This window comes from Escherichia sp. WS33 (assembly GCF_046486385.1).
In the GTDB taxonomy this organism is placed as follows: Bacteria; Pseudomonadota; Gammaproteobacteria; order Enterobacterales; family Enterobacteriaceae; genus ECMA0423.
Genome location: NZ_JBJQLJ010000007.1, coordinates 56,784 through 114,094 on the forward strand (window position 1 = coordinate 56,784; position 57,311 = coordinate 114,094).

The window sequence follows — 57,311 nt, forward strand, 5'->3', positions numbered from 1 at the left end:
GGTCGCCAGCGACGTCCCCAGCGGTTTCTCCATAACTACGCGTGCCGGTTTAGCATTCAGTTTTGCCTCACCAAGCCCTTTGCAAATTGCGCCAAAAGTGCTGGGCGGCATGGCAAAGTAGTTAATGGTGATACGATTTTTTTGATCCAGCATCGCGCCGAGACGGCTGAATGCAGCAGTGTCATTGACATCGAGATTACAAAAATCCAGACGTGCACTCAGGGTGTCCCATAAACCTTCATCAATAGTTTCTTTCATGAAAGTTTCGAGCGCCTCACGGACAACTTTGGTATAAGCCGCTTTATCCCAGTCAGCACGCCCTACGCCGATAATCCGGGTGTCCGGGTTGAGCTGACCGGCTTTTTCCAGTTGATACAGGGAAGGCAGCAATTTACGACGCGCAAGGTCGCCTTTCGCGCCGAAAATGACCAGGTCACAGGCCTGGGCTGTTTGCGTTACCGCCATGTCATTCTCCTTAAGTTAACTAACCCGGTACTTAAGCCAGGGTATACTTGTAATTTTCTTACGGTGCACTGTACTGCTTTTACGAGCTTGCGAAAACTGTAAACGCTTATCCACCCGTGCGATTACGGGAAAAGCGCGCAAAGTGCGGCAAAACTGATAAAAAAATCATCGTTTTCCATTCGGTAAAAATCTGACACTGATCATGTTATGAAAAAAAATAACAACTTTTTTATCTGCTTTTGTCATTAACACGGCACACAGGCGTAATATCTGACAAAACTGCATTTCGATTTCTTTCAGTGCGGAAATCGTCATTACCCGTGAGTCTCTTTACATCATGAATATGCTGGAAAAAATCCAGTCTCAGCTGGAACATTTGAGCAAATCAGAGCGCAAAGTTGCCGAGGTCATTCTGGCTTCGCCCGATAACGCGATCCATTCGAGTATTGCTGCTATGGCACTGGAAGCCAATGTTAGCGAACCGACGGTGAATCGTTTCTGTCGCAGCATGGACACGCGCGGTTTTCCTGATTTTAAACTTCATCTGGCACAGAGTCTGGCGAATGGCACTCCCTATGTTAATCGCAACGTCAATGAAGATGACAGCGTTGAATCATACACAGGGAAAATATTTGAGTCCGCAATGGCAACGCTCGATCATGTCCGTCATTCACTGGATAAATCTGCCATCAACCGCGCCGTCGACTTGCTCACTCAGGCAAAAAAAATCGCCTTTTTCGGATTAGGCTCTTCAGCCGCCGTTGCCCACGATGCGATGAATAAGTTCTTTCGTTTTAATGTTCCGGTGGTGTACTCCGATGATATTGTGCTGCAACGCATGAGTTGTATGAATTGTAGCGACGGAGACGTGGTGGTGCTGATTTCTCACACTGGAAGAACAAAAAATCTGGTCGAGCTGGCGCAGCTGGCTCGCGAAAACGACGCAATGGTGATTGCCCTCACCTCTGCGGGTACCCCGCTCGCCCGGGAAGCAACGCTGGCAATTACCCTCGACGTACCGGAAGATACTGACATTTATATGCCCATGGTTTCTCGACTTGCACAGCTGACCGTGATAGATGTGCTGGCGACAGGATTTACTTTGCGACGCGGTGCAAAATTCAGAGATAACTTGAAGCGGGTCAAGGAAGCGCTGAAGGAATCGCGTTTTGATAAGCAGTTACTTAATTTAAGTGACGATCGCTAAAAACGACTGTCACTGTCCTAATCTTATACGACATCCGAATGAGATTAATTTATCGCCATCGCGGCGTTATTTCATTCGGATTTCATGTTCAAGCAACACCTGGTTGTTTCAGTCAACGGAGTATTACATGTCCAGAAGGCTTCGCAGAACAAAAATCGTTACCACGTTAGGCCCAGCAACAGATCGCGATAATAATCTTGAAAAAGTTATCGCGGCGGGTGCCAACGTTGTACGTATGAACTTTTCTCACGGCTCGCCTGAAGATCACAAAATGCGCGCGGATAAAGTTCGTGAGATTGCCGCAAAACTGGGGCGTCATGTGGCTATTCTGGGTGACCTCCAGGGGCCCAAAATCCGTGTATCCACCTTTAAAGAAGGCAAAGTTTTCCTCAATATTGGGGATAAATTCCTGCTCGACGCCAACCTGGGTAAAGGTGAAGGCGACAAAGAAAAAGTCGGTATCGACTACAAAGGCCTGCCTGCTGACGTCGTGCCTGGTGACATCCTGCTGCTGGACGATGGTCGCGTCCAGTTAAAAGTACTGGAAGTTCAGGGCATGAAAGTGTTCACCGAAGTCACCGTCGGTGGTCCCCTCTCCAACAATAAAGGTATCAACAAACTTGGCGGCGGTTTGTCGGCTGAAGCGCTGACCGAAAAAGACAAAGCAGACATTAAGACTGCGGCGTTGATTGGCGTAGATTACCTGGCTGTCTCCTTCCCACGCTGTGGCGAAGATCTGAACTATGCCCGTCGGCTGGCACGCGATGCAGGATGTGATGCGAAAATTGTTGCCAAGGTTGAACGTGCGGAAGCCGTTTGCAGCCAGGATGCAATGGATGACATCATCCTCGCCTCTGACGTGGTAATGGTTGCACGTGGCGACCTCGGTGTGGAAATTGGCGACCCGGAACTGGTCGGCATTCAGAAAGCGTTAATCCGTCGTGCGCGTCAGCTAAACCGAGCGGTAATCACGGCGACCCAGATGATGGAGTCAATGATTACTAACCCGATGCCGACGCGTGCAGAAGTCATGGACGTAGCAAACGCCGTTCTGGATGGTACTGACGCTGTGATGCTGTCTGCAGAAACTGCCGCTGGGCAGTATCCGTCAGAAACTGTTGCAGCCATGGCGCGCGTTTGCCTGGGTGCGGAAAAAATCCCGAGCATCAACGTTTCTAAACACCGTCTGGACGTTCAGTTCGACAATGTGGAAGAAGCTATTGCCATGTCAGCAATGTACGCAGCTAACCACCTGAAAGGCGTTACGGCGATCATTACCATGACCGAATCGGGTCGTACCGCGCTGATGACCTCCCGTATCAGCTCTGGTCTACCAATTTTCGCCATGTCGCGCCATGAACGTACGCTGAACCTGACTGCTCTCTATCGTGGCGTTACGCCGGTGCACTTTGATAGCGCTAATGACGGCGTAGCAGCTGCCAGCGAAGCGGTTAATCTGCTGCGCGATAAAGGTTACTTGATGTCTGGTGACCTGGTGATTGTCACCCAGGGCGACGTGATGAGTACCGTGGGTTCTACTAATACCACGCGTATTTTAACGGTAGAGTAAGTACGTTGCCGGATGCGGCGAAAACGCCACATCCGGCCTACAGTTCAATGATAGTTCAACAGATTTCGAATATTCTGAAGCAAACTTGAACTTATCATCAGGCGAAGGCCTCTCCTCGCGAGAGGCTTTTTTATTTGATGGGATAAAGATCTTTGCGCTTATACGGCTGGATTTCGCCCGGTTTGCGAGTTTTCAGCAATTTTAGTATCCAGGTGTATTGTTCTGGTCGCGGACCAACAAAAATCTCGACTTCTTCATTCATCCGCCGCGCAATCGTATGATCATCCGCCTCTAACAGATCATCCATCGGTGGGCGCACCTGAATCGTCAGACGGTGCGTCTTGCCATCATAAATCGGAAACAGCGGAACAACGCGCGCACGGCACACTTTCATCAAACGACCAATCGCGGGCAACGTCGCTTTATAGGTGGCAAAGAAATCAACAAATTCGCTGTGCTCAGGGCCATGATCCTGATCGGGTAAATAATATCCCCAGTAGCCCTGACGTACCGACTGGATGAATGGTTTAATACCATCATTTCTCGCATGCAGACGACCGCCAAAACGACGACGCACCGTGTTCCAGACATAATCAAAAACCGGGTTGCCCTGATTATGGAACATCGCTGCCATTTTCTGCCCTTGCGAGGCCATCAGCATGGCAGGAATATCGACGGCCCAACCGTGCGGCACCAGAAAGATAACTTTCTCGTTATTACGCCGCATCTCTTCAATGATCTCCAGCCCTTGCCAGTCAACGCGCGGCTGAATTTTCTCCGGCCCGCGTATTGCCAACTCAGCCATCATTGCCATCGCTTGCGGCGCGGTGGCAAACATCTCATCAACAATCGCTTCGCGTTCAGCTTCACTACGTTCTGGAAAGCAGAGCGACAGATTGATTAACGCACGACGGCGTGAGCTTTTTCCCAGTCGTCCGGCAAAACGTCCCAGCCGTGCCAGAATGGGATCACGGAACTTTGGCGGCGTTAAAGCGATACCCGCCATCGCTGCTACGCCCAGCCATGCTCCCCAGTAGCGCGGGTGGCGAAAGGATTTATCAAACTCAGGAATGTATTCGCTATTATTTTTTTTCGTTTCCATGCTTTTCCAGTTTCGGATAAGGCAAAAATCAATCTGGTGATAGTGTAGCGGCGCAACTTGCCCCGCACCAAATAAAAAAAGCCGGTACTGACTGCGTACCGGCTGCGAATGGATGTTAATTAATCAAACCGTAGCTGCGGCACAATCTCTTTGGCCTGCGCCAGGAATTCGCGACGATCGGAGCCGGTCAGCCCTTCGGTACGCGGCAGTTTTGCCGTCAGCGGGTTTACGGCCTGCTGGTTTATCCATACTTCATAGTGCAGATGTGGCCCGGTTGAACGTCCGGTATTACCGGAAAGCGCGATACGGTCGCCACGTTTCACCTTCTGTCCCGGTTTCACCAGAATCTTGCGCAAGTGCATATAACGCGTGGTGTAGCTGCGACCATGACGAATAGCCACATAATAACCTGCTGCGCCACTGCGTTTGGCAACCACCACTTCACCGTCACCCACTGAAAGCACTGGCGTACCCTGCGGCATGGCGAAATCAACACCTCTGTGTGGTGCAACGCGACCGGTCACAGGATTAGTACGACGCGGGTTAAAGTTAGACGAGATACGGAACTGTTTCGCCGTCGGGAATCGCAAGAATCCTTTCGCCAGACCAGTACCGTTACGATCGTAGAATTTGCCATCTTCAGCGCGGATAGCGTAATAATCTTTACCTTCTGAACGCAAACGTACGCCCAGCAGCTGGCTTTGCTCACGTTTACCATCAAGCATTTCTCGAGACATTAATACCGCAAATTCATCGCCTTTTTTCAGTTTGCGGAAATCCATTTGCCACTGCATGGCTTTAATCACTGCGCTCACTTCGGCGCTGGTTAAACCGGCGTTTCTGGCGCTGGCAACAAAGCTCCCCCCGACGGTACCTTTCAGCAGATTGTTAACCCACTCTCCTTGCTGCATTTCGCTGGTCATTTTAAAACCGTTAGCGGCAGTACGGTCATAGGTTCGGGTTTCACGACGAGACACTTCCCAGGTGAGGCGCTGCAGTTCGCCGTCCGCGGTTAATGTCCAGGAGAGTTGTTGACCGATTTTCAGGTTACGCAATTCTTTGTCGGCAGCAGCCAGTTGGGTGATATCACCCATATCAATACCATACTGATTGAGAATGCTGCTTAGCGTATCGCCAGTGGAAACAACATATTCATGCACGCCCGCTTCACCGGCGATTTTGTCATCCAGTTCGTCCTGGGGAATGGCTTCATCTTCTTGTGCAGCTTGATCAATCGGCTCACTGGCTTCAGGTAAGAGCGAACGAATTTCGTTCTGTTCCAGCTCAATGGTTTTGACAATTGGCGTGGCATCGCGGTGATAAACATAGGGCCGCCAGACAGCGACGGCCAGAGTAAGAACGGTGAGCGACCCCAACATAACGCGGTGTGGTCGCGGTAAATTATTAAACGCCAGGGCGACAGAGCGGGCTATCTGTTGCACGTAATCACTTCCTCATTAATCTCCTTTCAGGCAGCTCGCATACTGGTTGGCTAATTGACTCAGGAATTCTGAATAGCTTGTTTTACCCAGTTTGATATTCGTCCCCAGGGGATCCAACGTTCCCATACGAACGGATGTCCCTCGTGCGACGCTCTCAACGACCGCTGGCCTGAACTGTGGCTCAGCAAAAACGCAGGTTGCTTTTTGCTCAACCAACTGTGTTCTTATTTCATGTAAACGCTGCGCGCCAGGTTGAATCTCAGGGTTAACGGTAAAATGACCAAGCGGTGTCAGTCCAAACTGTTTTTCGAAATAGCCGTAAGCATCGTGAAAAACGAAATAACCTTTCCCCTTGAGCGGCGCGAGCTCGTTACCAACCTGCGTTTCGGTTGAGGCTAATTGTGCCTCAAAATCCTTCAGGTTGGCGTCAAGTTTGGCTCGACTTTGCGGCATAAGTTCCACTAATTTTCCATGGATTGCAACCGCTGTAGCCCGCGCTATCTCTGGGGAAAGCCAAAGATGCATGTTGAAATCGCCGTGATGGTGATCTTCGTCACTTTTTTCCGCGTGGTCGTGATCATCATCATCGCCGTGAATACTTTTCATCAGTAGCGGTTTCACATCTTCAAGCTGCGCAATCGTTACCTGCTTCGCTTCTGGTAATTTGCTTACCGGTTTTTGCATAAACGCTTCCATCTCCGGGCCAACCCAAACGACTAAGTCCGCGTTCTGTAAGCGTTTTACATCCGATGGACGCAGTGAATAATCATGTTCTGAAGCGCCGTCAGGCAGTAAAACCTCCGTTTCTGTTACACCATCAGCAATGGCAGAAGCGATGAACCCAACGGGTTTAAGCGAAGCGACAACGGCGGCATCTGCGGCCTGTGTTGCACCTCCCCAGAGAGCGGCGGATAATGCTGCGAAAAGAAGCGTTTTTTTATGTAACATAATGCGACCAATCATCGTAATGAATATGAGAAGTGTGATATTATAACATTTCATGACTACTGCAAGACTAAAATTAACATGACAAGTCTGGTTTCCCTGGAAAATGTCTCGGTTTCTTTTGGCCAACGCCGCGTCCTCTCTGATGTGTCGCTGGAACTTAAACCTGGAAAAATTTTGACTTTACTTGGGCCAAATGGCGCAGGTAAGTCGACACTGGTACGGGTAGTGCTCGGGCTGGTAACACCCGATGAAGGGGTTATCAAGCGCAACGGAAAACTGCGCATCGGCTATGTACCGCAGAAGCTGTATCTCGACACCACGTTGCCACTGACCGTAAACCGTTTTTTACGCTTACGCCCTGGTACACATAAAGAAGATATTTTGCCTGCACTGAAACGTGTCCAGGCCGGGCACCTGATTAACGCACCGATGCAAAAGCTCTCTGGTGGCGAAACGCAGCGTGTACTATTAGCGCGAGCATTGTTAAATCGCCCGCAATTATTAGTGCTGGATGAACCCACTCAAGGCGTGGATGTAAATGGCCAGGTGGCGTTATATGACCTTATTGACCAACTGCGTCGCGAACTGGATTGTGGCGTTTTAATGGTCTCTCACGATCTGCATCTGGTAATGGCAAAAACCGATGAAGTGCTGTGTCTGAATCACCACATTTGTTGTTCCGGCACACCGGAAGTTGTTTCCCTACATCCGGAGTTTATTTCTATGTTTGGTCCTCGTGGTGCTGAACAACTGGGTATCTATCGCCATCATCATAATCATCGTCACGATTTACAGGGACGAATTGTTTTGCGTCGGGGAAATGATCGCTCATGATTGAATTATTATTTCCCGGTTGGTTAGCCGGGATCATGCTCGCCTGTGCCGCGGGTCCGCTGGGTTCGTTTGTAGTCTGGCGTCGTATGTCTTATTTCGGTGATACGCTGGCTCATGCCTCATTACTTGGCGTCGCGTTTGGTTTGTTGCTGGACGTGAATCCATTCTATGCGGTAATTGCCGTTACGCTGCTCCTGGCGGGCGGTCTGGTATGGCTGGAGAAGCGTCCACAGCTGGCGATTGACACGTTATTAGGGATTATGGCGCACAGTGCCCTGTCGCTGGGCCTGGTGGTCGTTAGTCTGATGTCTAACATTCGTGTTGATTTGATGGCTTACCTGTTCGGTGATTTGCTGGCAGTGACGCCAGAAGATCTCATCGCTATTGCGATTGGCGTGGTCATCGTGGTGGCTATTTTGTTCTGGCAATGGCGCAATTTGCTGTCGATGACGATTAGCCCGGATCTGGCGTTTGTTGATGGTGTGAAATTACAGCGCGTGAAATTGTTGTTGATGCTGGTGACGGCATTGACGATTGGTGTAGCGATGAAATTTGTTGGCGCGTTGATTATTACTTCACTGCTGATTATTCCTGCAGCTACTGCGCGTCGCTTTGCCCGTACGCCGGAACAGATGGCTGGTGTCGCTGTTTTGGTGGGGATGGTGGCAGTAACTGGCGGTTTAACCTTTTCCGCGTTTTACGATACGCCGGCGGGTCCGTCGGTGGTGCTATGTGCGGCACTGTTATTTATTCTCAGTATGATGAAAAAGCAGGCCAGCTAATCTATCGCTGAACACATTTGTCGGATGCGGCGCGAGCGCCTTATCCGACCTACGGTTCGCTATCTCTGGCTGGCCTGATAAGACGCGAACAGTGTCGCATCAGACACACTGCCAGTGTCGGATGCGGCGCGAGCGACCAATCCGACTTACGGCATTTCTGGCGGCGTTATGCCAAAGTGATTCCACGCCCGCGTCGTCGCCATACGCCCACGCGGTGTACGCTGCAAAAAGCCTTGCTGAATCAAATAAGGTTCCAGCACATCCTCAATGGTTTCACGTTCTTCGCCAATGGCTGCCGCAAGGTTATCCAGACCTACCGGCCCACCAAAGAACTTATCGATTACCGCCAGCAATAACTTGCGGTCCATATAATCGAAACCTTCAGCATCGACATTCAACATATCCAACGCCTGAGCAGCGATATCTGCCGAGATGGTGCCATCGTGCTTCACTTCGGCGAAATCACGCACTCGACGCAGCAGACGGTTGGCAATGCGCGGCGTACCGCGAGCTCGACGAGCAACTTCCAGCGCGCCGTCATCACTCATCTCAAGCCCCATAAAGCGTGCGCTGCGACTGACGATATATTGCAGATCCGGCACCTGATAAAACTCCAGACGCTGCACAATACCAAAACGATCGCGCAACGGTGATGTCAGCGAACCTGCGCGCGTGGTTGCACCAATCAGGGTAAACGGCGGCAAATCAATTTTAATGGAGCGTGCCGCCGGACCTTCACCAATCATGATATCCAGTTGGTAGTCTTCCATTGCCGGATACAACACCTCTTCCACCACTGGCGAAAGACGGTGGATCTCATCAATAAACAACACGTCATGCGGTTCAAGGTTAGTGAGCATCGCTGCCAGATCGCCCGCCTTTTCCAGCACCGGACCAGAAGTCGTGCGTAAATTAACGCCCATTTCATTGGCGACGATGTTGGCAAGCGTAGTTTTACCCAACCCCGGAGGACCGAAAATCAACAGATGATCGAGGGCATCGCCGCGCAGTTTCGCTGCTTTGATGAAAATCTCCATCTGTGAACGAACCTGCGGCTGACCAACATACTCTTCCAGTAATTTAGGGCGAATGGCGCGATCTGCCACATCTTCCGGCAAAGTGGTACCGGCAGAAATCAGACGGTCTGCTTCAATCATCCTTTACCTCATAACGCGGCGCGTAGGGCTTCGCGAATTAATGTTTCACTGCTGGCGTCAGGGCGAGCGATTTTGCTCACCATGCGGCTTGCCTCTTGTGGTTTATAGCCCAGCGCCACCAGCGCGGCAACTGCTTCTTGTTCAGCATCGTCGGTCGCCGGGCTGGCAGGTGATGTGAGTACCAGGTCGGCGGCTGGCGTAAAGAGATCGCCATGCAAACCTTTAAATCGGTCTTTCATTTCAACAATCAAGCGTTCGGCGGTTTTTTTGCCAATACCCGGCAGTTTCACCAGCGCCCCCACTTCTTCACGCTCAACGGCATTAACGAACTGCTGCGCTGACATTCCGGAGAGGATCGCCAGCGCCAACTTCGGGCCGACGCCGTTGGTTTTGATCAACTCTTTGAACAATGTGCGCTCTTGTTTATTGTTAAAACCGTACAGCAGTTGCGCGTCTTCACGCACCACAAAGTGGGTGAAAACGATCGCTTCCTGACCCGCTTCAGGGAGTTCATAAAAACAGGTCATCGGCATATGCACTTCATAGCCTACGCCGCCCACTTCAATTAACACCAGCGGGGGTTGTTTTTCAATGATGATGCCTCTGAGTCTGCCTATCACATGACGCTCCTGCGTAATGAATCAAAGATAATGCTGTATGATAAAAAAATGCTGGATAGATATCCAGCGAAGGATGAAGAAAACTTGCGAGGTGTCCCGATGATCTGAAAAATGGCAGAGTATAATTTATTCAACAGGTTATATTGGAAGCAAATATTTGAATATTACATATTCAGTGAAGAAATGCGTAATAAAAATATACATTGCGACTCCTGAAAAAATAAATTTTTTATGCTATTACGTATATTCGTATCGATTTCAATGGAATGACAACGTGAATATTAATTACCCTGCTGAATATGAAATTGGAGATATCGTCTTTACATGTATAGGTGCTGCCTTATTTGGTCAAATATCAGCTGCATCAAATTGCTGGAGTAATCACGTCGGGATCATTATCGGTCATAACGGTGAAGACTTCCTGGTTGCAGAAAGCCGGGTTCCCCTTTCAACCATCACCACGCTATCTCGTTTTATTAAACGTTCGTCTAATCAACGCTATGCTATAAAGCGATTAGACGCTGGGCTGACAGAACAACAAAAACAACGAATTGTTGAACAGGTTCCTTCCCGGCTACGCAAACTTTACCACACGGGTTTTAAATACGAATCTTCCCGCCAGTTCTGTTCAAAATTTGTCTTTGATATTTATAAAGAGGCGCTATGTATTCCGGTGGGTGAAATAGAGACGTTTGGACAACTGTTAAATAGCAATCCGAATGCAAAACTCACTTTCTGGAAATTCTGGTTCTTAGGTTCTATTCCGTGGGAGCGTAAAACCGTCACGCCAGCCAGTTTGTGGCATCATCCGGGTTTGGTGTTGATTCACGCGGAGGGAGTTGAAACGCCTCAGCCTGAACTGACCGAGGCGGTATAACTTAACGCAGTCGCCCTCTCGCCAGGTTCAGCCGCGATTCGCTCATCTGCATCGCATTCTGACTGACGTGACAATGGGTAATCGCGATAGCTAACGCATCGGCGGCATCCGCCTGTGGATTAGCGGGCAGTTTCAGCAAGGTGCGGACCATATGCTGCACCTGGCTTTTTTCGGCACTACCAATACCTACCACCGTTTGCTTTACCTGACGTGCCGCGTATTCAAATACCGGCAATTCCTGATTCACCGCCGCAACAATCGCCACGCCGCGCGCCTGGCCCAGTTTCAGGGCTGAGTCAGCGTTCTTCGCCATAAAGACTTGTTCAATGGCGAAATAATCAGGCTGGAACTGGGTGATGATTTCCGTCACGCCCGCATAGATGAGCTTCAGACGAGACGGTAAATCATCCACTTTGGTGCGTATGCATCCGCTACCCAGGTAGGACAGTTGCCTGCCTACCTGGCGAATTACGCCATAGCCGGTCACGCGCGAACCCGGATCAATGCCGAGAATAATAGCCATCACGCGTCTCCGTTTTGCTGTTTAGCAGGCCTCATCAGAGAGTCGCTGCGACCTCATCAGAGATTTCACCGTTATGGTAAACTTCCTGCACGTCGTCGCAATCTTCCAGCATATCGATCAGACGCATCAGTTTCGGTGCGGTTTCTGCATCCATATCAGCTTTGGTGGACGGGATCATGGAAACTTCCGCGCTGTCTGCTTTCAGACCTGCCGCTTCCAGAGCGTCGCGCACTTTACCCATTTCTTCCCATGCAGTGTAGACATCAATCGCGCCGTCATCATAGGTCACAACGTCTTCAGCACCTGCTTCCAGAGCTGCTTCCATGATGGTGTCTTCATCGCCTTTCTCGAAGGAGATCACGCCTTTTTTGCTGAACAGATAGGCTACGGAACCATCTGTACCGAGGTTACCGCCACATTTGCTGAATGCATGACGCACTTCAGCAACGGTACGGTTGCGGTTGTCAGACAGACATTCAATCATGATTGCCGTGCCGCCAGGACCGTAACCTTCGTAGATGATGGTTTCCATGTTTGCATCATCATCACCGCCCACACCACGTGCAATTGCGCGGTTCAGTGTGTCGCGGGTCATGTTGTTAGACAGTGCTTTATCAATTGCTGCACGCAGACGCGGGTTAGCGTCCGGATCGCCACCGCCCAGCTTAGCCGCGGTTACCAGCTCACGAATGATTTTAGTGAAGATTTTACCGCGCTTTGCATCCTGCGCAGCTTTACGATGTCTGGTGTTGGCCCATTTACTATGACCTGCCATAAAAATATCTCCAGATAGCCCTGCCTGTTCAGGCAGCGTTAATTACAAACTGTTCAATCGCCTGCCGGTTGCTCCAGGACTTAGTGAGCGCCGCCGCAGCAGGCGCATCAAGCCACTTGTAAGCCAGATGTTCAGTGAAAACGATCTGCCGCTCGTGTGGGAGCGCAAGACAGAACCATGATTCCGTATTACGCGTCACGCCCGGCGCATAGCGATGACGTAAATGTGAAAAAATTTCAAACTCTACCGTGCGCTGACAGTCAATTAAGGTCAGTTGTTCAGCGACAACATCAATGGTGACCTCTTCCTTTACTTCGCGCACGGCAGCTTGCGGCGCGGTTTCCCCCTCTTCCACGCTGCCGGTTACCGACTGCCAGAAATCGGGATCGTCACGCCGCTGCAACATCAGCACCCGTTTCGTATCTTGTGCGTAGATGACCACTAAGATCGAAACGGGACGCTTATAAGCCATATCAGTTATTCTCAGCCTTCTTCACAACCTGAATGCTCAGCTCAGCCAGTGCAGTCGGGTTAGCAAAGCTCGGTGCTTCAGTCATCAGACACGCTGCCGCCGTGGTTTTCGGGAAGGCAATAACGTCACGGATATTGTCGGTGCCGGTCAGCAGCATGGTCAGACGGTCAAGACCGAATGCCAGACCTGCGTGCGGCGGAGTACCGTATTTCAGAGCGTCGAGCAGGAAGCCGAATTTCTCGCGCTGTTCCTCTTCGTTGATACCCAGAATACCAAACACCGTCTGCTGCATATCACCATTATGGATACGTACTGAACCACCGCCCACTTCGTAACCATTGATGACCATATCGTAAGCGTTCGCCACCGCATTTTCCGGTGCAGCTTTCAGTTCTGCAGCAGTCATGTCTTTCGGTGAGGTGAACGGATGGTGCATTGCCGTCAGGCCGCCTTCACCGTCGTCTTCAAACATCGGGAAGTCGATAACCCACAGCGGTGCCCATTTGCTTTCGTCGGTCAGACCAAGGTCTTTACCCACTTTCAGGCGCAGTGCGCCCATCGCGTCGGCAACAATTTTCTTGTTGTCGGCACCGAAGAAAATCATATCGCCATCTTGCGCGGCAGTACGATCCAGGATGGCTTCGATGATTTCTGCATTAAGGAACTTCGCTACCGGGCTGTTGATACCTTCCAGACCTTTCGCGCGTTCGTTAACTTTGATGTAAGCCAGACCTTTCGCGCCGTAGATTTTAACGAAGTTACCGTATTCGTCGATCTGCTTACGGGTCAGCGATGCGCCGCCCGGAACGCGCAGAGCGGCAACGCGACCTTTCGGATCGTTCGCCGGACCTGCAAATACTGCAAACTCAACAGATTTCAGCAGATCAGCAACGTCGGTCAGTTCCATCGGGTTACGCAGATCCGGTTTATCAGAACCATAACGGCGTTCTGCTTCCGCAAAGGTCATTACCGGGAAATCGCCCAGATCCACGCCCTTCACTTCCAGCCACAAATGACGCACCAGCGCTTCCATCACTTCACGCACTTGCGGCGCGGTCATGAAAGAAGTTTCCACATCGATCTGAGTAAATTCAGGCTGACGATCAGCGCGCAGGTCTTCGTCACGGAAGCATTTAACGATCTGATAGTAACGGTCAAAACCGGACATCATCAGCAGCTGTTTGAACAACTGTGGGGATTGCGGCAGTGCGTAGAATTTACCTTTGTGCACACGAGAAGGCACCAGGTAGTCACGCGCGCCTTCCGGCGTGGCTTTGGTCAGCATCGGAGTTTCGATGTCGAGGAAGCCGTGGTCATCCATAAAACGGCGCACCAGGCTGGTGATTTTAGCGCGGGTTTTCAGGCGCTGCGCCATTTCCGGGCGACGCAGGTCGAGGTAGCGGTATTTCAGACGCGCTTCTTCGGTGTTGACGTGGTTAGAGTCAAGCGGCAGAACATCTGCGCGGTTGATGATAGTCAGCGAGGACGCCAGCACTTCAATTTCGCCGGTCGCCATATCGCGGTTAATATTTTTTTCGTCACGCGCACGTACGGTGCCCGTAACCTGAATGCAGAACTCATTACGCAGTTCAGAGGCCAGCTTTAACGCGTCCGCACGATCCGGATCGAAAAATACCTGCACGATACCTTCGCGGTCGCGCATATCGATGAAGATCAGGCTACCAAGATCACGACGACGGTTGACCCAACCACACAGAGTCACCTGCTGCCCCACGTGGGACAAACGGAGCTGTCCACAATATTCTGTACGCATGAGATATCCCTTAACTTAGCTGCCGGCGGATGCCCCCTGCTGCGCAGGTGACCAAGTCGCAGCGTTAGCTGTATGTCACAACTGAATGAAAAAAGGCGGCTATTATACTGGAAATTCTGCCGCACCGTAAGAGCCTGGCCCGCGCTGGAACGCCTCGTTACCACTTTATATCGGGCCTGAAATCAGACTCTACGCCAGTTTGCTATAAAGGTGTTGCCCGAACTCATAAAAATTAACAAAATTTGTCGTTCCGCCATCGGCTAATCGCATTAAGGTGTGAGGCACGATTTTGTTTTTTCAGGAGTCAGCATGCTTGAACTTAATGCTAAAACCACTGCGTTGGTGGTGATCGATTTACAAGAAGGCATCTTACCTTTTGCCGGTGGTCCACATACTGCCGATGAGGTAGTTAATCGCGCCGGGAAGCTGGCGGCGAAATTTCGCGCCAGCGGTCAGCCCGTGTTTCTGGTGCGCGTTGGCTGGTCTGCCGATCACGCCGAAGCATTAAAACAGCCGGTTGATGCCCCCTCCCCCGCTAAAGTGTTGCCCGAAAACTGGTGGCAACATCCAGCTGCATTAGGTGCAACTGACAGTGATATCGAAATCATCAAACGTCAGTGGGGTGCGTTTTACGGTACGGATCTGGAGTTGCAACTGCGCCGCCGAGGTATCGATACAATAGTGTTATGTGGGATCTCGACCAATATCGGTGTTGAATCCACCGCCCGCAATGCCTGGGAACTTGGCTTTAATCTGGTGATTGCCGAAGACGCCTGTAGTGCCGCCAGCGCCGAGCAGCACAATAACAGCATCAACCATATCTACCCACGCATCGCCCGTGTGCGTAGCGTGGAAGAGATCCTTCACGCGTTATGATTTACATCGGTCTACCGCAATGGTCGCATCCTAAATGGGTGCGGTTGGGAATCACCAGCCTTGAAGAGTATGCCCGCCACTTTAACTGCGTGGAGGGCAACACCACGCTTTACGCCCTGCCGAAACCCGAGGTTGTCCTGCGCTGGCGTGAACAGACCACAGATGACTTCCGCTTCTGTTTTAAGTTTCCGGCGACCATTTCGCATCAGGCAGCATTACGACATTGCGATGATTTAGTGACTGAATTTTTGACCCGCATGTCACCGTTGGCTCCGCGCATTGGGCAATACTGGCTGCAACTGCCTGCCACATTCGGCCCACGGGAGCTGCCTGCGCTTTGGCATTTTCTCGATTCTCTCCCTGGCGAATTTAATTATGGTGTGGAAGTCCGCCATCCACAGTTTTTCGCCAAAGGGGAAGAGGAACAAACGCTTAATCGCGGTTTACATCAGCGCGGCGTTAATCGGGTGATTTTAGACAGCCGCCCGGTTCATGCAGCACGTCCACACAGTGAAGCTATTCGCGACGCTCAACGAAAAAAACCTAAAGTTCCGGTACATGCTGTACTGACGGCGACAAATCCGCTGATCCGTTTTATCGGTAGTGATGATATGACGCAAAACCGGGAATTATTTCAGGTCTGGTTACAAAAATTAGTGCAGTGGCATCAGACCACTACGCCTTATCTTTTTTTACATACGCCAGACATTGCCCAGGCCCCGGAACTGGTACATACCCTGTGGGAAGACTTACGTAAAACGCTTCCAGAGATCGGAGCAGTTCCGGCTATTCCACAGCAATCTTCTCTTTTCTGAATTTGCCACCTATCATAGACAGGTGCCATCGGCCATTTTAAAGGGAGTTTGTATGGTAAGCGCGCTGTATGCCGTTTTAAGTGCGTTGTTATTAATGAAGTTCTCTTTTGATGTCGTTCGCTTGCGTTTGCAGTACCGCGTTGCCTATGGTGACGGTGGTTTTAGCGAACTGCAAAGCGCTATTCGCATTCATGGTAACGCGGTGGAATATATTCCCATCGCGATTGTGCTGATGCTGTTTATGGAAATGAATGGCGCAGAAACCTGGATGGTGCATATTTGCGGCATCGTTTTGCTTGCTGGTCGTCTGATGCATTATTACGGTTTTCATCACCGTCTGTTCCGCTGGCGACGTTCCGGCATGAGCGCCACCTGGTGTGCGCTGTTGCTGATGGTGCTGGCGAATCTTTGGTATATGCCCTGGGAGTTGGTTTTCTCCCTGCGTTAGCGCACAATACGCCACTTTCTTTTTCCCGGATTTTTACGTTATGTCTCACCGCGACACGCTATTTTCTGCCCCTATCGCCAGACTGGGCGACTGGACCTTTGATGAACGGGTAGCTGAAGTCTTCCCGGATATGATCCAGCGTTCCGTTCCCGGCTATTCCAATATTATTTCCATGATTGGTATGTTAGCCGAGCGCTTCGTTCAACCTGGTACGCAGGTTTACGATCTGGGTTGTTCTCTGGGCGCGGCGACGCTCTCGGTGCGTCGCAACATTCATCATGATAATTGCAAAATTATTGCCATCGACAACTCCCCGGCGATGATTGAACGCTGCCGTCGTCATATTGACGCCTATAAAGCCCCTACGCCAGTAGACGTCATTGAAGGTGATATTCGCGATATCGCCATTGAAAACGCATCGATGGTGGTGCTGAATTTTACCCTGCAATTCCTGGAACCTTCCGAGCGCCAGGCATTACTGGATAAAATTTATCAAGGACTGAACCCGGGCGGCGCGCTGGTGCTTTCGGAAAAATTCAGTTTCGAAGATGCCAAAGTTGGTGAACTGTTGTTCAACATGCACCACGACTTTAAACGTGCCAACGGTTACAGCGAACTGGAGATCAGCCAGAAGCGCAGCATGCTGGAAAACGTGATGCTGACCGATTCCGTGGAAACCCATAAAGCACGCCTGCATAAAGCCGGTTTTGAGCATAGCGAGCTGTGGTTCCAGTGCTTTAACTTTGGTTCACTGGTGGCATTAAAAGCAGAGGACGCTGCATGATCGACTTTGGTAACTTTTATTCTCTGATTGCCAAAAATCATCTTTCACACTGGCTCGAAACGCTGCCCGCGCAGATTGCTAACTGGCAGCGCGAGCAGCAGCACGGGCTGTTTAAGCAGTGGTCCAACGCGGTGGAATTTCTGCCTGAAATTAAACCGTATCGTCTGGATTTATTGCATAGCGTAACCGCCGAAAGCGAAGAGCCACTGAGCACCGGGCAAATTAAACGCATTGAAACGCTTATGCGGAACCTGATGCCATGGCGCAAAGGGCCGTTCTCACTGTATGGCGTCAACATCGATACCGAATGGCGTTCCGACTGGAAATGGGATCGTGTTCTGCCCCATCTTTCTGATTTAACCGGACGCACCATTCTGGATGTCGGCTGCGGCAGCGGTTATCACATGTGGCGCATGATTGGCGCAGGCGCGCACCTCGCGGTGGGGATCGACCCTACGCAACTGTTTCTGTGCCAGTTTGAAGCGGTGCGTAAACTACTGGGTAACGATCAGCGCGCACATTTGTTACCGTTAGGTATTGAACAGCTTCCGGCACTGAAAGCCTTTGATACCGTCTTTTCGATGGGCGTGCTTTACCATCGCCGTTCGCCGCTGGAGCATCTCTGGCAGTTGAAAGATCAACTGGTGAATGAGGGTGAACTGGTGCTGGAAACGCTGGTTATTGATGGCGATGAGAACACGGTGCTGGTACCAGGCGATCGTTACGCGCAAATGCGTAATGTCTATTTCATCCCTTCCGCGCTGGCGCTGAAAAACTGGCTGAAGAAGTGTGGTTTTGTAGATATCCGCATTGTGGATGTGTGCGTTACCACTACTGAAGAGCAGCGACGCACTGAATGGATGGTTACCGAATCTCTGTCCGATTTCCTCGACCCACATGATCCGAGTAAGACAGTTGAAGGTTATCCTGCGCCTAAACGCGCGGTGCTGATTGCGCGCAAGCCGTAAAGGTCTGGTATTACTGCCGGATGCGGCTTGAATGCCTTATCCGGCCTACAAACCCTTGCTAATTCAATCTATTGCAGGGACTATGTAGGCCTGATAAGCATAGCGCATCAGGCAGTTTTACGTTTGCATAACCTCAGCGCCCGTTTCCGGGCGCTATTCACTTCTTATGCCTGAATAGCTGGCTGATCAAACGCCGTTAACTTCGGCGCATTGCCCGTATATTTTTCGATATACACCAGCGCAGAGTTACCGGCACAGGCATTTGCCAGCTGCGAGCTGGGGATATCCGCCGTTAACACGTTCGCACTGCCGTTTTTACACAAGCCATTTTCCAGATCTGGCCATGCACCTTCATGCACGCATACCACGCCTTTTTTGATCCCGTCAGTCACCACCGCGCCTGTCAGAATCTGACCACGTTTGTTCCACACACGCACCAGATCACCATTCGCAATACCAAAGCGAGCAGCATCTTCGGTGTGAATAGTGATTGGTTCACGATCTGCAACCGCATATTTTTTACGCAGTTCCGCATAGTTAAGCTGACTATGTAAACGGTGTGCCGGATGTGCGGTCAGAAGCTGCAACTGCTTCTCGTCGGCGGTACCCTTCCACTCATCAGGCGCAAGCCAGGTTGGGTGTGCCGGGCAATCCTTATAGCCAAATTTTTCCAGCGTTTTGGAGTAAATCTCAATTTTGCCGCTTGGCGTACCCAGCGCATTTTTCACCGGATCGGCGCGGAAATCAGCATAACGAACGTACTGTTCGTTCTTCTCGCTGCGGCGCATTTCGATCAGTTTATTTTGCTGCCAGAAGGCATTAAACATCGGCATAGTCACGCGTTGCGCACGAGCACCTTTCTGAGCGGCATCATAGAAAAATTTCAGCCACGCCATTTCATCTTTACCTTCGGTATAGATCTCTTTTCCGCCAGGTTTCAGTAATTCAGCAAGATCGGCAAATACGTCAAAATCGTTACGCGCTTCAAATTGCGGAGCAACAGCCTGCTTCATCGGCACAATATGCTGGTTGCTGTAATCACCGGTCATCGTCAAGTCATTGCGCTCAAACGATGTGGTGATCGGTAATACGATATCTGCATGTTTAGCAGCTGCGGTCCAGTAGCATTCAGAAACGACGATCATCTCCGGTTTCTGCCATGCTTTGATCAGACGATTAGTATCCTGGTGATGGGTAAAGTTACCGCCACCCGCCCACCAGATCATTTTGATATTCGGATACGTTTGTTCTTTACCGTTATGCTGATATTTGCCACCAGGATTTTCCAGCGCATCGACGATACGGGCAACAGGAATCGCCGTCATTCCGCCATCATCAGCGGCCTCGCTGGCCTGTCCGGCAATCGCCGCAGACATTTCCGGCAGCACGCCGCCAACACGCGTCGGATTGCCACCGTTGGAGTAATGATAAGAGAAACCAAAACCGCCGCCCGGTGTACCAATCTGCCCTAACATCGCCGCCAGCGTCACCAGCATCCAGTGTTTCTGTTCACCATATTGCTGGCGCTGAATTCCCCAGCCAGCCATCAGCATTGTGCGATTCGCCGCCATCAGTTCAGCGAGTTTGACTATCTGCGCTTCCGGTACGCCAGTAATTTCCGCCGCCCAGGCCGCGCTCTTCGGAGTATTATCGCTCTTACCTGTCAGATACTCTTCAAACTGCGGATACCCGGTGGTGTATTTTTCAAGGAACACTTTATCGTGTTTACCTTGTGTCATCAGGGTATGCGCAATCCCTAACATCAGTGCCACGTCGGTGCCCATATTCGGCGCGATCCAGGTGGCATTATCACCAAAGAACTCGATGGTTTCGGAGCGGATAGGATCAATGGCAATCACTGGTTTGCCAGATTTTTTCAGCTGATGGAAGTATTCCAGCCCTTGCTCATCGGTACTGCTCCAGGCAATTTTTAAGGTATTCAGCGGGTTCATCCCCCACAGCACCACAGCCTGGCTGTTTTCCAGAATCAGCGGCCAGGAGGTCTGCTGTTCATACACCTCTACAGAACCGACCACATGCGGCATGATCACCTGTGCTGCCCCGGTTGAATAATCGCCGCTATGCCCGGAATAACCGCCCGCCAGGTTCATATAACGTTGCAGTAAGGTTTGCGCTTTATGCAACACGCCAGAAGAGCGCCAGCCGTATGATCCGGCAAAAATAGCCGATGGTCCGTTAGCTTTGCGAATGCGATCGTGTTGCTCATGAATCAGTTTTAATGCTTGCTCCCAGCTCACCTGTACATAAGTATCTTCGCCACGACCTTTCGCCGGTTGCAGTGGATTATCGAGATAGCTTTTTCTTACCATCGGATGCTGAATACGTGCCGTGGTGTGTACCTGATCCGCCGCCGTAGACTGTAAGGAGTTCGGTATGGTTTTCGCCAGCGCGCCTGTCGAAGAAACAATCTTGCCGTCCTTCACTTCTACGCTCATCGCTCCCCAACGGCCCGCGGTGAGGATTTTACCGCCCTTCTCTTCTGCCCATGCGGGTAGCGGTGCTGCCGATGTCACCACCAGCGCCCCAGCGGCAATACCGCTGTGTTTAATAAATTCACGTCTTGTTAATGTCATAACTTCCTCCCTGATCAACGAGGATCACTGTTTCTCGGTAATATCTTTGGCGTTGTACTGGAAGTACCGCGTCAAAATGTCCAGTTCGTTTTCGCTCATGCTGGTTCGCGCACCCATTCCTTTGGCAATGGACGGCCATGCATTGACGGTGTAATGGTCAGCGGCAATAGGCGCATGGCAACCAGCGCAATAGGTATCGTCAAGTTTTTCAGCGTATTGCCATAGCGGTTTACGGTCCGCTAATGCGGGATCGGTAAGCGCACCCTGTAAAGACGCCTGACGCCATTGATTGCCGTATTCGTCAGCCTGCCATTCCCCGTTTACCGTGAGCGCCTTGATACCTTCTTCACTTAATGTGGCTAGCGCCAGCCGTTGACCTGCCGCCAGGTAGAGCGTGTTTTCACTGCCCTGCATTTGATAACCCTGCAACAGAACGATCGGCTGTTTGCCACTGGCATCAACGACGGTGAGATCGGCACCAGGATTCACGGTAGCCAGCTCGCCTATGCGAGAAGTTTTGAAAGGATAAATATGTGCGCCATTAGTCACTGAAGTAGCGGCCTGACTTTCCAGCTCATGCGCCGCGTTGTCATCCATTTTTATTTCTGGCGGAAAATGGGCAATGCCTTTATGACAATCGATACAGGTTTCGCCGCCCTTTTGTGCTTTGTTATGCATTTTCTGCGCAGATTCACTTTGCGAGGCAATATCCATGGCATCAAAAGAATGGCAACTACGGCACGTTGCAGAGTCAGTTGCTTTTAATTCTTTCCATACTGTTTCGGCCATTTCCTGGCGATGAGTTTCGAACTTATCGTCACTGTCTATTTTGCCGCTAACAAATTCATGATAAATATCTTTAGATGCTTTTAATTTAGCAAATAAATAATCCATCCCTGACTTTGGAATATGGCAATCGGCACATTCCGCACGTATCCCTTTCTGGTTCGAAAAGTGGACAGTTCCCTGATATTCCTCAAAAGGTTTACTCATCGAGTGGCAGGAAAGGCAAAATGCTGTATCCGACGTTTTATGTAAGGCTTTTTGCGCCAGCAATAACCCGCCGCCACCAACCACAACCGCTATCAGCAAAAACAATAACCCAATGCGTTTTTTCCCTCGCATAGATTCCTCTAAATAAATTCCAGAACACCGAAATCATTGTATAATTAAATACACAACGAATTAACCACTTGCATAACTCGGCACAACACTGCCTGAAATAATCGATAAAGAATATGATTTATTACAATGTAATCATTAATTGCTAAGGAATAACCCAGTTGCTATTTAGAATATATATTTATCAGTTTTAGCAATTTAAATCCCATAATCAATGTGAATATAAAAAATATTATTAGCACAACGCTATGTTCACTGTCACCCGCTCAACAGATCACGGTTATCGTTCGTTTTTTATACTGCTCAGGGATAAAAAAAGGCCCCTGTTGAAATTGCAGGGGCCTGGTACGAGCAAGCATCATATTGGGCGACATGATGCAACGGTAAAAATCATTTGGCCTGATGGCGTTCAATGATTCCTTTCATTTCAGCAACCGCCGCCCCGTCTACGATATAACGCGAATACTCGTCCGCGTGTTCATCTGATGACATGGACAATCCTTGATTACGATAACGCATCGGTGAGGCTTGCCACGCTCCCGCGGAGCTATGGACTTCCAGCACTCCGGCATCGAGGAAGTGGTGCAGGTTTTCTGCACGGACTCCTGCTCCGGCCATAATGATTGGAGCATCACGATGGGCAATAAGTTCCATAATTTTTGATAAACCTTGCAGTGAGTCTGATTTTTGCCCTGATGTCAGTACCCGGGCAATGCCCAATTCCGCAAGATTATTGAGTGTATATAAAGGGTTAGCGCACATATCGAAGGCGCGATGAAAAGTCACTGCCAGCGGACCGGCAGCAGCCATTATTTTTTCCATTCGTGGCATATCGACATTCCCGTCAACATCGAGAACGCCCGTCACCAGTCCAGGAAAACCTAATTCGCGGACCGTGCGCACATCCTCAAGAATGGCGGCAAACTCACCGTCGCTGTAGCAAAAATCACCACCGCGTGGGCGAATTATCGGATGCACAGGGATCGTCACCCGCTGGCGCACGGATTTCAGTACCCCCAACGACGGCGTTAAGCCCCCCTCTTTTGGGGCTGCGCATAATTCAACTCTGTCTGCGCCGTTTTGCTGCGCCGTTAGTGCACATTCCATGCTGTAACAGCAAATTTCCAGTAATGCCATTTTTGCTCCTTAATTACGCTGACTGCTCGCTGGCAACGATCTCTTCAATGGACCACGGATGAAACTTAATAGTTGTTTTGCCATCGGTGACCGCCAGCGTCGGATTCGGTAATCGCTCATGCTCACCTTTTGGTGAACTGGTTTTAACTGAGATCCCCGGTAGGCTGAGTCCTTCATCAGAAAGCAAAGCCAGCGCACGGGCATTCAGCGTTTCTGGATCACCCGGCAGAACGATTTCAATATGTTCCCAACCTTCGTGTGGGTAACGTTTTTCCCCGGGCCACGGTAGCTCCACAATAGAAAACTGCCAGTGCGCAACCTGTACCGGTTCATGCAATTTAAACAGACAAATCGGTCTGCCATTGATCATATTTTCTGACAAAAGCTCGCCACACTGTTCAAACCCGCGACGCCAGCGCTCAGCGGTGACGTTTTGATGGCAACGCAAAGAAATGTGATCGGCAGTCAGCGGAGTGATATTCAACCCCAGACGGCGGGAAAGTTCATCTAATGCGTGGGTAAATCGCGGTAAATCCGATGCAATATCCTGCAGCTCATCGATAGATTGCCAGTTCGCCATAATCACTCTTCGTCTTTCAGTAAAAGCGTTAATTTACCCTGTTGCCCTGTGTCAACCAACCGCTGATTTCACGCCGCTTCTGATGCAATAGTGAAAACGGCAATACGCCACGCGCACGTTGCTGACGAAAACAGCCATTTGCAGTATACTCCCGCCCTAATTTCTTTAACTGGTGCGGGCAATTTTTGCTCGCTTCATCAATGTAAGGTATTCCGGTGAATATTCAGGCTCTTCTCTCAGAAAAAGTCCGTCAGGCCATGATTGCGGCAGGCGCGCCTGCGGATTGCGAACCGCAGGTTCGTCAGTCAGCAAAAGTTCAGTTCGGCGACTATCAGGCTAACGGCATGATGGCAGTTGCTAAAAAACTGGGTATGGCACCGCGACAATTAGCAGAGCAGGTGCTGACTCATCTGGATCTTAACGGTATCGCCAGCAAAGTTGAGATCGCCGGTCCAGGCTTTATCAACATTTTCCTTGATCCGGCATTCCTGGCTGAACATGTTCAGCAGGCGCTGGCGTCCGATCGTCTCGGTGTTGCTACGCCAGAAAAACAGACCATTGTGGTTGACTACTCTGCGCCAAACGTGGCGAAAGAGATGCACGTCGGTCACCTGCGCTCTACCATTATTGGTGACGCAGCAGTGCGTACTCTGGAGTTCCTCGGTCACAAAGTGATTCGCGCAAACCACGTCGGCGACTGGGGCACTCAGTTCGGTATGCTGATTGCATGGCTGGAAAAGCAGCAGCAGGAAAACGCCGGTGAAATGGAGCTGGCTGACCTTGAAGGTTTCTACCGCGATGCGAAAAAGCATTACGACGAAGATGAAGAGTTTGCCGAGCGTGCACGTAACTACGTGGTAAAACTGCAAAGCGGTGACGAATATTTCCGCGAGATGTGGCGCAAACTGGTCGACATCACCATGACGCAGAACCAGATCACCTACGATCGTCTCAACGTGACGCTGACCCGTGATGACGTGATGGGCGAAAGCCTCTACAACCCGATGCTGCCAGGAATTGTGGCGGATCTCAAAGCCAAAGGTCTGGCAGTAGAAAGCGAAGGGGCGACCGTCGTATTCCTTGATGAGTTTAAAAACAAGGAAGGCGAACCGATGGGCGTGATCATTCAGAAGAAAGATGGCGGCTATCTCTACACCACCACTGATATCGCCTGTGCGAAATATCGTTATGAAACACTGCATGCCGATCGCGTGCTATATTACATCGACTCCCGTCAGCATCAACACCTGATGCAGGCATGGGCGATCGTCCGTAAAGCAGGCTATGTACCGGAATCCGTACCGCTGGAACACCACATGTTCGGCATGATGCTGGGTAAAGACGGCAAACCGTTCAAAACCCGCGCGGGTGGTACAGTGAAACTGGCCGATCTGCTGGATGAAGCCCTGGAACGTGCACGCCGTCTGGTGGCAGAAAAGAACCCGGATATGCCAGCTGACGAGCTGGAAAAACTGGCTAACGCGGTTGGTATTGGTGCGGTGAAATATGCGGATCTCTCCAAAAACCGCACCACAGACTACATCTTCGACTGGGACAACATGCTGGCGTTTGAGGGTAATACCGCGCCATACATGCAGTATGCTTACACGCGTGTATTGTCCGTGTTCCGTAAGGCAGAAATTAACGAAGAGCAACTGGCTGCAGCTCCGGTAATCATCCGTGAAGATCGTGAAGCGCAACTGGCAGCTCGCCTGCTGCAGTTTGAAGAAACCCTCACCGTGGTTGCCCGTGAAGGCACGCCGCATGTGATGTGTGCTTACCTGTACGATCTGGCTGGTCTGTTCTCTGGCTTCTACGAGCACTGCCCGATCCTCAGCGCAGAAAACGAAGAAGTGCGTAACAGCCGTCTGAAACTGGCACAACTGACAGCGAAGACGCTAAAGCTGGGTCTGGATACGCTGGGTATTGAGACAGTAGAGCGTATGTAATCGATTTTTCGTGAGAGTAAAGCCTGATCAGGGTTACCTGATCAGGCTTTTTTATTGCCATCTAAATGTATTCTGAAAATGGACATGCCATTGTTTTCTGACTGTTGGATAAGAGGCCAGAAGCGTAATATCCGGCCCCAGGGAAACGATAACGGTTGAATTTAAGGAATACCGCAGTGTTTAAATTTCTTGTATTAACATTAGGCATTATCTCTTGCCAGGCTTACGCAGAAGATACGGTTATAGTAAACGACCATGACATTTCAGCCATCAAAGATTGTTGGCAAAAAAATTCAGATGATGATACTGACATTAACGTGATCAAATCATGCCTGCGACAAGAATACAATCTCGTCGATGCGCAATTAAATAAAGCCTATGGTGAAGCTTATCGTTATATAGAACAAGTGCCACGCACAGGTGTAAAAAAACCTGATACCGAACAACTTAACTTGCTTAAAAAATCACAGCGAGCCTGGCTGGATTTTAGGGACAAAGAATGTGAATTAATCCTTTCAAATGAGGACGTTCAGGATTTAAGTGACCCTTATTCTGAATCAGAATGGCTCTCATGTATGATCATACAGACCAATACGCGAACTCGCCAGTTGCAGCTATACCATAACTCTGAAGATTTTTATCCAAGCCCTTTGACAAGAGGATAATTCACATCTTTTTGGCATGTTTTGTTGCAAGCTATTCCTGATAAATAATTGCAACAAGACATCGAGCCTTTTTCACTGAGTTATTAAACATACTCGCGAGCGCGTAATTTTTTTGTCCTTCAGCGATAATTCACAATCACTTCATTACGTTGTACCTTTAGCGGTGGAATTAACCGCCCACCGCCTGGCACTTCCCAGATAAATCGCAACGGTTCTGCTGCCGCTATACCGGAAAAGGCCACGGTGGTTCCGCTCTGCCCCTCTAATTCGACACAACGAGATTGCGAACACAAGCGAACCCGCAGTCCTGAAGGTGTCGGGCCGATAAGCTGATAACGCCACGCTACCAGCGTCATCAATCCTGAAGCAGGTTGTCGCGTAGAAAGAGGCGCAGACGACATCGACTCACCGCGATGATTTAGCGTAATTCCTACACTACTTGCCTGCCACATCCCCTCCCCGGCGGCTTGCACCAGCAGCGGAAACAATAATATTGCTAATAAGGTTCTCATTATTTGCCGCCAATTGTCGCCGTCATGCGGATATGTCGGTTATCAGACAGTTCCAGATTCGACAGGACCACTAACTGCGGCAAGCTGCGGCGCAGGAAGCGAGACAATAATGGTCGCAGCGCGTGGTTCACCAACAATACTGGCGGCGCACCCAGCATCTCCTGACGGGATAGCGCTTCCTGAGTTTGCGCCAGTAAACGATCCGCCAGCCCTGGCTCCAGTCCTCCCCCGCCCTGCAGCGCCTGTAGTAACAAACGTTCCAGCGGTGTATCGAGGCCAATAACATGGACTTCATCTTTGCCAGGAAACCACTGCTGGGTAATCGCCCGTCCCAACGCCACGCGCACGACGGCGGTTAATTCATGTGGATCGCTTTGGATGGGCGCATGTTCCGCCAGCGTTTCGAGAATGGTGCGCATATCGCGAATCGGTACTTTTTCATCGAGGAGATTTTGCAGCACTTTATGCAGTGTGGTGAGCGTGACGACGCCAGGAACGAGATCTTCCGTCAGCTTTGGCATCTCCTGGGCGACGCGATCCAACAGCTGTTGCGCCTCCTGACGACCAAACAGCTCTGCGGCATGCTGGCTAATGAGGTGGTTAAGATGCGTTGCTACCACCGTGCTGGCCTCAACCACTGTGTACCCCTGAATCTGCGCCTGTTCTTTTAGCGCACTTTCAATCCAGATAGCATTCAGGCCAAATGCCGGATCGACGGTCGCCTCACCAGGTAACGTCCCGGCAGCGGTTCCAGGGTTAATCGCCAGCCAGCGCCCCGGATAAGCATCACCACTGCCAATCTCCACGCCTTTCATCAAAATGCGATAGCGGGCAGGTTGCAGATCCATATTGTCGCGAATGTGCACCACTGGCGGCAGAAATCCCATCTCCTGGGCAAATTTCTTGCGGATACTGCGTATACGGCCCAACAACTCACCATCCTGCTGGAAATCGACCATCGGGATCAGTCGATAACCCACTTCCATTCCCAGAGAATCTTCCAGTTGTACATCGTTCCACGTCGCTTCGACAACGGTATTATTCTCTGCCATTTTTACCGGTTTGGGTTCGGCAGGCGCTTTTTGTTCGCGTCCGCGTATCCACCAGGCCAGCCCCAGCAATCCGGCAGTGAACAGCAAAAATACCAGGTTCGGCATTCCAGGCACCAGGCCGAGTAAACCGAGCACGGCGGCGCTTAACAACATAACGCTTGGGTTACTGAAAAGCTGATTCACCATCTGCTCGCCAACATCCTGATCGGTGCTGACACGCGTAACGATGACCCCCGCGGCGGTAGAAATCACCAGCGCTGGAATTTGTGCCACCAGACCGTCGCCAATGGTCAATAGCGTATAACTTTCCGCCGCGTGTCCCATGCTCATGCCATGTTGCAGCACGCCGACCAGCAACCCGCCGACAACGTTAATGACCATGATGAGGATCCCGGCGATGGCATCGCCGCGAACAAACTTACTTGCCCCGTCCATTGAGCCGTAAAAATCGGCTTCCTGAGTCACTTCGGAGCGGCGTTTTTTCGCCTCATCTTCACCAATCAATCCAGCGTTAAGGTCGGCGTCAATCGCCATCTGCTTACCCGGCATACCATCGAGAACAAAGCGCGCACCCACTTCTGCGATACGCCCGGCACCTTTGGTAATGACCATAAAGTTGATGATCACGAGAATGACAAACACCACGATACCGATAGCGAAATTGCCACCAACGAGGAAGTGACCGAATGCTTCGACCACCTTCCCAGCCGCCGCCGCGCCGGTATGCCCTTCCATCAAAATGATACGGGTTGAAGCCACGTTAAGTGCCAGACGCAACAACGTAGTAAACAACAGAATGGTCGGAAACGCAGCAAACTCAAGCGTGCGCTGGGTAAACATCGCCACCAGCAACACCATGATCGACAAGGCAATATTGAAGGTAAACAACAGGTCGAGTATGAATGCGGGCAGTGGCAGCACCATCATCGACAAGATCAACAGGATCAAAATCGGTCCGGCAAGGATCTGCCATTGTGTCGATTTCAGGTTTGCGGGCAGGCGCAGCATCGCGGCCAGATTACTCATGGGTCGGTTTCTCGTTAATAAAATCCAGGGCTTCCGGCACCGGAAGATGAGTAGGTTGTACAGGGCGCTGTCCACCAGCCAGACGCCAGCGTTTCAGTTGCCAGACCCAGGCCAGCACTTCCGCCACCGCGGCGTACAGTTGACCCGGGATTTGTTGACCAATCTCCGCATGTCGATACAGCGCTCGCGCCAGCGGCGGCGCTTCAAGCGTCGGGACGTTATTTTCAGCGCCAATTTCACGAATGCGCAGCGCGACCAGCCCTGCACCTTTAGCGACCACTTTCGGTGCGCTCATTTTGTTTTCGTCATACTGCAACGCTACCGAATAGTGGGTCGGGTTATTGACAATGACATCCGCTTTCGGCACATCGGCCATCATCCGACGCCGTGCAGCAGCTCGCTGCATCTGACGGATCCGCCCTTTAACATGAGGGTCACCTTCGCTTTGTTTGAACTCATCACGAATATCCTGCCGTGACATACGCAGCTTTTTCAGGTGGCTGAATATTTGGAAAAAGACGTCAAATCCCACCATTGGAATGACACCAAGCACCACCAGCAGTGCGCATAGCCCTACCAAATCCATCGCATTACCCATGGCGGTAATCGGAGACTCGGCCATCAAGCGCATCATCTGCGGCCAGTGATGCCAGAGAAAAAACCCCGTCACGCTGCCAACCAGGATGGTTTTCAAAATTGCTTTAAGCAACTCCGCGCCAGTCTGAGCCGAGAACATCCGTTTAATGCCCGGTAGCGGGTTGAGTTTGGAAAACTTCGGCTGCAAGGATTTGCCGCTAAATACCAGCCCTCCCAGCATGACCGGAGAAATGAGCGCCACCAGCACCACGCCGCTAATCAGCGGCAGCAGCGCCAGCATGGCTTCTCTGATCAGCAGAATAATCTGCCCGAGGATCAGATTCGGGTCATTGATAATACTGTGATCAAAATGCAGCCCAGCGGAGAGCATGCCCGACAATCGACGGGCCAGCGACACACCGCCAAACCAGATAACACTAACGCCCACCAGCAAAATCAGCAGTGAGGTCAGTTCACGGGAACGCGGGATTTGCCCCTCTTCCCGCGCTTTTTCTAGTCGGTGAGGTGTGGGGGCTTCTGTTTTGTCGTCGCTCTCGTCAGACACGTCGCCAATCCTGGAAAGAGTATTAAGCGTGAATGATGCCAGAGCGCAAAGCGTTCAATGGTTTGAGTAAGGGGCAAAACAGGCGGGATTTAGGGCTTTTGCTGCCACACATCAAGCATAGTGTGCGTTTGTCGGATGCGGCGTCATCGCCTTATCAGACCGCCTGATATGACGTGGTCACGCCACATCAGGCAATACAAATCAAAATCCAAGACTATCCAACAAATCGTCCACCTGATCCTGACTGGCTACCACACCGGCTTTGCTGGTATCGACCTGAGGTCCATTAAGCAAACTCTGGTTTTCACGTTTTGGACGCGACTCCTGTTCCGGGATGTTTTCCAACAGCACCATCAGCAACTGGCGTTCGATCTCCTGAATGACATCCATCATCCGCTTAATGACCTGCCCGGTGAGATCCTGAAAATCCTGCGCCATCATGATTTCCAGCAGTTGCGCGTTAGTAAAGCTGGTATGCGCGGGTACATCTGCCAGAAATTGTCGTGTATCTGTTACCAGTTCACGGGCGTCGGCAAGGTCAATCGGATCGGCAAACCAGTCATCCCAACGTTGGGTTAACGCTTTTGCTGATTTCTCCATTTGATCCTGATGCGGTTGTGACGCCTCAACACTGTTCAGCGCCCGCTCCGCAGCCTGGGCGGTCATCTGCACAACATAGTACAAACGATCGCGCGCATCGGGGATGGCTTCCGCCGCTTCGGCAATGGCCTGATCCAGCCCCAGTTCCCGCAAACTGTCGCGCAGCATACGCGTCAGGCTGCCGATGCGCGCAATGATATCGCCAGCTGAATGCTCGTCAGCAGGTTTGATTGATGGTTGCATCATAGTCGCATCCTCACATGCCCAGTTTCTCAAAGATTTTGTTGAGTTTTTCCTCCAGCGTCGCGGCGGTAAATGGCTTCACCACATAGCCACTGGCCCCCGCTTGCGCCGCAGCAATGATGTTCTCTTTCTTCGCTTCTGCAGTCACCATTAACACTGGCAATGCCGACATCGCGCCATCCGCACGAATTGTTTTCAGCAATTCCAGGCCATCCATATTGGGCATGTTCCAGTCGGAGATAACAAATCCATAACCGCCTGCCTGCAACTTATTGAGAGCGTCGACGCCATCTTCCGCTTCCTCAACATTATTGAATCCCAGCTCTTTCAGCAGGTTACGCACTATGCGTCGCATGGTGGAAAAGTCATCCACAACCAAAAATTTAAGTTCTTTATCCGCCATTTCACACTCCTGATTTAAATACGTATCGCCTGTCCGGCACTAATTTTTGCCAACATTTGCTGGCTTACCTGGCTAAGATCGACCACTTCGCAGACACCACCCATATTGATGGCCTCGCGCGGCATGCCGAACACCACGCAACTTGCTTCGTTTTGCGCAAGGGTCCATGCCCCCGCCTGACGCATCGCCAACATTCCCGCCGCGCCGTCGTTGCCCATACCGGTCAGGATCACCCCAACCGCATTACGCCCCGCCTGTTTGGCGACAGAATGGAACAACACATCTACCGAAGGCCGATGACGGTTAACCGCCGGGCCATCGTGAATTTTGATTTGGTAATTTGCGCCACTACGCGACAGCTCCATATGCCGATCGCCCGGCGCAATATAGGCATGCCCCGGCAAGACACGTTCTCCGTCTTCGGCTTCTTTAACCCCGATCTGGCAAAGCTTATTAAGTCTGTCGGCAAAAGAGCGGGTGAAACCGGGCGGCATATGTTGGGTAATTAACAATGCCGGGCTGGAAAGCGGCAACGGTTGCAGTACGTGACGAATTGCCTCAGTTCCACCCGTTGAAGCACCAATCGCAATCAGTTTTTCAGAACTCAACAACGGACCCGCCTTCAGCGTTGTCGGTGCTGACAATGGCTTATGTGCTGCAAGGCTCGCCTTTGCTGCCGTACGCACCTTTTCAGCAATCATTTCGCTATACGCCAGCATTCCTTCGCGAATACCCAGTTGCGGTTTGGTGACAAAATCTATTGCCCCCAGCTCCAGCGCGCGCAGCGTGACTTCTGATCCTTTGCCGGTCAAGGAAGAAACCATCACAACGGGCATTGGACGCAAACGCATTAATTTTTCGAGGAAATCCAGTCCGTCCATCCGCGGCATTTCAACATCCAGCGTCAGCACATCGGGATTGAATTTCTTAATCAAGTCACGCGCGACCAGCGGATCAGGCGCGGTCGCCACCATTTCCATGTCGCTATGGCTGTTGATGATTTCTGTCATGATCTGGCGCATCAGTGCCGAATCATCGACAGATAACACCCTGATTTTGCTCATCGTTAATCCTTACTTAGCGCATACACCGTCTGACCACGCAGCGTGAAGCGGCGCTCAAGGTGGCTAAAGTTTTCAGAGTGACCCGCAAACAGCAATCCGTCGGGTTTAAGGAGCGGAACAAAGCGGCGCAAAATCTCCTGCTGGGTATTTTGATCGAAGTAGATCATGACGTTACGACAGAAGATCGCATCAAACGGCCCCGGCACGGTGTACTGTTTCGCCAGTAGATTCAGCGGGGCAAAATCAACATAGTTCGCCAGCTCCTGACGCACGCGTACCAGCCCTTCATGCGGTCCCGTCCCTCGCATGAAATACCGTTGCAGTTGCTGCGGCGTCAGGTTTTTCAACTCTTCATGGCGATAAATACCGCTTCTGGCTTTTTCCAACACTTCGGTGTCGATATCACTGGCAAACACTTTCCAGCGTCCGGGCGCGGTGCCCAATATGTCAGCCAGCGTCATCGCAATGCTGTACGGCTCTTCGCCGGTCGAAGCCGCCGCGCTCCATACGCGATACTCGCCAGAACGGCGACGTGCGTGATCCGCGAGCAGAGGGAAATGGTGTGCCTCACGGAAAAATGCCGTCAGATTCGTGGTCAGCGAATTGATAAACGCCTGCCACTCACCGCTGTGCTGATTAGATTCCAGCAAGTTCAGATAATGACCGAAATCCGTCAGTCCCAGCGAACGCAAACGACGAACCAGTCGGTTGTAAACCATGTCGCGTTTATGGTCAGCCAGAACGATCCCGGCTCGTTGATAGATCAATTGACTTATCCGCCGAAAATGCGCGTCGGAAAGCGCCAGGCGCTCGGTCATCTGTAACAATAAAGACGTTTGCCCACAGGGCAGAGATGAAGTCATAGCGCCTTCTCAATCACTTCAGGATACCACTGGCGCAATTTGTAACTGCGCCGACTCATGTCGTGCTACTTCATGTTCTTCAAGGGTAAATACCGCCACACGCGACGAAAGATGGTCGGCCTGATTCGCCAGTTGTTCCGTTGCCACCGCCGCTTCTTCTACCAGCGAGGCGTTCTGCTGAGTCACCTGATCCATCTGGCTGACAGCCTGTGCAACCTGCTCAATCCCCCGCTGTTGTTCTTCCGACGCAGAGGCAATTTCTCCCATAATGTCGTTCACGCGGGTCACCGAACTGACAATATCGATCATGGTCGCGGCGGCGTTATTCACCAGTTTCGAACCCTGCTGGACACGATTGACTGACTCTTCGATCAGCCCTTTGATCTCTTTTGCTGCCTGCGCGCTACGGCTGGCAAGATTGCGCACTTCACCTGCCACTACCGCAAAACCACGCCCCTGCTCTCCGGCGCGAGCCGCTTCCACTGCCGCATTCAGGGCCAGAATATTGGTCTGGAAAGCAATTCCGTCGATAACGCTGATAATGTCGCCAATTTTTTGCGAGCTGGTGGCGATCTCCTGCATGGTGTGAGTCATGGTACTGACCTGAACACCGCCCGCCTGCGCCGTTGTCGCGGCATTTTTTGCCAGTTCCGACGCCTGTCGTGCGTTATCGGCGTTTTGCCCTACCGTGGCGGTTAATTGCTCCATACTGGCGGCCGTTTGTGCCAGCGATGCCGCCTGCTGTTCGGTACGACTTGAGAGATCGTTATTGCCTGCGACAATCTCCGCGATACCAATGTGCATCTCCTGGCTTCCCTTACGCACATCACTTACCGTCCCACGCAAAGCCTGCTGCATGGTCTTCAGACTGGCAAAAATGGCGGTGATCTCATTACGACCATATACCGCAATCGGACGCGCCAGATTACCCGCAGCAATGCTGTCAAAATGGCTACCGATAATGGCCAGTGGTTGAACAATCATCTTGCGCGTCCACCACAGCGCACTGCTGATGTAGATCGCCGCAACAATAATCATGCTGATAAACACCAGTGCCGAAATCTGATAGTTACGCTGGCTTTGCGCACTGGCGGCTTCCAGCACATGGTTGATCTCCAGCTGCCAGGCCTCAAAGTTAACGTCAAACGCATTCTGTGATCCCTGCACCGGCGCAGTGAGGAAATCCGAAAGTTGATTACTTTCAAGCCAGGTCGCCTGATGTTCGAGATCGTTGTGCCAGCGGGCAAAACTTTTCTCCGTCTCTTTTTGCAATCCCCTGACGTGCTCGTTGCCCGCAGTCATCGCCATAAAACTTTTAAACAGCGTGGTGGATTGCGTCAGACTGGCGCGCGCCGTCGTCATCAACGTTTTAATGTCATCCGCCGGATAGCTAAGTGCCGTCAGAGTGCCCGCTTTGTTCAGCGCGGTACTGGCCTGTAACATTACCGCCCGAGTTTGCGCTAATGCCGCACGTTGCTGATTGCTCTGCTCGACCTGATTCAGTCGTTGCAAATCGTCGCGAAATGCCCAAAAAGACATGCCGTTACTGCCAATCTGCAAGATCCCGCAGAGAATCAAAATTAAAAACAGCGTGGTCGAAATTCGAATACGATTAAACATCAACGCTCCCCATCAGGCGGCAATGACCGCGTTAGTAAATACTCGTCAAAATGTTTCCCAGTTTGGATCTTGTTCAGCAATTCGCAGTCGTGGCTGTGCCGGTGGTTGCTCACTGGCAGGACGGGATGGTGTTTGCGGTTTATTGGTGAGTGGGCTGGCTGCCAGACGGAACGCGGAAACCGCTTGCGTTAAACGACTCGCCTGTTCTTCCAGCGCAGCGGCGGCGGCAGCTGATTCCTGCACCAGCGATGCGTTCTGTTGCGTGACGCGATCCATTTCCGAAACCGCCAATGCGACTTGATCGATGCCACGGCTCTGTTCATCCGATGCCGATGCAATCTCGCCCATAATGTCAGTCACGCGAGTGACAGCATTGACGATATTGTTCATTGTTTCCCCGGCGCTTTCGACCAGCACCGAACCGGTATCAACGCGTGAGACGGAGTCTTCAATGAGGGCTTTGATCTCTTTTGCCGCCTGGGCGCTGCGACTGGCAAGATTACGCACTTCACCCGCCACCACGGCAAAACCACGGCCCTGTTCACCCGCACGCGCGGCTTCAACCGCGGCATTCAGCGCGAGGATATTAGTCTGGAAGGCAATACCGTCGATAACGCTGATAATGTCGGCAATTTTCTTCGAACTATCGGCGATCTCATGCATCGTTTTCACTACGCCATCCACCACTTTGCCGCCGTGCTGGGCGGTGTCGGAGGCACTTTGCGCCAGTTGCGAGGCCTGGCGGGCGTTATCGGCGTTTTGCTTCACTGTCGCGGTGAGCTGCTCCATGCTGGCGGCAGTTTCTTCCAGCGCGGATGCCTGCTGTTCAGTACGGGAGGAAAGATCGGTGTTGCCCGCCGCAATTTCACGGGTACCGGCATAGATGGCATCTGAACCTTCGCGGACATGAGTGACGGTGTCAGTCAAAGAGCGTTGCATATGTGAAACGCTCTGCGCCAGGTCGCCCATTTCACTGCGCCCGTCAATGGTCAGGGTATTCGCCAGGTTACCACCGGCGATTTCGCGAATGTGAGCAATAATTTTTGCCAGCGGAGTAAGCAACATACGGCGAATGCCGTACCACGCCACCAGCAGAATCAATACCACCACCAGCGCGATAACCGCCAGTTGCCACTGGGCAAATCGGTAATCATCTGCGTTGTCAGTGACGATATCGCGATACAGTTTTTCACTGCTGAGGGCGTACTGAGCAAACGCTTCGCCCATTGCATTTTGCATTCCCTGGGTTGGCTGAGCGAAATAAGCTCCAGTATTGCCATAATCTAGATAATCAATCAGTTCAGTTAACGCTGTGTAATAGTTTTTATATTTTTCATCAATATTACGACTGGTAGCGACCATTTCAGGTAACGGTGCCATGCTTTTGAATTTTTTATAATGCGTCGCTGCCTGCGCCAATGTTTTCCTGGCGCTATCGAGCAATTCAACTTTGGCGTTACTTTGTTGATTGGAGGAATCCATCATCATCCGTACCGCTGAACGACTCAGGTTAATGCGCGTTTGCAGCATTAAATCCCAGGTTGACGTCAGCTCGCCCTGCTGTTCCCGTAATTGATTGGAAACCACAAAGCTCTTCTGGCTATGGTGAAGGGAAGAAAAAAACAGACTGCCGGAAATAAGCTGTAACAGTGCGAATACCCCCAGCACCATTACCAACAGCGTGACTACGCGGATACGGTTAATCATAAGGCACCTTCCTGAAAACAAGTTGATCTCGTTATCGGCAAGGAGGGGGGAAACTTTATTGCTGATGCCACCCGCCGCGAAATTGAAATAAAAAACCCGATGCGCAGATCATCGGGTTCATTTCAATTGAGGAAATCGGGAGAATTACGCCACTTCTGACGCCGCGCTATCTAACAGCGCCATCTCTTCGCTGTTCAGCAGTTTTTCGATGTTCACCAGAATCAACATCCGGTCGCCCAGTGCGCCCAGTCCAGTGAGATATTCTGTTGAAAGCGTCACGGCAAATTCCGGTGCCGGACGAATTTGCTCCGCCGTCAATGAAAGCACGTCTGAGACGCCGTCAACCACGATGCCGACCACCCGCTGTCCGAGATTCAGGACGATAACTACCGTGTTGTCGTTATAGTCCACATCCACCTGGCTGAACTTAATTCGTAAGTCAACAATCGGCACAATAACGCCGCGCAGATTCGTGACGCCTTTGATAAACGCTGGCGTGTTCGCAATCCGTGTTACCTGATCGTAGCCACGGATCTCCTGCACTTTCAGGATATCAATACCGTACTCTTCATCACCAAGGGTAAATACCAGAAATTCCTGGCCTGACGGCTCGCTGGCCAGCTTTGTTACATTCGTCATACCGGTCATATTGTTACCTTTTTACTCATTCAGGCGGCGGTGTTCGCCATACGTTGTTCGCGGTTTATCGCCTGCAAGGCGGAGACATCAACAATCAGTGCCACGCTGCCGTCGCCAAGAATGGTCGCAGCAGAAATGCCGGGGACTTTGCGATAGTTACTTTCAAGGTTTTTAACCACAACCTGGTGTTGACCAATTAATTGATCCACCAGCAAGGCGTAGCGGCGACCGCCACTTTGTAAGATCACCACAATTCCCTGGGTGGCTTCGGTTTTCGCGCCCGCGACGTTGAACACTTTCCACAGTTCGACGATGGGCAGATATTCACCCCGCACTTCCAGCACCCGCTCGCCGCCGGCCAGTGGATGGAGATCGGCTTCACGGGGTTGCAGTGATTCCATAACAGCATTCAGCGGCAGAATGAAAACTTCATCCGCAACGCGTACGGACATGCCGTCGAGGATGGCCAGCGTCAGCGGCAGTAAAATGCGGATCGTAGTGCCAGTACCCTGCTTCGACTGGATTTCGACATGACCGCCCATCTCCTGGATATTACGTTTAACGACGTCCATGCCGACGCCGCGCCCGGAGACGTCGGTGACCTGCTCTGCCGTGGAGAAGCCAGGTGCAAATATCAGCATCGCGACTTCGTCGTCGCTCATGTTTTCGCTGACAGTCAAACCTTGCGAGGCCGCTTTTGCCAGAATTCGCTCACGGTTTAGCCCCGCCCCATCGTCGGTCACTTCAATGCAAATGTTGCCGCCCTGATGTTCGGCAGACAGAATTAAATTTCCGACGCTGTTTTTACCTGCGGCGAGCCGTTTTTCTGGCAGTTCAATACCGTGATCGAGGCTATTGCGTACCAGGTGGGTCAGCGGGTCGATAATGCGTTCTATCAGGCTTTTGTCGAGTTCAGTAGAACTGCCCACCAGCGTCAGTTCTACCTGCTTGCCGAGTTTTCCCGCCAGATCACGCACCAGCCGGGGATAGCGACTAAAAACATATTCCATCGGCATCATGCGAATCGACATCACTGATTCCTGCAAATCACGGGCGTTACGTTGTAACTGCCCCATGCTGGTTATCAAATCACCATGATTAACCGGGTCCAGTTCGCTGGAACGCTGGGCAAGCATGGACTGGGTGATAACCAGCTCGCCGACGAGGTTAATTAATTGATCAACCTTTTCTACCGCTACACGGATGCTGGTGGATTCATTGCTGCGCGTCGTTTTTTCCCGCTCCACGCGGCCGGTTGGCGCTTGTTCGGCTGCCAGTTTAAGCACTGGTGGGGTGGATATTTTTGGCGAGACTTCTACTGTTTCAAAAGTAATCTGATCGGCTTCAATCACAAAACAGAGTACCGCTGTGATGTCATCTTCGGCAATGTCGCCCGGTAATATTGCCGAGAGCGAATCCGCCCCTTTCACCACGTCAGTTAACGTTGTCAGATGTCCCAGTTCTTCTTCCAGCAGGTCGACTTCCCCGGCCTTCAGGCGCGAAAGGATAATTCGTCGCGGCGACTGACTGCGACTCTGCTCATCTTGCGGTTCACTTTTGGCAACCACACTTAATCGGGTCACTGCGGATGGCGTTTCGCCTTTCGCTTCTAATGCCAGTTGACGCAAGGCCTGGCAGATATAATCGAAGCCGGCGGCATCCGGCTCTTGCGACTGTTTATAAGCGTCGAGCTGTTCTTGCATGATGTCCTTCGTTTCCAAAAACAGATTGATAATGTCGGTGTTGAGTTGCATCTCACCTCGTCTGGCTTCATCGAGCAGGTTTTCCATCAGATGCGTGGTTTCCTGCAAAACGCTGAAGCCAAAAGTTCCTGCCCCTCCTTTGATCGAGTGGGCAGCCCGAAAGATGGCATTCAATTGTTCGGCATCTGGCGCTTCCGGCTGCAAAACCAGCAGATGCTGCTCCATGTCAGCCAACAGTTCGTCCGCTTCATCAAAAAATGTCTGATAAAAATCGCTTATATCCATGCTCACGCTGTCACCTCGGTTCGGCTGATGGCATTGTGGGAACACTGACCTGTGGTGCAACCTCAGGTTTTTCCAGGGCGCTTACTGGCTCATTCTGGCTTTCGGCGTTTTCATGCAAAATGGCCTGTTCGGCTTGTTTGTTCAGTACCAGCAGGCTGATGCGACGGTTGACGGCATCATCAGGTCCGCGATCGCTTAAGCGCATCGTTGCCGCCATGCCGACAACACGTAACACTTTGCCGCTATCCAACCCGCCGACCATCAGTTCGCGGCGGGATGCATTGGCCCGATCGGCAGAAAGCTCCCAGTTGCTGTAACCTTTCTCACCGCTGGCGTAGGGAAAATCATCGGTATGACCTGAAAGGCTAATACGGTTGGGAATACCGTTCAGTACAGGCGCGATGGCGCGCAGAATGTCGCGCATATAGGGTTCGACATCGGCACTGCCGGTTCTAAACATCGGGCGATTCTGGCTATCGATGATCTGAATACGTAGACCTTCCTGGACCAGATCGATTTTGAGATGTGGACGCAACGCCCGCAGTTTCGGATCGGACTCTATCAACTGGTCGAGATCACCCCGCAATTTCCGCAATCGACTTTGCTCCATGCGTTTTTTCAACTCTTCGATGTTCGGCTGCTTATTCACTTCCCCCTGGCTTTGGGTGTAATCATCACCACCGCCGGGAATTGGGCTTTCACTATTAGAAATGCGATCGCCGCCCGTAACCGCAGTCGCCAGTGGAGTCCGGAAGTACTCCGCAATCTGAATCAGCTCTTTTGGGCTGGAGATGGAGATCAGCCACATCACCAGAAAAAAGGCCATCATCGCAGTCATAAAGTCGGCATAAGCAATCTTCCACGATCCATGTGCTGCCCCGTGGCTTTTGGCTTTGCGTCGTTTGACGACAATAATCGGATGCGCTTGATTCTTCATGCTTCCTCGGTTGTCGTCTGTTGTTGCGGATTTTTCACCGCACGCACATGCTCTTCCAGTTCAATAAACGACGGACGTTCGCTGGAATAGAGCGTTTTGCGACCAAACTCAACGGCGATAGGCGGTGCGTAACCGTTCAGATTAGAAAGCAGAGTGACTTTGACGCACTGCATCATTTTGCTGGTTTCGGCGCTTTTCTGACGTAAAACACTCGCTAATGGGGAAATAAATCCGTAAGCCAATAAAATGCCGAGGAAAGTCCCCACCATCGCATGTGCGATAAGCGCACCCAGCTCGGCGGCAGGACGATCGGCTGAACCTAACGCGTGAACGACCCCCATTACAGCCGCGACAATACCAAACGCCGGAAGTGAGTCCCCGACCAGCGCCAGACTGTTCGCCGGGACTTCTGCCTCGCTTTCGTGCGTCTCAATCTCTTCATCCATCAGGGCTTCGATTTCGAAGGTGTTCATATGACCGCTGATAATCAGACGCAGATAATCGACGATAAAATCAAGCATGACGCTATCCGCGAGGATGCGTGGGTAGCTGGCGAAGATCTCGCTCTCACGGGGATTTTCAATATCACGTTCCAGCGAAAACATCCCCATCTGCCGCGATTTCGCCATCAACCGATAAAGCAGAGCCAGCAGATCCATATACATTGCTTTGGTGTATTTGGAGCGACGAAACAGCAACGGCAGCGCCTTCAGCGTGCCTTTAATCGCTTTGCCATTATTGCCGACGATAAACGACCCAATCCCTGCACCGGCAATAATCACCAGTTCAGCGGGTTGATAGAGTGCTCCAAGGCTTCCACCGGTCATCAAATAACCGCCGAAAACTGTACCGAGAACAACCAGGTAACCTAATAAGATAAGCACGACATCATCCTTCCACTGTTGACCATGACAGGATGTTCAGTCGTCAGGCGTTAACGCGCGATTGGGGCAAAAAAAAGCAGCGGTACGTCGTTACCGCTGCTGGAATGTTGCGCCTCACCGTATCAGTTAAACAGCCTGTACTCTCTGTTCATCCAGCAGTTGTGGGATAATATCGGCAGGATTCTGGGAAAGTTTACGTCTTTTTACTGCCCGGGATGGCGGTTGACATAAGCTGCAGGCAAAGCTGCCAACAGGCTGGTGAGCGTGGGTAATAAAATTGCCGCCGCAGCAGTTGCAGCTGGAAAGTTGCAGTAATCCACTTTCAACAAACCGCACCAATGTCCAGGCACGGGTTAATGCCAGCAGTGGTCCTTCTTCTGCTTGTGGGCACTGTTCAAGGTATAAACGGTAGGCTTTGATCACCGCATCGACGCCATTACACAAACCGGTTTTCAGTAAAAACTGCCATGCATTACAGAACATCGAAGCATGAACGTTTTGTTCCCAGGTCATAAACCAGTCGGTTGAGAATGGCAGCATGCCTTTCGGCGGTGGGCTTCCGCGCAGTTCTTTATAAAGTTTTATCAGGCGTCCGCGACTTAACTGTGTTTCGCTTTCCAGCATCTGCAAACGAGCGCCCAGGGTGATCAATTCCATTGCCAGCTGAATATCCCGCGCTTCCTGAACAATGCTTTTTTCACTCATGATCAGGCCCTTTTCTTGCGCAGCGCTTCTTCAGGCTGATTAACATCATTCAGCAAGCGTGTTGAGAGCATGATGCCGGTATGAATTTGCTGGAGATCGTCAACGCGGGAATCTTGCGTCAACTGAGTAATCGTCTGGTGGCTGTCAAAACGGAAGTGACAAACCAGTTGATTGGTTTCTGCCAGCTTAACCATTTGCGGAAGAGTCAGTGCCGCTAACGTTGTCGCCATTTCTTCATTTATGCCGAGACGAAACATAGCGGACGCTTTGTCCTGAACAATCAAACGCTGTGCAAGTAGTAAATATGACAAGTTGATGTCATAAATGTGTTTCAGCAACTCGGAGGTATGCATTATTCCCACCCAGAATAACCAACTTTATTTTTATGCGGTTTCACCGCACCCCGTGATGTCGCCGGGAAGCCCCGGTAAAAAATAATTAGCATTAGAATAGTTGCGATAAGCTGCAATAAGCAGAACCACCTTTTTGGTTTAATATGTCCTTACAAATAGAAATGGGTCTTTACACTTATCTAAGATTTTTCCTAAATCGACGCAACTGTACTCGTCACTACACGCACATACAACGGAGGGGGGCTGCGATTTTCAATAATGTGTGATGCAGATCACACAAAACACTCAATTACTTAACATAAATGTATAAGTCATACTTTTGTTTTGGGTGTATTTCAATCTGTTAAAAAGTTTTTCGCTACGCTAGCAAGCAAAAATGAAACAGGAATAATCGAAATGGGATGTTGCGCACAGTTAAAATAACTCACCGTAAATAATCATCTGCTATAAATAATCACTTTCATGCAATACCAGATAAGCTATTTTTAAACAGACACTTACCGCACAACAAACTAATTAAATACAAAGAAAGGCAACAATCAACTTAATGTTAATGAAATGTTTTACATATATTAACCACTTGTTTAATGCGGAGAATCAGTACACTATTTTCTTATAATTACATTTGAAATTATATGATCACCGGGAGTGATTGATTAATTGTCTTTACTAATAATCAGACTAATATTTACCTGTTTGACCGAGTTGGGATTGCGTCGTTTCTCCATTAGGAGTAAAGCTTTAATGTCACCTGAAGTTCACAGAATAAGGAACAGGTTATGAGCTATAGCAATATTCTTGTCGCTGTTGCGGTTACACCGGAAAGTCAGCAACTGCTGGCAAAAGCGGTATCTATCGCCAGGCCAGTAAAGGGACACATCAGTTTAATTACTCTCGCTTCCGACCCGGAAATGTACAATCAATTAGCCGCGCCGATGCTTGAAGATTTACGCAGCGTGATGCAAGAAGAAACGCAAAGCTTTCTTGATAAGTTAATTCAGGATGCGGGGTATCCCGTTGACAAGACGTTTATTGCCTACGGTGAGTTAAGCGAACATATTCTGGAAGTATGTCACAAACATCATTTCGATTTGGTGATTTGCGGTAATCACAATCACAGTTTCTTTTCGCGAGCATCCTGCTCGGCGAAAAGAGTGATTGCCTCAAGTGAGGTCGATGTGCTGTTAGTTCCACTTACGGGTGATTAACCGCTCCTACGCAAGCTTTGGAAAGGTAGCAACTTTATCGCGCTGCTGGCTTTCCGCGCTTCGCGGAACTATCTGCTTTAGGTCGCTAATGAAGCACTCCTGCCAGTGGTTAATATCGTTTTTCACGATAACGTCCAGCATTTCTGCATGACGGGAAATACGTTCCGCCAGCGACATAGTCAATGCACGATCCAGCGCAGCTGCAACTTCGTCACGATCGTAGGGGTTAACAATTAACGCCGACGTTAACTCGTTTGCCGCTCCCGCAAATTGCGAAAGAACAAGAACGCCCGGGTTGGCTGGGTCCTGAGCAGCAACATACTCTTTTGCTACCAGGTTCATCCCGTCACGCAGTGGCGTCACTAAGCCCACGTCAGAGTAGCGGAATATTTTCATCAGTAATTTACGGTCAAAATGCTGATTCAAATAATAAAGCGGCGTCCAGCCTAATTGCCCGTATTTACCATTAATTCGTCCAGCTTCATTTTCGAGCTGATGACGAATATCCTGATAGGCTTGCACATCACCACGCGACGTTGGTGCAATCTGGGTATAACGAATTTTACCATGATGCTGCGGATATTTTTCCAGCAACGCTTCATAGGCGAGAAAACGCTCTGGCAAACCTTTGGAATAATCCAGCCGTTCGACAGAAAAGATATTTTGTACGTTTTTCAGTTCCGCTTTAAGTTGCGCCAGTTTTGGCGGCAGTGGCCCGGCAGCCTGTTTGGCTATTTCTTTCGGTTCAATGCCGATCGGGTAGACTTCTGTTCGAAATGCTTTGCCCCAGGCTGTATGGCTTTTTGCGCTACGTGTCGTGACGCGGGTCAGGTTAGAAAGACAATCCAGGAACGCCAGACGATCGTTTTCTGTCTGGAAACCCAGCAAATCATAATCACAAAGCTGTTCAAGCAAGGTGTCATATGTCGGCAGCGCGTTGAAGATTTCCGGTGTCGGGAAAGGAATATGCAGAAAGAAACCAATGCGATTATTCACTCCCCGTTTGCGTAATTCATGCGCAAATGGCAACAGGTGATAATCGTGGATCCAGATAATGTCATCGTCTTGCAACAGCGGCAGTAATTTATCTGCCAGCAACGCATTTACGCGTAGATAGCCGTCCCAGGCAGGACGCTGAAATTGCACCAGATCGAGCCGATAATGAAAAGCGGGCCAGAGAACGGCATTGGAGAATTGGTTGTAGTATTCGTCAAGGTCCTGTTCGCTGAGGTTAAAAGAGGCCCACGTAATGTTACCTTTTTTCACCTTTTTTAGCGGCTGATCCTCATTCCCTGTTTCACCACTCCAGCCAAACCACAGTCCGCCTGCGGCTTTCAGTGCCCCCAGTATGCCAACGGCAAGGCCACCGGCACTGGCGGCGTGCTCGTCTGGTGGTGCAATCCGGTTAGATACTACGACTAAACGACTCATAGTCATCACTCCTGTTATTTTCTCTTTTTTGTTGTAATGCGGTGGTTATCATTTCAAGCCAGCTCCAGACATCCGGCACACCCGCCAGTCGCCATGATGCCTGAGTTGCACCTGTGCCAATTTTTACTGACATTCCGCCCAGTCGGTTAACGACTGCGAAGCCAGATTCATCGGTTAAATCATCGCCCAGAAATACGGGCGTTCGCCCGATAAAGGGAGCTTCCTGCATAAAAGCTGCAATTGCCTCACCTTTACTGGTACCTCTCGGTTTGATCTCGACAACACACTTTCCCTGCTGTAACGCCATTTGTGGCCAGATCTGAGTAATACGTTGCGCTAATGTCATTAATGCGTCTTCATGCTGCGGAGCCTGACGATAATGCAGCGCAAAAGCCATCCCTTTCGCCTCCAGCTCCGCGCCGGGATACTGAGCGATGACTGTATGCAGTTGCACGCTAATATCACGCGCAATCGCATCCGGCAGATGAACGATATGTGTTTTACCATTGATGTCACGGCGCTCCGCCCCATGCACGCCCGCTAACGGGAAGCGATAAGGTTTTGCCAGTGCGTCAAGCTCCACCATTGAGCGCCCTGATATCAATGCCAATGCACCATCACTTGCGGTTGCCAGTAGCTGTAGTCCTTGCAGAATATTGTCAGGCACGACGACCTGATCGGGATGCGGTTTGATTTCCGCCAGCGTTCCATCAAGATCAAAAAACCAGGCATATTTCGCGGATAGTTCAGGGGTTTCGGTTAACGGTTCTGTCACCCGGCTCTCCTCCTTCTCTTTTCTTATTGTTTTGCGCAGAACGCGCTTTACAGACATGTAAGTATAGACAGTGTGACGGGGGTCGCCATTTGCAATGAAGAACAGCCAACCGTTGTGGCGGCTGGCTGTGGTGGGAAAAAACGTTAAATTGTTGTGGAAAAAAGCATCAGACAGTGCGTTTCGCTTTTTGCTTGTAACGGTCGAAGATCACCGCTGCCAGCAGGATTAAGCCGCGAACCACGTACTGCGCGAAAGGAGAAATATTAAGCAGGTTCATGGCGTTTTCCACGGTGCCTAAAATTAAGATACCCGCCACCACATATGAGATTTTTCCGATGCCACCTTTCAGAGAAACGCCACCTAAAACGCAGGCGGAGATAACAATAAGCTCATAACCAATCGACGTCATTGGCTGCCCACTAGTCATACGTGAAGCCAGAATAATTCCGGCTATCGCAGATACCAGGCCAGAGAGAACAAAGATAATAATTTTGGTGCGAACAACCGGTACACCCGCCAGACGCGCAGCCTCTTCGTTCCCGCCAATCGCCAGGGTGTTACGACCAAAGGTGGTTTTATTCAGCAACAAACCAAAGATAATCAGACACGCGACGGTGAGCCAGATTGGCGCAGGCAGACCGAACCAGTTAGCGTAACCAAGGGCAAAGAAGCTTTCATCTTCGATACCGACCGCTTTACCGTCTGAAATGATGTACGCCAGACCTCGAACAATCTGCATCGTTGCCAGTGTTGTGATCAGAGCATTTATTTTCAGTTTGGCGATAACAAAGCCATTGACCAGGCCACAGAGAATGCCAAGCAGCAACCCCGCTGCCACGCCAATCCACAGGCTTTCAGTCAGGTTGATAACCACCGCCGTGGTGACACCCGCACAGGCAATTACGGAGGCGACAGAAAGGTCAAAGTCACCGGAAGCAAGGCAGAACAACATGCCACACGCCACCATCCCCGACATGGAAATTGCCAGGCCCAACCCTTTCATATTAATGAAGGTGGCAAAATTTGGGACAAAAATGGCACAGGCGATAAAGAGCACCGCAAACACCACCAGCATGCCGTACTGATCCCAGATACGCCCGAAGCTGAATGACGACTTAGGTGCGCCAGACCCCGATGTAGAAACAGAAGACATCATACTCTCCTTACTCAGGCAACTGCCTGGCTGACTTTAGGCATCGCAAGGCTCAGTGCCTGACGCTCATCTGCCTGCTCGTGTAACAATTCACCGGCGATTTCACCTTCCCGCATCACCACAATCCGGTCGGCAACGCCGAGGACTTCAGGTAAGTCGCTGGAGGCAAACAGCACCGCCACACCCTGCGCCGCCAGCGCATAAATCACGTTGTAAATTTCATGCTTAGCACCAACATCAATGCCGCGCGTAGGTTCATCCAGCAAAATGACCTTCATCTCTTCCGATAACCAGCGGCCCAGAATGGCTTTTTGCTGATTTCCGCCTGAGAGATTCATGATCAGTTGCTCAGCGCCCGGCGTTTTGATGTTGAGCGAACGAATGTGGTGATCGGCATTGTTTTCTTCCCAACCGTTGTTGATTACACAACCGCCGAGCACATGTTTACGTCTGGCACTGATGTTGATATTGTCGCGAACGGAGTGCACGGGAATAATGCCTTCCGCTTTGCGATCTTCCGGGCAGAGCATCATGCCTGCGGCAATGGCGTGGCTCGGTTTACGAATATCGATCGGCTGTTGGTCGATATAAACCTGACCGGCGGTGATTTGCGTCCCGCCAAACAAGCCTTTCATTAATTCGCTACGCCCCGCTCCTACCAGACCAAACAGCCCAACAATTTCACCACTGCGAACCGCCAGACTTATTGGCGTACGCACGCCTGGTGCTTTCACAGCATCAAGACGCAGGCGCTCCTCGCCATAACTACGAGGTTGCCAGCCGTAGATATCGCCAATGTCGCGCCCGACCATCGCCTGCACCAGCGCGTCGTGGTCAACCTGCTGCATATCGGTAAAGGTTTTGACATAACGTCCATCTTTAAAGACAGTGATGGCATCGCTGAGGGCAAATATTTCTTCCATACGGTGAGAAACGTATAAGATCACCCGCCCCTCTTTTCGCAGTTCACGAATAACGCGGAAAAGATTGTCGATTTCGCGGGCAGAAAGGGAGCTGGTTGGCTCATCAAAGGCGATAATTTTAGCGTTACGCGCCAGCGCCTTGGCGATTTCAACCATCTGCCACTGACCAATGGAGAGATATTTCAGCGGCGTGTCCGGGTCAATATCCATACCAAGATGTTTAAGTTGTAAACCCGCCTCATAATTCAGCAATGAGCGATTCACAATGCCGCCTTTATGCGGCAGCTGGCCGAGATAGATGTTTTCCGCGACGGTCATTTCCGGCACGAGATGCAGTTCCTGGTAAATAATCGCCACACCCGCATTAAGTGCTGCGGTCGTGTCGGAAAAGGACATTTCCTGCCCATTAATCACTACAGAACCCGTGGTTGGCGCATAGTTGCCGCTGAGGATTTTTAAGAGAGTTGATTTTCCTGCGCCATTTTCACCCATCAACGCATGAACCTGACCGGCATAGCAGTCAAAACTAATATCCGTCAGCGCCTTAACGCCGGGAAACGTTTTACCGATGCCGCGAAATGAGAGATACGGGGTAGACTGTTGCATAACGTCTCCGTGAATCACTGGTCGTTCACACCCCCTCTGCATCATGCAGAGGGGAATTTTTCCGGCAAATTACTTACCGCCTAAACCTTTTTTCTCCAGTTCTTCTTTAAAGTTGTCACGCGTGATCAGTACCACGTCGGTAACTTCGGTAAATTTTGGCGGTTCAACGTCTTTTGCTACCCAGTTGTAAAGCATTTCGCTGGATTTATAGCCATGTACGTCCGGGCTTGGCAGCAGGGAACCGTAGAAGCCGGTTGCCTGTGCTTTAGACAGTTCGCTCACCGCATCCACACCGTTAATGCCAATGCCGATGATATCGGCCGCTTTAAAGCCCTGACCTTCCGTCGCGCGTACGCCGCCCAGCACGGTGCTGTCGTTCATACCGACGATCAGCCAATGTTTAACTTCCGGATGTTGAACCAGCATTGAGTTGGCAGCGTCAAATGCCCCCGGGATGTCGTTAGATTTGGTAGGTACCTGATAAATTTGTTTTTCCGGGAATCCGGCCGCTTTCAGCGCATCCATAGATCCCGTAGTACGGCGGCGGGCGGTATCCAGTTCGTTGGCGGTAATCGCCATCACCGCGCTTTCTTTGACATCCCAGCCACGTTTCTGCATCTCTTTATACAGTTCCTGGCCCTGACGTTCGCCAATTTTAGTCGCCGCCATCATCACCAGCGGAACGGTATCCATTGGCTTACCTTTGGCGTTAACAAACTGGTCATCCACGGCAATGACTTTCATATCGTAGCCACGCGCTTTCGCGACGATGGCAGAGCCGAGTTTGGGGTCCGGAGTACAAATAACGAAACCTTTTGCGCCACTGGCAGCCAGGCTGTCGATCGCGTTCAATGTTTTTTCGCCATCCGGCACGGCAATCTTAATAACCTCAAACCCTAAATCCTTCCCGGCTTTATCGGCAAACTTCCATTCGGTCTGGAACCACGGCTCTTCCGGTTGCTTCACCAGAAAACCGAGCTTCAGGTTCTCCGCCATAGCGGATTGTGACATAACGGCTGCCAGACCAATGGCTGCCAGGGCTTTAGTAAATTTGTGCATGGTTCTCTCCAGCTTTAGTGTCGTTTTGTGTAGGGCAAAAACGAATGACTTTCGTTAAATTAATCGGAAAACAAAGCATTACCTTTTATCTAAAAGATAAGTGACCGTGTTGACATAGTTTTAGCGAGAAATTAATTCTCCATAGGAGAGCAATATCACATCGCAGAATTACAGTGAGAACGTGCATAAATTTAGCGGGAAAAGACATAAGGGAAAGCCAATTTGTCAGACAAATTGTCGAATGCACAGCAGATTAATCCATAAGATTAGCCTGGAAATCCTTGTTGTCTTTGGTACCCATGCGGGATGTCTTCTTTTTAACCAGTCAATAGGCCGCATTACCTGGCGTTGAGTTTTTGAAATGGTGTAATAACCGCAACTCAAAGATGTGGAAAATGCACGTCATTCATTTCGCCATTAATTATCACTGTGCTCATTAATTAACAGAACACGTATAATGAGAGCCATCTCGCAAAAATGAAAAAACGTTTTATAAAATCATCACTTCATCATGAATTCAAATTCATTGATTAATATCAATAAGATACAAAAAGCACTATCATTAAAATTCATTGCAGTTACATTGATTTCATCAATGAAATGTAAAAATATATAAACTTGATGATTTAAGCATTTTCTTATACCCCTTCAGACGTTATTCTTATTTCAGATCATCGTCAGAATTGACTCCACGATCACATTTCGGACCGGCAGAAAGGAATTATTCTGCAAACAGTAATTATGGTGTTTTGATTTATCTTGCACCTCTCCACTTCTGGATATAAGGATATTAGGTATGGCAACCGCTGGAATGCTTCTCAAACTCAACTCTCAAATGAACCGCGAGTTTTACGCATCCAATCTCTACCTTCACCTGAGTAACTGGTGTTCTGAACAGAGTCTGAACGGCACCGCCACTTTCCTTCGCGCCCAGGCACAGAGTAATGTGACCCAAATGATGCGCATGTTTAACTTTATGAAGAGTGTCGGCGCTACCCCCATCGTTAAAGCCATTGATGTTCCCGGTGAAAAACTGAACTCTCTGGAAGAACTGTTCCAAAAAACGATGGAAGAATACGAGCAACGTTCTAGTACGTTGGCACAGTTAGCCGATGAAGCGAAAGAACTGAATGATGATTCAACCGTCAATTTCCTGCGCGATCTGGAAAAAGAACAGCAGCATGATGGTCTGTTGCTGCAAACCATTCTTGATGAAGTGCGCAGTGCGAAACTTGCGGGTATGTGCCCTGTGCAGACCGACCAACATGTTCTGAATGTCGTGTCACACCAGCTGCATTGATCATCATCGGCGCTAATGCATTGCGCCGATGAAGGTTTTGAGAAACCGCTGCCTCATCTGTTTGAAGCAGCGTTTTTTTTAATGGGATTCACCCTGTGGGGTAAACTTGAGTTCAATAAGCGCGATGGCTTTTTGGATTGCCCGCATGGTGACCGGGTCTGCGGCGGCGGGATGGTTAGTAAAGTCGATATTCTTCAGCTGACTGGACATTTTTTCACGAACTTCAACGGGCGCGATTACATCGAGAACATCCAGAATTTGTTTGATAACCAACTGGCAAGCAACCACATCAGAAACCAGTTCCTGATCGGCATTCAGCGGCTGGGACATCGTAAACTCCTGATAGCATTTTGAAAGCCGTTATAGTAGCGGCTTCACATCTTCAGCGATAGTCACATCCACCGTCATCAGGACACAAAAAAACCTGCCGGAGCAGGTTTTTTGTTATCGGAACATATTGCCTGGCGGTACGTCTTTGAACGTCTTGCAATAGTTATTGAACATACTTTTCAGGATTTTGCGCAGTTTCATCGCGGCACTCCGACCATTTGTTATACAGGTGTTATTGTCTTTGCGCTTATAATATGACAACCATCACAAAAATCAATCTTTATGTGATACAAATCACATAAATACCCCTTTAATGTTATAAAAATGATAATCAAAAAACAGCCCCCCCTATTTCTGACACCTACAGATGGCAAGAAATAGCGCCTGCCAGGCGTCTTTTCCGGCCATTGTCGCAGCACTGTAACGCGTAAAATAGTGCTTTCTCTTACTCTTCTGGCTGGACCATGAGACTTCTGATTCTGACTCTTTCATTAATAACGCTGGCGGGGTGTACGGTTACTCGCCAGGCCCATGTGAGCGAAGTTGACGCGGCAACAGGTATTGTACGGTTAGTTTATGACCAGGCTTTTTTGCAGCATGCCCATACCGATCGTTATGTCAGTCGCGGGATCGCCGATCGCGCATGCCAGCAGGAAGGCTATACCCACGCGGTCCCCTTTGGTCAGCCAGTAGGCAACTGTAGCCTTTTTGCGGGTTCCTTATGTTTGAATACGGAATTCACTTTGTCATATCAGTGCCATCATTCCGCCTTCCCTGTCTTTCTCTAAATATTTTAATCAGCGAGGGGATCTTCGCTGATTAAAGAAATAGCGGTAATGCGTTTTATTCCCATTCGTATTTTTAATAATTGAAGTTTATATTTTACCTTTTGCAAATAATAAAATAACAAATTATAGTGACGCCACAGCAACAAATATAACCTTTGTGGAGCACTATCATGCTGAAACCAGAAATGATTGAAAAACTTAATGAGCAGATGAACCTGGAACTGTACTCTTCACTGCTTTATCAGCAAATGAGCGCCTGGTGCAGCTATCATACCTTCGAAGGTGCTGCCGCGTTCCTGCGCCGTCACGCCCAGGAAGAGATGACGCATATGCAGCGTCTGTTTGATTACCTGACTGATACCGGCAATTTAAGGTGCTGCCGCGTTCCTGCGCCGTCACGCCCAGGAAGAGATGACGCATATGCAGCGTCTGTTTGATTACCTGACTGATACCGGCAATTTACCGCGTATTAATACCGTTGAATCTCCGTTTGCTGAATATTCCTCACTTGATGAATTATTCCAGGAAACCTATAAACACGAACAATTAATCACCCAGAAAATTAACGAACTGGCTCATGCTGCAATGACCAATCAGGACTACCCAACATTTAATTTCCTGCAATGGTATGTTTCTGAGCAGCATGAAGAAGAGAAACTGTTCAAATCGATTATTGATAAATTAAGCCTGGCAGGCAAAAGCGGCGAAGGTCTGTATTTTATCGACAAAGAACTCTCTACCCTCGACACACAAAACTAATGCTCTCCGGCGGCAGGTTTACTGCCGCCGTTTCAAATCAGTGACGGCAAATCTTACTCTGATCGGTCGAAAAACCGTCTTCCGAAGGTATAAATTTGCCTTTTGCTGCCAGAAACGCTACCAGCTCTCCCGCAGTCATCCCTTCTGCCGAGCAGGTGTGAAAACGTGCCTGTTCACCAAAACGCGCTTTAATCGCAGCTTCCAGACTGGCATGCGTATATTGCTCGCCTGATTCAATCATCATATTTAACACTTCATGACCGTGAATAGAGTCCATCGTTCCTCCTCAAAAAAAAGCCTAGCGTAGCGATTACCGCTTATGAAGACTTTGCGCCAGCGCAGGACTGAATGCTTTTATTGTACATTTATATTTACACCATATGTAACGTCGGTTTGACGAAGCAGCCGTTATGCCTTAACCTGCGCCGCAGATATCACTCATAAAGATCGTCAGGACAGAAGAAAGCGTGAAAAACAGAACCCTGGGAAGTGTTTTTATCGTGGCGGGAACCACAATTGGCGCAGGCATGCTGGCAATGCCGCTGGCTGCGGCAGGTGTTGGTTTTAGCGTCACGTTAATCTTGTTGATTGGGCTTTGGGCGTTGATGTGCTACACGGCGCTATTACTGCTGGAGGTGTACCAGCATGTTCCGGCAGATACCGGTCTTGGCACGCTGGCAAAACGCTATCTGGGACGCTACGGTCAATGGCTGACGGGCTTCAGTATGATGTTCTTAATGTATGCTCTGACTGCGGCATACATCAGCGGTGCCGGTGAATTGTTGGCCTCCAGCATCAGCGACTGGACAGGTATTTCTATGTCGGCAACCGCTGGCGTGCTGTTGTTCACTTTTGTTGCCGGTGGCGTGGTTTGTGTCGGAACTTCACTGGTCGATTTATTTAACCGTTTTCTGTTCAGCGCCAAGATTATTTTTCTGGTGGTAATGCTGGTACTACTGCTGCCGCATATTCACAAAGTGAATCTTTTAACCCTGCCGTTGCAACAGGGGCTGGCTCTGTCTGCAATCCCGGTGATTTTTACGTCGTTTGGTTTTCACGGTAGCGTGCCGAGTATTGTCAGCTATATGGATGGCAACATTCGTAAGCTACGCTGGGTGTTTATAATCGGTAGTGCGATCCCCCTGGTGGCATATATTTTCTGGCAGGTGGCGACGCTTGGCAGCATTGATTCAACAACCTTTATGGGATTGCTGGCTAATCATGCTGGATTAAACGGGCTGTTACAGGCGTTACGCGAAATGGTGGCCTCTCCGCATGTTGAGCTGGCAGTGCATTTATTTGCTGATTTAGCCCTCGCCACGTCATTTCTCGGCGTTGCGTTAGGCTTATTTGATTATCTGGCTGATTTATTTCAGCGTTCAAATACCGTTGGTGGACGGTTGCAAACTGGTGCAATTACGTTTCTGCCGCCGTTGGCGTTTGCACTGTTTTATCCACGAGGATTTGTGATGGCGCTGGGTTACGCCGGTGTGGCGCTGGCGGTACTGGCATTGATTATCCCTTCGCTGTTGACCTGGCAAAGCAGAAAGCACAATCCTCAGGCGGGTTACCGGGTCAAAGGTGGTCGTCCGGCGCTGGTGGTGGTGTTTCTCTGTGGTATTGCTGTGATTGGCGTGCAATTTTTGATTGCGGCAGGGTTGTTACCAGAAGTGGGGTGATCAGATAGCCTCAAATTCCTTATTGGGTGCCAGAATTAACGCTGACACCCAATTTGGCCTCTTAATGCAGGCAGCACTGCTTAAATTTCTTACCACTACCGCACGGGCAAGGATCGTTACGCCCCGGTTTCTCTTCTGCTTTGATCGGTTGCTGAACAGCTTTTTCCTGCGGATGCGCCATCCAGTACGCATGTAGATCAAGCGCCGCCAGTCGAATGGCATCTACGCTCTCTTCAAACGCTTCTGGCGACATCTTTTCTACCCGCTCGAAGTTTTCCTCAGTACCGTGCAGCGCAATCGCCTCCAGCGCTGGTTTTAACGAATCGGGCAACGTTGACCAGTCAGAAAGTGCCACGCCCCGCATATAACCAAAGCACCACTCCTCAACAATCGTCAGCTCGCTGCCATCAACTTCTCGCAAGCCGAATAACGGCTCAAACTGCTCCGGGAATTCGTTCAGACGCTCTGCGGTATCGGCCATATGTTGAAAAGCCAGATTCATAAAGCGCGTCATCTCTTTCTCTGACGCCCAGCGCGGCACATAGTCAGCCCCACCCCACACGGCAACCAGCCACTGTTCCGGTTCAATCTCTTGCGGAGAACTCAACACCGCCGTCAATAAACCGTCCAGCTCCGCCACATCAAGGATGGCGTGGTCAGTGTTGTATTTGGTCAGAATATCGTCCAGCCATTCCAACTCACTTTCGTTTAACGGTCCCGTTTTCATACGCTTTTCCTTGTGGATCTCAACTCGCCAGCACCTATCTTACATGCCGGTCCGTATCAGAGATACTTTTTGAGTGGCTTTGCTGGTGATTAAAAATTAAGGAGGGTGTAACGACAAGTTGCAGGCACAAAAAAACCACCCGAAGGTGGTTTCACGACACTGCTTATTGCTTTGATTTTATTCTTATCTTTCCCATGGTACCCGGAGCGGGACTTGAACCCGCACAGCGCGAACGCCGAGGGATTTTAAATCCCTTGTGTCTACCGATTCCACCATCCGGGCTCGGGAAGAAAGTGGAGGCGCGTTCCGGAGTCGAACCGGACTAGACGGATTTGCAATCCGCTACATAACCGCTTTGTTAACGCGCCAAATTCTTCAGGCCTTTCAGCCAGACATCCGCTTGACGCCGATGTCTTTTAAACTGGAGCGGGAAACGAGACTCGAACTCGCGACCCCGACCTTGGCAAGGTCGTGCTCTACCAACTGAGCTATTCCCGCATTCATCAAGCAATCAGTTAATCACTTGATTTTATTATCGTCTGGCAATCAGTGCCGCCGTTCGATGCGTTGCATTCTACTTACCTGGCGCGATGAGTCAACGATATTTTTCACCACTTTTGATCGTTTGCTGAAAATTACGCCGAAACGATCACTGATCAAGCAAATCTGCACGCGCAGCGCTCAAATATTGCAACATTGACCACAGAGTCAGTACCGCAGCCACAAAGAAAAGTGCAATACCGGCGTACTCAACCCAAATGTTCGGACGCCACAGCAGCCATGCCAACGCCACCATCTGGGCCGTAGTTTTCACTTTCCCAATCCAGGAGACGGCCACGCTACTGCGTTTACCCAACTCCGCCATCCATTCGCGTAGCGCAGAAATAATAATTTCACGGGCGATCATCGTTGCCGCCGGTAATGTCACCCACCAGCTGTGATAATGCTCGGTTACCAGCACCATGGCGATAGCCACGAGAACTTTATCTGCCACAGGGTCAAGGAAAGCACCAAACCGGGTACTCTGGTTCCAGCGGCGTGCCAGAAAACCATCGAACCAGTCAGTCACCGCCGCGACGCAGAAAATGAGCGCGGCGGCAAACGGCGACCAGGTGACAGGCAGATAAAAGACCAATACAAAGAATGGGATAAGGATGACACGGAACAGTGTAAGCAACGTAGGGATATTAAATTGCATAATGACGGGTAACTATCTGTTGTCAGTAAGATTACCCCTATGTTGCTACAGAGACATCAATGTTTCAACGACCAGAAGATCTTTTCTGCCAGACCTTGCGAAATACCCGGCACTTTTGCAATTTCCTCGACGCTGGCGTTACGTAAACCTTGCAAACCGCCCATATATTTCAACAACATTTGCCGACGTTTTGGCCCGACGCCTTCAATGGTTTCCAGGGAACTGGTATTTTTGACCTTCGCCCGTTTTTTACGGTGCCCGCCAATCGCGTGATCATGTGATTCATCGCGAATATGCTGGATAACATGCAGCGCGGGTGAATCTGGCGGCAAACTAAATCCCTCACCTTCCGGCTCAAAGAACAGCGTTTCCAGTCCAGCCTTACGATCTGCTCCTTTGGCAACGCCAAGTAGCAGCGGATGATTTTTATCCCATGAGACATCCAGTTCGGCGAAGACATTTTTCGCCTGCGCAAGCTGGCCTTTGCCGCCGTCGATAAGGATCACATCCGGGATCTTACTGTCGTCAATGGCTTTACCATAACGCCGACGCAGCACCTGATTCATCGCCGCATAATCATCGCCCGGCGTGATGCCTGTAATGTTATAGCGCCGATACTCCGCACGCAGCGGGCCGTTAGCATCAAACACCACACAGGAAGCGACGGTTTGTTCGCCCATGGTATGGCTGATGTCAAAGCACTCCATCCGCTTCACTTCCGGCAATTTCAACACGCTGGCAAGCGCGGTCAGTCGCTGGTGAACGGTAGATTGCTGCGAAAGTTTGCTGGTTAAGGCCGTCGCCGCATTGGTGCGCGCGAGTTTCAGATAACGCGCCCTATCGCCGCGAGGTTTGGTTTGAACATTAATCTTGCGTCCCGCCAGTTCTGAAAGGGAATCGGCGAGCAGCGTTTTATCGCTAAGATTAAAATCGAGCAGGATCTCACCCGGTAAGGTGCGCATCTGGCTGCCTTGTAAATAGAACTGGCCTACGAAGGTTTCTACCACCTCGCTCAGTTCCGTACCGCCAGGCACTTTCGGGAAATAGCTGCGGCTGCCGAGCACTTTGCCCTGACGAATGAACAATACGTGGACACAAGCCATGCCCGCATCGAACGCCACACCAATAACGTCGAGGTCGTCGCCGGTATTG

The 57,311-nt window shown here is 50.5% G+C and carries 58 protein-coding genes, 3 tRNA genes and 1 pseudogene (2 of these 62 cut by a window edge); 17 read left to right on the forward strand and 45 right to left on the reverse strand.

Annotated elements, in window-relative coordinates; all coding sequences use genetic code 11:
* A protein-coding gene (gene zwf, locus ACJHXA_RS08005; RefSeq protein WP_000301727.1) for a glucose-6-phosphate dehydrogenase crosses the window boundary here: on the reverse strand, nt 1–465 show its 5' portion. It extends 1,011 nt beyond the left edge of the window; only the first 465 of its 1,476 coding nucleotides appear in the window; it begins with the start codon at nt 463–465; the stop codon falls past the left edge of the window.
* A 337-nt stretch (nt 466–802) separates the two neighbouring features.
* Between zwf and hexR the strand changes: the two genes are divergently transcribed.
* Both hexR and pyk read left to right on the forward strand, forming a co-directional pair.
* On the forward strand, nt 803–1,672 hold the full coding sequence (gene hexR, locus ACJHXA_RS08010; protein WP_001056706.1) for a DNA-binding transcriptional regulator HexR: 870 nt from the start codon (nt 803–805) through the stop codon (nt 1,670–1,672).
* Between the two features lie 127 nt (nt 1,673–1,799).
* A complete protein-coding gene (gene pyk / locus ACJHXA_RS08015; protein ID WP_000091148.1) occupies nt 1,800–3,242 on the forward strand; it encodes a pyruvate kinase in 1,443 nt (480 codons plus the stop codon).
* 130 nt (nt 3,243–3,372) lie between these two features.
* Here the strand turns inward: pyk and lpxM are convergent, their stop codons facing one another.
* The 3 genes from lpxM to znuA all read right to left on the reverse strand — a co-directional run bounded on the left by lpxM (nt 3,373) and on the right by znuA (nt 6,734).
* The gene (lpxM, locus tag ACJHXA_RS08020) at nt 3,373–4,344 is read right to left on the reverse strand and encodes a lauroyl-Kdo(2)-lipid IV(A) myristoyltransferase (RefSeq protein WP_000448381.1); all 972 of its coding nucleotides are present in this window, start codon (nt 4,342–4,344) and stop codon (nt 3,373–3,375) included.
* Between the two features lie 119 nt (nt 4,345–4,463).
* The gene (gene mepM / locus ACJHXA_RS08025; protein ID WP_001184045.1) at nt 4,464–5,786 is read right to left on the reverse strand and encodes a murein DD-endopeptidase MepM; all 1,323 of its coding nucleotides are present in this window, start codon (nt 5,784–5,786) and stop codon (nt 4,464–4,466) included.
* 15 nt (nt 5,787–5,801) lie between these two features.
* Nucleotides 5,802–6,734 (reverse strand): zinc ABC transporter substrate-binding protein ZnuA, encoded by a 933-nt coding sequence (gene znuA / locus ACJHXA_RS08030; RefSeq protein WP_001342995.1) that lies wholly within the window; start codon nt 6,732–6,734, stop codon nt 5,802–5,804.
* A 78-nt stretch (nt 6,735–6,812) separates the two neighbouring features.
* Between znuA and znuC the strand changes: the two genes are divergently transcribed.
* Entirely contained in the window at nt 6,813–7,568 is a 756-nt protein-coding gene (gene znuC, locus ACJHXA_RS08035) for a zinc ABC transporter ATP-binding protein ZnuC (RefSeq protein ID WP_000202996.1), read from the forward strand.
* Nucleotides 7,565–8,350, forward strand: a complete 786-nt coding sequence (znuB, locus tag ACJHXA_RS08040; RefSeq protein ID WP_000571465.1) for a zinc ABC transporter permease subunit ZnuB — start codon at nt 7,565–7,567, stop codon at nt 8,348–8,350. The genes znuC and znuB overlap by 4 nt, the downstream gene beginning before the upstream one ends.
* Nucleotides 8,351–8,496: 146 nt before the next feature.
* Here the strand turns inward: znuB and ruvB are convergent, their stop codons facing one another.
* The 3 genes from ruvB to yobI form a co-directional block, all read right to left on the reverse strand.
* The gene (ruvB, locus tag ACJHXA_RS08045) at nt 8,497–9,507 is read right to left on the reverse strand and encodes a Holliday junction branch migration DNA helicase RuvB (RefSeq protein ID WP_000568519.1); all 1,011 of its coding nucleotides are present in this window, start codon (nt 9,505–9,507) and stop codon (nt 8,497–8,499) included.
* Nucleotides 9,508–9,515: 8 nt separating this feature from the next.
* Nucleotides 9,516–10,127 carry a Holliday junction branch migration protein RuvA gene (gene ruvA, locus ACJHXA_RS08050; protein WP_000580323.1) on the reverse strand — a complete coding sequence of 204 codons (612 nt, stop codon included), beginning with the start codon at nt 10,125–10,127 and terminating at the stop codon, nt 9,516–9,518.
* 138 nt (nt 10,128–10,265) lie between these two features.
* A complete protein-coding gene (yobI, locus tag ACJHXA_RS08055) occupies nt 10,266–10,331 on the reverse strand; it encodes a stress response small protein YobI (RefSeq protein WP_001386853.1) in 66 nt (21 codons plus the stop codon).
* A gap of 70 nt (nt 10,332–10,401) precedes the next feature.
* Here yobI and ACJHXA_RS08060 point away from each other — a divergent pair, with 70 nt between their 5' ends.
* Nucleotides 10,402–11,004, forward strand: coding sequence for a YebB family permuted papain-like enzyme (locus ACJHXA_RS08060; protein ID WP_001024930.1), 603 nt, complete (start codon nt 10,402–10,404; stop codon nt 11,002–11,004).
* Nucleotide 11,005: 1 nt separating this feature from the next.
* On the opposite strand, the gene ruvC is transcribed toward ACJHXA_RS08060, so the two are convergent.
* From ruvC to aspS, 4 genes are read right to left on the reverse strand one after another with little or no spacing between them, the layout of a single operon-like run.
* Nucleotides 11,006–11,527, reverse strand: a complete 522-nt coding sequence (gene ruvC / locus ACJHXA_RS08065; RefSeq protein WP_001295503.1) for a crossover junction endodeoxyribonuclease RuvC — start codon at nt 11,525–11,527, stop codon at nt 11,006–11,008.
* A 34-nt stretch (nt 11,528–11,561) separates the two neighbouring features.
* Complete coding sequence (locus ACJHXA_RS08070; protein WP_000907234.1) at nt 11,562–12,302, reverse strand: YebC/PmpR family DNA-binding transcriptional regulator; 741 nt, start codon at nt 12,300–12,302, stop codon at nt 11,562–11,564.
* A 28-nt stretch (nt 12,303–12,330) separates the two neighbouring features.
* Nucleotides 12,331–12,783 (reverse strand): dihydroneopterin triphosphate diphosphatase, encoded by a 453-nt coding sequence (nudB, locus tag ACJHXA_RS08075; RefSeq protein ID WP_077221229.1) that lies wholly within the window; start codon nt 12,781–12,783, stop codon nt 12,331–12,333.
* Complete coding sequence (gene aspS / locus ACJHXA_RS08080; RefSeq protein WP_001258662.1) at nt 12,776–14,548, reverse strand: aspartate--tRNA ligase; 1,773 nt, start codon at nt 14,546–14,548, stop codon at nt 12,776–12,778. Before aspS ends, nudB begins: the two co-directional genes overlap by 8 nt.
* A gap of 309 nt (nt 14,549–14,857) precedes the next feature.
* On the opposite strand from aspS, the gene ACJHXA_RS08085 reads away from it, so the two are divergent.
* Genes ACJHXA_RS08085 through cmoB form a run of 5 tightly spaced genes read left to right on the forward strand, consistent with a single transcriptional unit; the run spans nt 14,858 to nt 18,439 of the window.
* On the forward strand, nt 14,858–15,424 hold the full coding sequence (locus tag ACJHXA_RS08085; RefSeq protein ID WP_000891610.1) for a hydrolase: 567 nt from the start codon (nt 14,858–14,860) through the stop codon (nt 15,422–15,424).
* On the forward strand, nt 15,421–16,239 hold the full coding sequence (locus ACJHXA_RS08090) for a DUF72 domain-containing protein (protein ID WP_000639275.1): 819 nt from the start codon (nt 15,421–15,423) through the stop codon (nt 16,237–16,239). The genes ACJHXA_RS08085 and ACJHXA_RS08090 overlap by 4 nt, the downstream gene beginning before the upstream one ends.
* A gap of 52 nt (nt 16,240–16,291) precedes the next feature.
* Nucleotides 16,292–16,687: an MAPEG family protein gene (locus ACJHXA_RS08095; protein WP_000252979.1), complete on the forward strand. Its 396-nt coding sequence runs from the start codon at nt 16,292–16,294 to the stop codon at nt 16,685–16,687.
* Between the two features lie 40 nt (nt 16,688–16,727).
* On the forward strand, nt 16,728–17,471 hold the full coding sequence (gene cmoA / locus ACJHXA_RS08100; RefSeq protein WP_000019588.1) for a carboxy-S-adenosyl-L-methionine synthase CmoA: 744 nt from the start codon (nt 16,728–16,730) through the stop codon (nt 17,469–17,471).
* The gene (gene cmoB / locus ACJHXA_RS08105; RefSeq protein WP_000564745.1) at nt 17,468–18,439 is read left to right on the forward strand and encodes a tRNA 5-methoxyuridine(34)/uridine 5-oxyacetic acid(34) synthase CmoB; all 972 of its coding nucleotides are present in this window, start codon (nt 17,468–17,470) and stop codon (nt 18,437–18,439) included. Before cmoA ends, cmoB begins: the two co-directional genes overlap by 4 nt.
* Before the next feature lie 164 nt (nt 18,440–18,603).
* Here the strand turns inward: cmoB and torZ are convergent, their stop codons facing one another.
* From torZ to ACJHXA_RS08125, 4 genes are all read right to left on the reverse strand, one after another.
* Entirely contained in the window at nt 18,604–21,033 is a 2,430-nt protein-coding gene (gene torZ, locus ACJHXA_RS08110; protein WP_000176849.1) for a trimethylamine N-oxide reductase TorZ, read from the reverse strand.
* A 24-nt stretch (nt 21,034–21,057) separates the two neighbouring features.
* A complete protein-coding gene (locus ACJHXA_RS08115) occupies nt 21,058–22,158 on the reverse strand; it encodes a NapC/NirT family cytochrome c (RefSeq protein WP_001214298.1) in 1,101 nt (366 codons plus the stop codon).
* 387 nt (nt 22,159–22,545) lie between these two features.
* Nucleotides 22,546–23,292 (reverse strand): copper homeostasis protein CutC, encoded by a 747-nt coding sequence (gene cutC / locus ACJHXA_RS08120; RefSeq protein ID WP_001185742.1) that lies wholly within the window; start codon nt 23,290–23,292, stop codon nt 22,546–22,548.
* 13 nt (nt 23,293–23,305) lie between these two features.
* Complete coding sequence (locus ACJHXA_RS08125) at nt 23,306–23,872, reverse strand: VOC family protein (RefSeq protein WP_001326063.1); 567 nt, start codon at nt 23,870–23,872, stop codon at nt 23,306–23,308.
* A gap of 215 nt (nt 23,873–24,087) precedes the next feature.
* Here ACJHXA_RS08125 and argS point away from each other — a divergent pair, with 215 nt between their 5' ends.
* Complete coding sequence (gene argS, locus ACJHXA_RS08130; RefSeq protein WP_001025326.1) at nt 24,088–25,821, forward strand: arginine--tRNA ligase; 1,734 nt, start codon at nt 24,088–24,090, stop codon at nt 25,819–25,821.
* 41 nt (nt 25,822–25,862) lie between these two features.
* Here argS and yecV read toward each other — a convergent pair whose 3' ends face one another.
* Nucleotides 25,863–25,907 (reverse strand): protein YecV, encoded by a 45-nt coding sequence (yecV, locus tag ACJHXA_RS08135; protein ID WP_211180499.1) that lies wholly within the window; start codon nt 25,905–25,907, stop codon nt 25,863–25,865.
* 90 nt (nt 25,908–25,997) lie between these two features.
* Here yecV and ACJHXA_RS08140 point away from each other — a divergent pair, with 90 nt between their 5' ends.
* Nucleotides 25,998–26,486, forward strand: a complete 489-nt coding sequence (locus ACJHXA_RS08140; RefSeq protein WP_001315683.1) for a lysozyme inhibitor LprI family protein — start codon at nt 25,998–26,000, stop codon at nt 26,484–26,486.
* Between the two features lie 119 nt (nt 26,487–26,605).
* Here ACJHXA_RS08140 and flhe read toward each other — a convergent pair whose 3' ends face one another.
* From flhe to flhD, 15 genes are all read right to left on the reverse strand, one after another.
* A complete protein-coding gene (flhe, locus tag ACJHXA_RS08145; protein WP_001259583.1) occupies nt 26,606–26,998 on the reverse strand; it encodes a flagellar protein FlhE in 393 nt (130 codons plus the stop codon).
* Nucleotides 26,998–29,076 carry a flagellar biosynthesis protein FlhA gene (flhA, locus tag ACJHXA_RS08150; protein ID WP_000066983.1) on the reverse strand — a complete coding sequence of 693 codons (2,079 nt, stop codon included), beginning with the start codon at nt 29,074–29,076 and terminating at the stop codon, nt 26,998–27,000. The genes flhe and flhA overlap by 1 nt, the downstream gene beginning before the upstream one ends.
* Nucleotides 29,069–30,217 (reverse strand): flagellar biosynthesis protein FlhB, encoded by a 1,149-nt coding sequence (gene flhB / locus ACJHXA_RS08155; RefSeq protein ID WP_001278954.1) that lies wholly within the window; start codon nt 30,215–30,217, stop codon nt 29,069–29,071. The genes flhA and flhB overlap by 8 nt, the downstream gene beginning before the upstream one ends.
* Before the next feature lie 201 nt (nt 30,218–30,418).
* Complete coding sequence (cheZ, locus tag ACJHXA_RS08160) at nt 30,419–31,063, reverse strand: protein phosphatase CheZ (RefSeq protein ID WP_000983609.1); 645 nt, start codon at nt 31,061–31,063, stop codon at nt 30,419–30,421.
* Between the two features lie 10 nt (nt 31,064–31,073).
* On the reverse strand, nt 31,074–31,463 hold the full coding sequence (gene cheY, locus ACJHXA_RS08165) for a chemotaxis response regulator CheY (protein ID WP_000763867.1): 390 nt from the start codon (nt 31,461–31,463) through the stop codon (nt 31,074–31,076).
* A 14-nt stretch (nt 31,464–31,477) separates the two neighbouring features.
* Nucleotides 31,478–32,527 carry a protein-glutamate methylesterase/protein glutamine deamidase gene (gene cheB, locus ACJHXA_RS08170; protein ID WP_000036378.1) on the reverse strand — a complete coding sequence of 350 codons (1,050 nt, stop codon included), beginning with the start codon at nt 32,525–32,527 and terminating at the stop codon, nt 31,478–31,480.
* A gap of 2 nt (nt 32,528–32,529) precedes the next feature.
* On the reverse strand, nt 32,530–33,390 hold the full coding sequence (cheR, locus tag ACJHXA_RS08175; protein WP_165471958.1) for a protein-glutamate O-methyltransferase CheR: 861 nt from the start codon (nt 33,388–33,390) through the stop codon (nt 32,530–32,532).
* An 18-nt stretch (nt 33,391–33,408) separates the two neighbouring features.
* A complete protein-coding gene (tap, locus tag ACJHXA_RS08180) occupies nt 33,409–35,010 on the reverse strand; it encodes a methyl-accepting chemotaxis protein IV (protein WP_001402286.1) in 1,602 nt (533 codons plus the stop codon).
* 45 nt (nt 35,011–35,055) lie between these two features.
* Nucleotides 35,056–36,717 (reverse strand): methyl-accepting chemotaxis protein II, encoded by a 1,662-nt coding sequence (tar, locus tag ACJHXA_RS08185; protein WP_001297437.1) that lies wholly within the window; start codon nt 36,715–36,717, stop codon nt 35,056–35,058.
* Between the two features lie 144 nt (nt 36,718–36,861).
* Nucleotides 36,862–37,365 carry a chemotaxis protein CheW gene (gene cheW, locus ACJHXA_RS08190; protein ID WP_000147302.1) on the reverse strand — a complete coding sequence of 168 codons (504 nt, stop codon included), beginning with the start codon at nt 37,363–37,365 and terminating at the stop codon, nt 36,862–36,864.
* A gap of 20 nt (nt 37,366–37,385) precedes the next feature.
* A complete protein-coding gene (gene cheA / locus ACJHXA_RS08195; protein WP_240756491.1) occupies nt 37,386–39,350 on the reverse strand; it encodes a chemotaxis protein CheA in 1,965 nt (654 codons plus the stop codon).
* A 4-nt stretch (nt 39,351–39,354) separates the two neighbouring features.
* Nucleotides 39,355–40,281 (reverse strand): flagellar motor protein MotB, encoded by a 927-nt coding sequence (motB, locus tag ACJHXA_RS08200; RefSeq protein ID WP_000795630.1) that lies wholly within the window; start codon nt 40,279–40,281, stop codon nt 39,355–39,357.
* A complete protein-coding gene (gene motA / locus ACJHXA_RS08205; RefSeq protein ID WP_000906336.1) occupies nt 40,278–41,165 on the reverse strand; it encodes a flagellar motor stator protein MotA in 888 nt (295 codons plus the stop codon). The genes motB and motA overlap by 4 nt, the downstream gene beginning before the upstream one ends.
* Nucleotides 41,166–41,291: 126 nt before the next feature.
* Entirely contained in the window at nt 41,292–41,870 is a 579-nt protein-coding gene (gene flhC, locus ACJHXA_RS08210; protein WP_001291603.1) for a flagellar transcriptional regulator FlhC, read from the reverse strand.
* Between the two features lie 2 nt (nt 41,871–41,872).
* A complete protein-coding gene (gene flhD / locus ACJHXA_RS08215; protein ID WP_001295647.1) occupies nt 41,873–42,223 on the reverse strand; it encodes a flagellar transcriptional regulator FlhD in 351 nt (116 codons plus the stop codon).
* A gap of 779 nt (nt 42,224–43,002) precedes the next feature.
* Here flhD and uspC point away from each other — a divergent pair.
* Entirely contained in the window at nt 43,003–43,431 is a 429-nt protein-coding gene (gene uspC, locus ACJHXA_RS08220; RefSeq protein WP_000122426.1) for a universal stress protein UspC, read from the forward strand.
* A gap of 6 nt (nt 43,432–43,437) precedes the next feature.
* Here the strand turns inward: uspC and otsA are convergent, their stop codons facing one another.
* The 5 genes from otsA to araF all read right to left on the reverse strand — a co-directional run bounded on the left by otsA (nt 43,438) and on the right by araF (nt 49,378).
* A complete protein-coding gene (gene otsA / locus ACJHXA_RS08225; protein ID WP_001295646.1) occupies nt 43,438–44,862 on the reverse strand; it encodes an alpha,alpha-trehalose-phosphate synthase in 1,425 nt (474 codons plus the stop codon).
* A complete protein-coding gene (gene otsB, locus ACJHXA_RS08230) occupies nt 44,837–45,637 on the reverse strand; it encodes a trehalose-phosphatase (protein WP_001295645.1) in 801 nt (266 codons plus the stop codon). The genes otsA and otsB overlap by 26 nt, the downstream gene beginning before the upstream one ends.
* 166 nt (nt 45,638–45,803) lie before the next feature.
* Nucleotides 45,804–46,790 carry an arabinose ABC transporter permease AraH gene (araH, locus tag ACJHXA_RS08235; RefSeq protein WP_000100203.1) on the reverse strand — a complete coding sequence of 329 codons (987 nt, stop codon included), beginning with the start codon at nt 46,788–46,790 and terminating at the stop codon, nt 45,804–45,806.
* Between the two features lie 14 nt (nt 46,791–46,804).
* Entirely contained in the window at nt 46,805–48,319 is a 1,515-nt protein-coding gene (gene araG, locus ACJHXA_RS08240; protein WP_001187810.1) for an arabinose ABC transporter ATP-binding protein AraG, read from the reverse strand.
* Nucleotides 48,320–48,388: 69 nt separating this feature from the next.
* A complete protein-coding gene (araF, locus tag ACJHXA_RS08245; protein WP_000548675.1) occupies nt 48,389–49,378 on the reverse strand; it encodes an arabinose ABC transporter substrate-binding protein AraF in 990 nt (329 codons plus the stop codon).
* 796 nt (nt 49,379–50,174) lie between these two features.
* Between araF and ACJHXA_RS08250 the strand changes: the two genes are divergently transcribed.
* On the forward strand, nt 50,175–50,678 hold the full coding sequence (locus tag ACJHXA_RS08250) for a non-heme ferritin-like protein (RefSeq protein ID WP_000179469.1): 504 nt from the start codon (nt 50,175–50,177) through the stop codon (nt 50,676–50,678).
* Between the two features lie 78 nt (nt 50,679–50,756).
* On the opposite strand, the gene yecJ is transcribed toward ACJHXA_RS08250, so the two are convergent.
* Together yecJ and azuC are read right to left on the reverse strand one after the other, a co-directional pair.
* Nucleotides 50,757–51,008 carry a DUF2766 family protein YecJ gene (gene yecJ, locus ACJHXA_RS08255; RefSeq protein WP_000082127.1) on the reverse strand — a complete coding sequence of 84 codons (252 nt, stop codon included), beginning with the start codon at nt 51,006–51,008 and terminating at the stop codon, nt 50,757–50,759.
* Nucleotides 51,009–51,122: 114 nt separating this feature from the next.
* Nucleotides 51,123–51,209 carry a stress response protein AzuC gene (gene azuC, locus ACJHXA_RS08260; protein ID WP_010723106.1) on the reverse strand — a complete coding sequence of 29 codons (87 nt, stop codon included), beginning with the start codon at nt 51,207–51,209 and terminating at the stop codon, nt 51,123–51,125.
* Between the two features lie 263 nt (nt 51,210–51,472).
* Here azuC and ACJHXA_RS08265 point away from each other — a divergent pair, with 263 nt between their 5' ends.
* On the forward strand, nt 51,473–51,796 hold the full coding sequence (locus ACJHXA_RS08265) for a YecR-like lipofamily protein (protein WP_001237869.1): 324 nt from the start codon (nt 51,473–51,475) through the stop codon (nt 51,794–51,796).
* Between the two features lie 170 nt (nt 51,797–51,966).
* A pseudogene (ftnA, locus tag ACJHXA_RS08270) lies at nt 51,967–52,555 on the forward strand (non-heme ferritin).
* Nucleotides 52,556–52,592: 37 nt separating this feature from the next.
* Here the strand turns inward: ftnA and ACJHXA_RS08275 are convergent.
* Nucleotides 52,593–52,832 (reverse strand): YecH family metal-binding protein, encoded by a 240-nt coding sequence (locus ACJHXA_RS08275; RefSeq protein ID WP_000377223.1) that lies wholly within the window; start codon nt 52,830–52,832, stop codon nt 52,593–52,595.
* A 190-nt stretch (nt 52,833–53,022) separates the two neighbouring features.
* Between ACJHXA_RS08275 and tyrP the strand changes: the two genes are divergently transcribed.
* Nucleotides 53,023–54,234 carry a tyrosine transporter TyrP gene (gene tyrP / locus ACJHXA_RS08280; RefSeq protein ID WP_000797560.1) on the forward strand — a complete coding sequence of 404 codons (1,212 nt, stop codon included), beginning with the start codon at nt 53,023–53,025 and terminating at the stop codon, nt 54,232–54,234.
* A 61-nt stretch (nt 54,235–54,295) separates the two neighbouring features.
* Here the strand turns inward: tyrP and yecA are convergent, their stop codons facing one another.
* The 6 genes from yecA to uvrC form a co-directional block, all read right to left on the reverse strand.
* Nucleotides 54,296–54,961: a UPF0149 family protein YecA gene (yecA, locus tag ACJHXA_RS08285; protein ID WP_000847902.1), complete on the reverse strand. Its 666-nt coding sequence runs from the start codon at nt 54,959–54,961 to the stop codon at nt 54,296–54,298.
* 195 nt (nt 54,962–55,156) lie between these two features.
* Nucleotides 55,157–55,243, reverse strand: a tRNA-Leu gene (locus ACJHXA_RS08290).
* A gap of 12 nt (nt 55,244–55,255) precedes the next feature.
* Nucleotides 55,256–55,329: transfer RNA gene (locus ACJHXA_RS08295), tRNA-Cys, on the reverse strand.
* 54 nt (nt 55,330–55,383) lie between these two features.
* A tRNA-Gly gene (locus ACJHXA_RS08300) sits at nt 55,384–55,459 on the reverse strand.
* Between the two features lie 151 nt (nt 55,460–55,610).
* A complete protein-coding gene (gene pgsA / locus ACJHXA_RS08305) occupies nt 55,611–56,159 on the reverse strand; it encodes a CDP-diacylglycerol--glycerol-3-phosphate 3-phosphatidyltransferase (RefSeq protein WP_001160187.1) in 549 nt (182 codons plus the stop codon).
* A 56-nt stretch (nt 56,160–56,215) separates the two neighbouring features.
* A protein-coding gene (uvrC, locus tag ACJHXA_RS08310) for an excinuclease ABC subunit UvrC (RefSeq protein WP_001283421.1) crosses the window boundary here: on the reverse strand, nt 56,216–57,311 show its 3' portion. Its footprint extends 737 nt past the window's final position; 1,096 of the gene's 1,833 nt are visible here — the last part of the coding sequence; the start codon falls outside the window, past its right edge — the gene reads right to left on this strand; it ends in the stop codon at nt 56,216–56,218.

Coding starts and splice junctions, on each gene's coding strand:
- hexR (WP_001056706.1), top strand. CDS start 803: ATGAATATGCTGGAAAAAATCCAGTCTCAGCTGGAACATTTGAGCAAA.
- pyk (WP_000091148.1), top strand. CDS start 1,800: ATGTCCAGAAGGCTTCGCAGAACAAAAATCGTTACCACGTTAGGCCCA.
- lpxM (WP_000448381.1), bottom strand. CDS start 4,344: ATGGAAACGAAAAAAAATAATAGCGAATACATTCCTGAGTTTGATAAA.
- znuA (WP_001342995.1), bottom strand. CDS start 6,734: ATGTTACATAAAAAAACGCTTCTTTTCGCAGCATTATCCGCCGCTCTC.
- znuC (WP_000202996.1), top strand. CDS start 6,813: ATGACAAGTCTGGTTTCCCTGGAAAATGTCTCGGTTTCTTTTGGCCAA.
- znuB (WP_000571465.1), top strand. CDS start 7,565: ATGATTGAATTATTATTTCCCGGTTGGTTAGCCGGGATCATGCTCGCC.
- ruvB (WP_000568519.1), bottom strand. CDS start 9,507: ATGATTGAAGCAGACCGTCTGATTTCTGCCGGTACCACTTTGCCGGAA.
- ruvC (WP_001295503.1), bottom strand. CDS start 11,527: ATGGCTATTATTCTCGGCATTGATCCGGGTTCGCGCGTGACCGGCTAT.
- ACJHXA_RS08070 (WP_000907234.1), bottom strand. CDS start 12,302: ATGGCAGGTCATAGTAAATGGGCCAACACCAGACATCGTAAAGCTGCG.
- aspS (WP_001258662.1), bottom strand. CDS start 14,548: ATGCGTACAGAATATTGTGGACAGCTCCGTTTGTCCCACGTGGGGCAG.
- ACJHXA_RS08085 (WP_000891610.1), top strand. CDS start 14,858: ATGCTTGAACTTAATGCTAAAACCACTGCGTTGGTGGTGATCGATTTA.
- ACJHXA_RS08090 (WP_000639275.1), top strand. CDS start 15,421: ATGATTTACATCGGTCTACCGCAATGGTCGCATCCTAAATGGGTGCGG.
- ACJHXA_RS08095 (WP_000252979.1), top strand. CDS start 16,292: ATGGTAAGCGCGCTGTATGCCGTTTTAAGTGCGTTGTTATTAATGAAG.
- cmoA (WP_000019588.1), top strand. CDS start 16,728: ATGTCTCACCGCGACACGCTATTTTCTGCCCCTATCGCCAGACTGGGC.
- cmoB (WP_000564745.1), top strand. CDS start 17,468: ATGATCGACTTTGGTAACTTTTATTCTCTGATTGCCAAAAATCATCTT.
- torZ (WP_000176849.1), bottom strand. CDS start 21,033: ATGACATTAACAAGACGTGAATTTATTAAACACAGCGGTATTGCCGCT.
- ACJHXA_RS08115 (WP_001214298.1), bottom strand. CDS start 22,158: ATGCGAGGGAAAAAACGCATTGGGTTATTGTTTTTGCTGATAGCGGTT.
- cutC (WP_001185742.1), bottom strand. CDS start 23,292: ATGGCATTACTGGAAATTTGCTGTTACAGCATGGAATGTGCACTAACG.
- ACJHXA_RS08125 (WP_001326063.1), bottom strand. CDS start 23,872: ATGGCGAACTGGCAATCTATCGATGAGCTGCAGGATATTGCATCGGAT.
- flhe (WP_001259583.1), bottom strand. CDS start 26,998: ATGAGAACCTTATTAGCAATATTATTGTTTCCGCTGCTGGTGCAAGCC.
- flhA (WP_000066983.1), bottom strand. CDS start 29,076: ATGAGTAATCTGGCCGCGATGCTGCGCCTGCCCGCAAACCTGAAATCG.
- cheZ (WP_000983609.1), bottom strand. CDS start 31,063: ATGATGCAACCATCAATCAAACCTGCTGACGAGCATTCAGCTGGCGAT.
- cheY (WP_000763867.1), bottom strand. CDS start 31,463: ATGGCGGATAAAGAACTTAAATTTTTGGTTGTGGATGACTTTTCCACC.
- cheB (WP_000036378.1), bottom strand. CDS start 32,527: ATGAGCAAAATCAGGGTGTTATCTGTCGATGATTCGGCACTGATGCGC.
- cheR (WP_165471958.1), bottom strand. CDS start 33,390: ATGACTTCATCTCTGCCCTGTGGGCAAACGTCTTTATTGTTACAGATG.
- tap (WP_001402286.1), bottom strand. CDS start 35,010: ATGTTTAATCGTATTCGAATTTCGACCACGCTGTTTTTAATTTTGATT.
- tar (WP_001297437.1), bottom strand. CDS start 36,717: ATGATTAACCGTATCCGCGTAGTCACGCTGTTGGTAATGGTGCTGGGG.
- cheW (WP_000147302.1), bottom strand. CDS start 37,365: ATGACCGGTATGACGAATGTAACAAAGCTGGCCAGCGAGCCGTCAGGC.
- motB (WP_000795630.1), bottom strand. CDS start 40,281: ATGAAGAATCAAGCGCATCCGATTATTGTCGTCAAACGACGCAAAGCC.
- flhC (WP_001291603.1), bottom strand. CDS start 41,870: ATGAGTGAAAAAAGCATTGTTCAGGAAGCGCGGGATATTCAGCTGGCA.
- flhD (WP_001295647.1), bottom strand. CDS start 42,223: ATGCATACCTCCGAGTTGCTGAAACACATTTATGACATCAACTTGTCA.
- uspC (WP_000122426.1), top strand. CDS start 43,003: ATGAGCTATAGCAATATTCTTGTCGCTGTTGCGGTTACACCGGAAAGT.
- otsA (WP_001295646.1), bottom strand. CDS start 44,862: ATGAGTCGTTTAGTCGTAGTATCTAACCGGATTGCACCACCAGACGAG.
- araH (WP_000100203.1), bottom strand. CDS start 46,790: ATGTCTTCTGTTTCTACATCGGGGTCTGGCGCACCTAAGTCGTCATTC.
- araG (WP_001187810.1), bottom strand. CDS start 48,319: ATGCAACAGTCTACCCCGTATCTCTCATTTCGCGGCATCGGTAAAACG.
- araF (WP_000548675.1), bottom strand. CDS start 49,378: ATGCACAAATTTACTAAAGCCCTGGCAGCCATTGGTCTGGCAGCCGTT.
- ACJHXA_RS08250 (WP_000179469.1), top strand. CDS start 50,175: ATGGCAACCGCTGGAATGCTTCTCAAACTCAACTCTCAAATGAACCGC.
- yecJ (WP_000082127.1), bottom strand. CDS start 51,008: ATGTCCCAGCCGCTGAATGCCGATCAGGAACTGGTTTCTGATGTGGTT.
- azuC (WP_010723106.1), bottom strand. CDS start 51,209: ATGAAACTGCGCAAAATCCTGAAAAGTATGTTCAATAACTATTGCAAG.
- ACJHXA_RS08265 (WP_001237869.1), top strand. CDS start 51,473: ATGAGACTTCTGATTCTGACTCTTTCATTAATAACGCTGGCGGGGTGT.
- ACJHXA_RS08275 (WP_000377223.1), bottom strand. CDS start 52,832: ATGGACTCTATTCACGGTCATGAAGTGTTAAATATGATGATTGAATCA.
- yecA (WP_000847902.1), bottom strand. CDS start 54,961: ATGAAAACGGGACCGTTAAACGAAAGTGAGTTGGAATGGCTGGACGAT.
- pgsA (WP_001160187.1), bottom strand. CDS start 56,159: ATGCAATTTAATATCCCTACGTTGCTTACACTGTTCCGTGTCATCCTT.